Annotated in this window: 46 protein-coding genes, 2 tRNA genes, 1 rRNA gene and 1 riboswitch (1 of these 50 running past the window's edge); of the genes, 47 read left to right on the top strand and 2 right to left on the bottom strand. The window is 46.5% G+C overall.

The window, feature by feature from the left end:
• From G590_RS0115445 to G590_RS0115400, 10 genes are all read left to right on the top strand, one after another.
• Positions 1 to 1174 carry the 3' portion of a hypothetical protein gene (locus G590_RS0115445; protein WP_155828783.1) on the top strand. It extends 293 nt beyond the left edge of the window, so only the last 1174 of its 1467 coding nucleotides appear in the window; its start codon lies beyond the left edge, outside the window; its stop codon occupies positions 1172 to 1174.
• Positions 1175 to 1276: 102 nt separating this feature from the next.
• Complete coding sequence (locus G590_RS0115440; RefSeq protein WP_196802506.1) at positions 1277 to 2647, top strand: MBOAT family O-acyltransferase; 1371 nt, start codon at positions 1277 to 1279, stop codon at positions 2645 to 2647.
• Positions 2648 to 2666: 19 nt separating this feature from the next.
• Positions 2667 to 3800: a hypothetical protein gene (locus tag G590_RS0115435; protein WP_051142170.1), complete on the top strand. Its 1134-nt coding sequence runs from the start codon at positions 2667 to 2669 to the stop codon at positions 3798 to 3800.
• 5 nt (positions 3801 to 3805) lie between these two features.
• Positions 3806 to 5320, top strand: coding sequence for a hypothetical protein (locus G590_RS0115430; protein WP_155828782.1), 1515 nt, complete (start codon positions 3806 to 3808; stop codon positions 5318 to 5320).
• A gap of 77 nt (positions 5321 to 5397) precedes the next feature.
• A complete protein-coding gene (locus G590_RS0115425) occupies positions 5398 to 6366 on the top strand; it encodes an SGNH/GDSL hydrolase family protein (RefSeq protein ID WP_022766557.1) in 969 nt (322 codons plus the stop codon).
• 8 nt (positions 6367 to 6374) lie between these two features.
• The gene (locus G590_RS0115420) at positions 6375 to 6734 is read left to right on the top strand and encodes a transporter (protein WP_022766556.1); all 360 of its coding nucleotides are present in this window, start codon (positions 6375 to 6377) and stop codon (positions 6732 to 6734) included.
• A complete protein-coding gene (locus tag G590_RS0115415; protein WP_022766555.1) occupies positions 6727 to 7071 on the top strand; it encodes a multidrug ABC transporter in 345 nt (114 codons plus the stop codon). Before G590_RS0115420 ends, G590_RS0115415 begins: the two co-directional genes overlap by 8 nt.
• 5 nt (positions 7072 to 7076) lie before the next feature.
• Positions 7077 to 8729: a ribonuclease J gene (locus G590_RS0115410; RefSeq protein WP_022766554.1), complete on the top strand. Its 1653-nt coding sequence runs from the start codon at positions 7077 to 7079 to the stop codon at positions 8727 to 8729.
• A 217-nt stretch (positions 8730 to 8946) separates the two neighbouring features.
• A complete protein-coding gene (locus G590_RS0115405; RefSeq protein WP_022766553.1) occupies positions 8947 to 10377 on the top strand; it encodes an MBOAT family O-acyltransferase in 1431 nt (476 codons plus the stop codon).
• A gap of 35 nt (positions 10378 to 10412) precedes the next feature.
• Complete coding sequence (locus G590_RS0115400; protein WP_022766552.1) at positions 10413 to 11489, top strand: hypothetical protein; 1077 nt, start codon at positions 10413 to 10415, stop codon at positions 11487 to 11489.
• Between the two features lie 89 nt (positions 11490 to 11578).
• On the opposite strand, the gene G590_RS0115395 is transcribed toward G590_RS0115400, so the two are convergent.
• Positions 11579 to 12229, bottom strand: a complete 651-nt coding sequence (locus tag G590_RS0115395; protein ID WP_022766551.1) for a hypothetical protein — start codon at positions 12227 to 12229, stop codon at positions 11579 to 11581.
• 249 nt (positions 12230 to 12478) lie between these two features.
• Here G590_RS0115395 and G590_RS0115390 point away from each other — a divergent pair, with 249 nt between their 5' ends.
• The 25 genes from G590_RS0115390 to G590_RS0115265 all read left to right on the top strand — a co-directional run bounded on the left by G590_RS0115390 (position 12479) and on the right by G590_RS0115265 (position 47517).
• Complete coding sequence (locus G590_RS0115390) at positions 12479 to 14281, top strand: DUF6020 family protein (protein WP_022766550.1); 1803 nt, start codon at positions 12479 to 12481, stop codon at positions 14279 to 14281.
• Positions 14282 to 14456: 175 nt separating this feature from the next.
• Positions 14457 to 18293, top strand: a complete 3837-nt coding sequence (locus G590_RS20865; protein ID WP_051142167.1) for a GH25 family lysozyme — start codon at positions 14457 to 14459, stop codon at positions 18291 to 18293.
• 11 nt (positions 18294 to 18304) lie between these two features.
• Entirely contained in the window at positions 18305 to 19783 is a 1479-nt protein-coding gene (locus G590_RS0115375; RefSeq protein ID WP_022766549.1) for a hypothetical protein, read from the top strand.
• Positions 19784 to 19817: 34 nt separating this feature from the next.
• The gene (gene rfbB / locus G590_RS0115370) at positions 19818 to 20903 is read left to right on the top strand and encodes a dTDP-glucose 4,6-dehydratase (RefSeq protein WP_022766548.1); all 1086 of its coding nucleotides are present in this window, start codon (positions 19818 to 19820) and stop codon (positions 20901 to 20903) included.
• 15 nt (positions 20904 to 20918) lie between these two features.
• Positions 20919 to 21788 carry a glucose-1-phosphate thymidylyltransferase RfbA gene (gene rfbA / locus G590_RS0115365; RefSeq protein WP_022766547.1) on the top strand — a complete coding sequence of 290 codons (870 nt, stop codon included), beginning with the start codon at positions 20919 to 20921 and terminating at the stop codon, positions 21786 to 21788.
• 31 nt (positions 21789 to 21819) lie between these two features.
• Positions 21820 to 22326 (top strand): hypothetical protein, encoded by a 507-nt coding sequence (locus G590_RS0115360; protein WP_022766546.1) that lies wholly within the window; start codon positions 21820 to 21822, stop codon positions 22324 to 22326.
• A 28-nt stretch (positions 22327 to 22354) separates the two neighbouring features.
• The gene (gene rfbC, locus G590_RS0115355) at positions 22355 to 22900 is read left to right on the top strand and encodes a dTDP-4-dehydrorhamnose 3,5-epimerase (RefSeq protein WP_022766545.1); all 546 of its coding nucleotides are present in this window, start codon (positions 22355 to 22357) and stop codon (positions 22898 to 22900) included.
• Positions 22876 to 23904 carry an ABC transporter permease gene (locus tag G590_RS0115350; RefSeq protein WP_022766544.1) on the top strand — a complete coding sequence of 343 codons (1029 nt, stop codon included), beginning with the start codon at positions 22876 to 22878 and terminating at the stop codon, positions 23902 to 23904. The genes rfbC and G590_RS0115350 overlap by 25 nt, the downstream gene beginning before the upstream one ends.
• Before the next feature lie 393 nt (positions 23905 to 24297).
• Positions 24298 to 25668: an ABC transporter ATP-binding protein gene (locus G590_RS0115345; RefSeq protein WP_022766543.1), complete on the top strand. Its 1371-nt coding sequence runs from the start codon at positions 24298 to 24300 to the stop codon at positions 25666 to 25668.
• A 5-nt stretch (positions 25669 to 25673) separates the two neighbouring features.
• Positions 25674 to 27848 (top strand): class I SAM-dependent methyltransferase, encoded by a 2175-nt coding sequence (locus G590_RS21175; protein ID WP_022766542.1) that lies wholly within the window; start codon positions 25674 to 25676, stop codon positions 27846 to 27848.
• 6 nt (positions 27849 to 27854) lie between these two features.
• Positions 27855 to 29978 carry a glycosyltransferase family 2 protein gene (locus G590_RS0115335; protein WP_022766541.1) on the top strand — a complete coding sequence of 708 codons (2124 nt, stop codon included), beginning with the start codon at positions 27855 to 27857 and terminating at the stop codon, positions 29976 to 29978.
• A 3-nt stretch (positions 29979 to 29981) separates the two neighbouring features.
• Positions 29982 to 32042, top strand: a complete 2061-nt coding sequence (locus G590_RS0115330) for a glycosyltransferase family 2 protein (protein ID WP_022766540.1) — start codon at positions 29982 to 29984, stop codon at positions 32040 to 32042.
• 517 nt (positions 32043 to 32559) lie between these two features.
• Positions 32560 to 33339: an EFR1 family ferrodoxin gene (locus G590_RS0115325; RefSeq protein ID WP_022766539.1), complete on the top strand. Its 780-nt coding sequence runs from the start codon at positions 32560 to 32562 to the stop codon at positions 33337 to 33339.
• Between the two features lie 80 nt (positions 33340 to 33419).
• Entirely contained in the window at positions 33420 to 34091 is a 672-nt protein-coding gene (locus G590_RS0115320; RefSeq protein WP_242829789.1) for a DUF3990 domain-containing protein, read from the top strand.
• A complete protein-coding gene (locus G590_RS0115315; protein WP_022766537.1) occupies positions 34069 to 34707 on the top strand; it encodes a helix-turn-helix domain-containing protein in 639 nt (212 codons plus the stop codon). The genes G590_RS0115320 and G590_RS0115315 overlap by 23 nt, the downstream gene beginning before the upstream one ends.
• Positions 34708 to 34751: 44 nt before the next feature.
• Positions 34752 to 36488, top strand: coding sequence for a phospho-sugar mutase (locus tag G590_RS0115310; protein ID WP_022766536.1), 1737 nt, complete (start codon positions 34752 to 34754; stop codon positions 36486 to 36488).
• A gap of 157 nt (positions 36489 to 36645) precedes the next feature.
• Positions 36646 to 38106 carry a glycosyltransferase family 2 protein gene (locus G590_RS20860; protein ID WP_022766535.1) on the top strand — a complete coding sequence of 487 codons (1461 nt, stop codon included), beginning with the start codon at positions 36646 to 36648 and terminating at the stop codon, positions 38104 to 38106.
• A gap of 2 nt (positions 38107 to 38108) precedes the next feature.
• The gene (locus tag G590_RS0115300; protein ID WP_022766534.1) at positions 38109 to 39074 is read left to right on the top strand and encodes a glycosyltransferase family 2 protein; all 966 of its coding nucleotides are present in this window, start codon (positions 38109 to 38111) and stop codon (positions 39072 to 39074) included.
• A gap of 49 nt (positions 39075 to 39123) precedes the next feature.
• Positions 39124 to 40530 carry an undecaprenyl-phosphate glucose phosphotransferase gene (locus G590_RS0115295; RefSeq protein WP_022766533.1) on the top strand — a complete coding sequence of 469 codons (1407 nt, stop codon included), beginning with the start codon at positions 39124 to 39126 and terminating at the stop codon, positions 40528 to 40530.
• 124 nt (positions 40531 to 40654) lie between these two features.
• Positions 40655 to 42025 (top strand): LCP family protein, encoded by a 1371-nt coding sequence (locus tag G590_RS0115290; RefSeq protein ID WP_026494202.1) that lies wholly within the window; start codon positions 40655 to 40657, stop codon positions 42023 to 42025.
• Positions 42026 to 42112: 87 nt separating this feature from the next.
• Positions 42113 to 43045 carry a glycosyltransferase family 2 protein gene (locus tag G590_RS0115285; RefSeq protein ID WP_026494201.1) on the top strand — a complete coding sequence of 311 codons (933 nt, stop codon included), beginning with the start codon at positions 42113 to 42115 and terminating at the stop codon, positions 43043 to 43045.
• Between the two features lie 131 nt (positions 43046 to 43176).
• On the top strand, positions 43177 to 43779 hold the full coding sequence (locus G590_RS0115280) for a GTP pyrophosphokinase (RefSeq protein WP_442852347.1): 603 nt from the start codon (positions 43177 to 43179) through the stop codon (positions 43777 to 43779).
• 291 nt (positions 43780 to 44070) lie between these two features.
• Positions 44071 to 44565: a hypothetical protein gene (locus tag G590_RS0115275; RefSeq protein WP_022766530.1), complete on the top strand. Its 495-nt coding sequence runs from the start codon at positions 44071 to 44073 to the stop codon at positions 44563 to 44565.
• A 90-nt stretch (positions 44566 to 44655) separates the two neighbouring features.
• Entirely contained in the window at positions 44656 to 46155 is a 1500-nt protein-coding gene (locus tag G590_RS0115270; protein ID WP_242829788.1) for a M23 family metallopeptidase, read from the top strand.
• 72 nt (positions 46156 to 46227) lie between these two features.
• Positions 46228 to 47517, top strand: coding sequence for a UDP-N-acetylglucosamine 1-carboxyvinyltransferase (locus tag G590_RS0115265; RefSeq protein WP_022766528.1), 1290 nt, complete (start codon positions 46228 to 46230; stop codon positions 47515 to 47517).
• A gap of 35 nt (positions 47518 to 47552) precedes the next feature.
• Here the strand turns inward: G590_RS0115265 and G590_RS0115260 are convergent, their stop codons facing one another.
• Complete coding sequence (locus tag G590_RS0115260) at positions 47553 to 48638, bottom strand: HD-GYP domain-containing protein (RefSeq protein WP_022766527.1); 1086 nt, start codon at positions 48636 to 48638, stop codon at positions 47553 to 47555.
• Positions 48639 to 48733: 95 nt separating this feature from the next.
• A riboswitch (FMN riboswitch) is annotated at positions 48734 to 48859 on the top strand.
• Positions 48860 to 49021: 162 nt separating this feature from the next.
• On the opposite strand from G590_RS0115260, the gene G590_RS0115255 reads away from it, so the two are divergent.
• From G590_RS0115255 to G590_RS0115200, 12 genes are all read left to right on the top strand, one after another.
• Positions 49022 to 49807, top strand: a complete 786-nt coding sequence (locus tag G590_RS0115255) for an ECF transporter S component (protein WP_022766526.1) — start codon at positions 49022 to 49024, stop codon at positions 49805 to 49807.
• 107 nt (positions 49808 to 49914) lie between these two features.
• On the top strand, positions 49915 to 50352 hold the full coding sequence (tsaE, locus tag G590_RS0115250) for a tRNA (adenosine(37)-N6)-threonylcarbamoyltransferase complex ATPase subunit type 1 TsaE (protein ID WP_022766525.1): 438 nt from the start codon (positions 49915 to 49917) through the stop codon (positions 50350 to 50352).
• Positions 50353 to 50380: 28 nt separating this feature from the next.
• Positions 50381 to 51613 (top strand): tRNA (adenosine(37)-N6)-threonylcarbamoyltransferase complex dimerization subunit type 1 TsaB, encoded by a 1233-nt coding sequence (tsaB, locus tag G590_RS21170; protein ID WP_022766524.1) that lies wholly within the window; start codon positions 50381 to 50383, stop codon positions 51611 to 51613.
• On the top strand, positions 51614 to 52534 hold the full coding sequence (locus tag G590_RS0115240; protein WP_022766523.1) for a ribonuclease Z: 921 nt from the start codon (positions 51614 to 51616) through the stop codon (positions 52532 to 52534). It begins immediately after the preceding gene.
• 41 nt (positions 52535 to 52575) lie between these two features.
• Complete coding sequence (locus G590_RS0115235; protein ID WP_022766522.1) at positions 52576 to 53160, top strand: DUF6715 family protein; 585 nt, start codon at positions 52576 to 52578, stop codon at positions 53158 to 53160.
• Positions 53161 to 53162: 2 nt separating this feature from the next.
• A complete protein-coding gene (locus G590_RS0115230) occupies positions 53163 to 54059 on the top strand; it encodes a ChbG/HpnK family deacetylase (RefSeq protein ID WP_035763504.1) in 897 nt (298 codons plus the stop codon).
• Between the two features lie 45 nt (positions 54060 to 54104).
• Positions 54105 to 55235, top strand: a complete 1131-nt coding sequence (gene tsaD / locus G590_RS19835; RefSeq protein WP_051142169.1) for a tRNA (adenosine(37)-N6)-threonylcarbamoyltransferase complex transferase subunit TsaD — start codon at positions 54105 to 54107, stop codon at positions 55233 to 55235.
• Positions 55232 to 55939 carry a 2-C-methyl-D-erythritol 4-phosphate cytidylyltransferase gene (ispD, locus tag G590_RS0115220; RefSeq protein ID WP_022766519.1) on the top strand — a complete coding sequence of 236 codons (708 nt, stop codon included), beginning with the start codon at positions 55232 to 55234 and terminating at the stop codon, positions 55937 to 55939. Before tsaD ends, ispD begins: the two co-directional genes overlap by 4 nt.
• A 10-nt stretch (positions 55940 to 55949) precedes the next feature.
• Positions 55950 to 57017, top strand: coding sequence for a glycosyltransferase family 4 protein (locus G590_RS0115215; protein ID WP_022766518.1), 1068 nt, complete (start codon positions 55950 to 55952; stop codon positions 57015 to 57017).
• 183 nt (positions 57018 to 57200) lie between these two features.
• A tRNA-Ser gene (locus G590_RS0115210) sits at positions 57201 to 57286 on the top strand.
• Between the two features lie 55 nt (positions 57287 to 57341).
• Positions 57342 to 57430 (top strand) — tRNA-Ser (locus tag G590_RS0115205).
• A 170-nt stretch (positions 57431 to 57600) separates the two neighbouring features.
• Positions 57601 to 57671 (top strand): 16S ribosomal RNA (locus tag G590_RS0115200); the annotation flags it as partial.

Below are 57671 nucleotides of genomic sequence, written 5' to 3'. Positions count from 1 at the left end.
GCCACTTTGGCTTACTCATTATTTTAATGGAAATATGAATGTCGGAACTATAGGCTGTGTATATTGGTACAAAGCTCTTTTGTTCCTGACGATCGTACTGATGGCATACTTCTGCTATCGAATTACAAAGCGTGTCTCGGGAAGTGATTACAATGGTGTGCTGGCAGGCTTTATTGTTCTGGCATCATCTGAAGTGATGCTGAGCGCCGGATATTCCGGGCAGGATGAAGTTATCTATCTGTGTGCAATGGTATTGGCTCTTGATTTCCTGCTCAGGGATAAGATGATGGCTTTTGTTCTTCTGTCGATGTATGCAGTGACTCTTTGCCCGATGATAATCATTGCGATACTGCCAATGCTACTTATTAAGCAGAAGAACGTACTGAGAGTTTTGGCTGATGCTGTAGTCATGTTTATTCCTACGCTTCTCTGGGCGGTGGTTTCTTCGGGATTTGAACAGAAATCGACATCAAGCACTATGAATGATCAGCTTGCAAGGACTTTTGATTATATTCAGATTCCGATCATAAGCGGTAAGGCATCGCTCATGGTTATAGTGTTTGTGGTAGTTTGCTTCCTGTCCTATGTTACTAAGCCGGATATGGATGACAAGAGGATGATCTGGATATCATCACTTATGATGGTTTACATGAGCTTCTTTAATGATAACCTGTTCTACAGATCGCTTTTGTATGTTCCGTTTGTTGCGATTCTGATGTGCTGTAATGCCGGTGGCGCAAAGGCAGGAACTAATGCCGGTAGTGGCGCTGATACAACGCTTGATATGAAGCTGCTGCTGATGACGGTGCTGTCGTACCTCAGGTTCTTTGCACTGGGAATTGATTCTCCAATGCATATGAATACAAGGTATACACAGGATAACAAGGCTATTGTGGCGCTGTGCAAGGCGTTTGGCTCTGACAAGTATCAGCAGTCAGATCCGCTCGTTACCAAGATTATTGAGAAGGCACCATCCCTGCATGACCTTGCGTCTGCTATAAATGGAGTCTGCGTAGCAGCTGTTCTGCTGCTCTTGTGGATCACGTTCTCTGAGGAGAATGAGAAGCGCATTGCAGGGGCTACTAAGATCCTTGACAGAAGAGTTCTTATCGTGCTGTACGGATTGTGCGTTCCGATTTATATTGTGCTGTTTTATGCGGTGATATTGTATTGATTTTGGGTGGAGAGAAAAGGTACGTAGATGCTTTTTAATTCATACATTTTCATTTTAGTTTTTTTGCCGGTTTTCTTGATTGCTTTTTATAAGCTCAGGGAAATGGCTAATAGTGATTCGAAGTACAGGGATGCATGCAAGTGGCTTATTGTCGTTGCATCTCTGGTTTTTTATGCCCCTTTTGGGGTGAGGAATCTGCTGGTGCTAGTTGGAAGTATTGTGGTTAATGCGGTGCTGGCGAAGGTCCGTGTTAGTCAATGGGCTGCAGTGATAATAAACTTAGTGGCGTTGCTGTTTTTTAAATTCAATGGTGTGTTCTTCCCGATAGCAGTTAGTTTCTACACCTTCAATCAGATTTCATATCAGGTTGACTTGAATAGAGGAGAGATTAAAGAGTTTAAGCTTGCAGATTATCTGGCTTATATCCTGTTTTTCCCTAAGCTTCTTCAGGGACCGCTTATGGGATATGGAGAATTTACAAAGTGCATTGAGAATGCAATCGGCATAACCGGTGAGCAGCATGATGGAAATGTAAAAAAGAACTCTTGTAGTGTTGACTGGGAAATGATAATGCGGGCTCTATTCTTATTATCCATGGGACTGTTCAAGAAAGTAATCCTTGCGGATACATTTGGACAGGCAGTGAATTTTGGATATGAGAATGTGGCAGGACTTGGAAGTCTGGAAGCTATACTTGTGGCAGTTTTCTACTCGTTCCAGCTTTACTTTGATTTTAGCGGATACTGCGACATGGCATCTGCAGTATGCATGATGATGGGATTTGAGCTGCCGATGAACTTTAATTCTCCGTACAAGGCAGTGAATATCATTGATTTCTGGAAGAGATGGCACATAACGCTGACTAAGTTTTTTACCAAGTATGTCTATATACCGCTCGGTGGAAATCGCAAGGGCACTGCAAGATTGTATCTTAACCTCATGATCGTATTTCTGCTTAGCGGATTGTGGCATGGTAATGGCCTTAATTTTATAGTCTGGGGTGCGATGCATGGCGTTTTATATGTGATAACAAGAGCTGTAACAGGAGATAAGGCAAAACGACAGAGCAGCATTCTGAAACCTTTTAAAGTTCTTTTCACATTCATTTATGTAACTCTCGCCTGGGTGTTCTTCAGAGCAGCAACTATCTCTGATGCAATAACCCTGATCATGCGTATGTTTATAGGCGGACACAGGAGGATCAATACTCACCTTTCATCCTGCTTCCAGCTTGATGAGATCTGGTACGTGATCAAGGTTACACCGATTATGAAACTGAACTTTGCATGGGATATATGCCTGTGGCTCTTTATAATCGTCTCAGTGGTGATGATATTCTTCATGCAAAATGCGTATACTATCGCAGGTAAAGCCAAGATTGGCGTAAGAACAACTATTGTTACTGCAGTACTTTTGGTATGGTGCATACTGAGCTTTGCAGGAGTAAGTACATTCCTGTATATGAACTTCTGATTTGTATTGGATTATTGATATGGAAACAGATAAGGCAACCGTGATAAAAAGCGATGAACTAAATATGACAAAAGATAAAAGTAATGGGCATTATCGCAAGCTGTTCATTGCTCTTATAGCAATGGTTTTAGCCATGCTCCTATTGGTGTCAGCCCTGGTTATCTATGTGGACCCGTTCTTCCACTACCATACACCACTTGATGGCTTTCCTTACGTTGTAGACAATCAGCTTTCTCAGAATCCCGGAATGGCGCAGAACATGGACTATAACGGATGCATTATCGGATCATCCATGACTGTCAACTTTGACACGGATGATTTTAAGGAGCTTCTTGGTTATGATACTGCCAAGCTAAGCTACAGTGGCGCTTACCCGAGGGATGATTACAATATTCTCTCAATTGTCTTTGATGAGAACAACCACGCGAGGCAGACGCAGCCCATGGGTGCTGTGTTCTTTGCCATGGATATTCCGACAATTACAGCAGATACCATGGAGACTAAGTATCCGCTTCCTGAGTATCTCTACGACAACAATGTCTTCAACGATGTGAACTATGTCCTGAACAAAGACGTGTTGTTCCAGTATATCCTGCGACCGGTGATACAGGGCAAGGGCTCTGACCTGTCAGAGATATATGCAAGCTGGTGGACTCCTGAGTTTTACAACATTGAGTATGTTATGCGAACCTATGAAGAACCTGAGAAGTCGGATCAGGTTATAACTGTGGAGGATGTTATTCCCACAACAAGTGCAAACCTTGAGGAAAATATACTTCCGTTTGTACGTGAGAATCCTGACACTCAGTTCTATTTCTTTTTCCCGCCCTATAGCATTCTGTACTGGCACAATCTGCAGCAGGAGAATTTCTATGAGGCAGCCTTTGCTCAGTATCAGTACGTGGCGGACGAGCTTCTTAAGTATGATAATGTTCATCTGTTTTACTTCCAGAATATTGATGAAGTAACAGACCTGAACAATTACGCTGATTATTCACACTACAAGCCTGAAATCAACAGATACATGGTAGAATGTTTCGCAGACGGTACTCATCAGATTCACAGCTCTGAGCAGATGGCAGAGGAACTGGATAGGATGAGACAGATTGTAGAAAACTTTGATTTTGAAGAGTTGCTTACAAAGGATTGGTGATGAAAATGAAGAACATGAATAAAATCCTTTATAGTGCACTTGTGATAGCGATGCTGGCTGCCATAGTCTGGGTAATATTTGTTTATGCCGATGCCAATATGAAGCATTACAATGCCCATATGGAAGCAGACATTGCATCTGAGACAATACTTGCTGATGAACTGTTCAATAATCATCATGTGCAGCCTGATACCTGGAATATGTCTACTGCCAGGAGGATCATTGCTGCTCCGATGCTGGCATCATTTTTATATCCTGTTACAGGCTACAACATGGTTCCCGCTATGGGACTTGCTTGCACTCTTATGATGCTTATGATGATCGCGTCCATGCTGTTTTTTGGAAGACAGATCGGATTTGGGCTTCTTGAAAATCTTGTTGCAGTTCTTTTGGTGTTGGTGCTTTCATCGCCCGCAGATGAGACTCAGAGAATGCTGTTCTTATATGCGTCATATTATGTAGGTCACTTTATTTCAATGTTCGTGGTGCTGGGCTTATACGCCGGGGCACTTAAGGCAAACAAAGTGACAATACTCACATTCATCATTACGATTCCGCTTGCAATAGTTAATGGAATTCAAGGGACACACGCCAGCATGTTTTTCTATTTGCCGCTCCTTGGAGTTGAGATAATAAGGCGACTTATCAGTGTTATAAAGAAACAGAAGGCTAATAACGTAATCACTGTTTGGGTATTTATTATCGCAGTAATATCCTACGTCTTCAGCAAGATATTTGAATTCGGAGTTACCAGTGGAGTTTCCAGAAACATAAGGCATGCACCCGAGAAGTTTATCGGAGAAGTACTTCCGTCATTTATCAGTGTCCTGGGATATAACAGATGGGAGATTGTGGTTATCCTGTTGGTAATTACAGCTGTGGCCGGATTTGTCATCGCATTTAAAAAGTCTGTTTCCGACAAGGGAATGCTTGCAGTATTTCCTATGATACTCGGCATTGTTGTAGTTCTTTTATCCGGGACCTTTACAACAGTAGAGCTGGCTCCGAGGTATTTTGTTCTGTTGGTGTTTGTAGTGGCATATGGAGTTGCTGCAATGGTGAAATATGCACCAAATCCGGCAATTGCCGTTTCTGTGGTTGTTCTTGCATATGCTGCAAACTCTGCTGTGGCCTTTTATGATGGACTGATCCGAAGCGACAGTTCCGCAGACTCTGAGTATGTGCAGATTACGGATTGGATGAAGGAGTCCGGCTACGAGTATGGATATTCTACCTTTGATCATTCCAATCCCATGACTGTTATGAGTTATGGAGAAGTGAAGGTGCGCCCGGTGGAGTCTTTTAGTACAATGCATGGTCTTAAGTGGCTCTCAGACTCAAGATGGTATCCGCCTTACAAAGACAGCGGCAGTGCTACATGCTATGTGGTTTCCCATGCCCGAACGGAAGAGTTTGGTGAGTTCCTGGCTGCTGAGAAGCCTGTCATTATTGATGAAAAAGAGTTTTCGAATTTTACTGTCTATGTGACAGACCGTGATTATTCTGTTTGGGTCGATTAATGGTGGCCTGAATACAAAATATGATAAAATAGACGATAGCTTTATTTTTTAATATAAAAACAACAAGGAAGACAGTCATGAGTAAAACTAATAAAACCAATGAAAATCAGGGGATTCCCAAGTGGGCATTCGGAGCTGTGTTTGCGGTTATACTGGCAGTTATAGTTTTTTCTGTGGTTAAGCTGTGGATCTGGAATCAGGGAACTGCAGAGACCGAGGGCGTTGTAGAAGGCGACTTCTCCGTAGAGGTTATGGACCAGATATTCCTTCTGCCTGAGGACAAAAAAGCCATGCACGAAGACGATGGCAAGGAGACAATTCTTTTCCTGGGTAACGATATCCTCACATATTACAGCGATGAGAACGGAGTTGTGGAGAAGATTGGAAGTAAGCTCGGTGCAAACTGCATAAACGCCGGTTTTCCGTCATCAACAATTGCACTTAAGAACGCACAGTACAGTGATGACTATCCGCTTGATGCCTTCAGCTTCTATAACGTAGCCAAGTCCATATCTGAGGGGGATTTTTCGCAGATGTGCGATGTTGCCAGAAGCTCTTTTACCGATTCAAATTATTATACGCATGCGGATGCACTGCAGGCTCTTGATATGAATACCATAGATACACTGGTTATCTTCTATGATGCTCAGGACTATATCGGTATGCGTATCGGAATGAATCCGGACAACGACTCTGATCCTATTACCTACAGCGGAGCTCTGAACGCAGGAATTAAGATGATCCAGGAGAAATACCCGTTCATCAGGATTGTCTGCATGTCTTTCCCTATGTGCTATGCCTATGACTCAAACGGATCACTGGTAAATGGCGATATGTACGACTTCGGAAACGGAAGGCTTACAACTTACCTGCAGTTTATGATAGATGTTTCAGGTGCGACCGGAGTGTCTTTTGTTGATAATTATTACGGAACCATTCATGAGGACAACAGTTCTGAGTGGCTTCTTGACAATATTCATGTAAATGCAGCCTGCAATGAACATATGGCTGATCACTTTGTTTCGGCAATCTATGGTGAGGAGTAATCCGGTTTATGGGGAAGAGGGTTAAGCTGATCGATCTGGTCATGCTTGAGGTGTCTGTGGTGGTTTATTCACTGTCCACAGTGGCAGCCAACATGGCATCCAAGCAGGAGTTTTTAAGTCTAAAATACATCATGTTCTTTGGGTTGGATTTCTGTATCCTTGGTGTTTATGCTATTTTGTGGCAGCAGGTTATCAAGAAATTTCAGCTCTCTATTGCCTACGCCAATAAGTCAATAACGCTGCTGTGGTCGATGCTGTGGAACTTTCTTATATTTTCCCAGGGTATTACTCCCGGTAAGGTCGCAGGTGTATTGCTTGTAATGGCAGGCGTTATTGTGATGAATATGGGGGAGGGCCAAAATGTTTAATGTGTTCTTTCTCATTATGATCTTCGGAGAACTTCTGGCTTCTGTATCTCAGGTTCTTCTTAAAAAGAGTTCGCAAAAAGAGTACCCCAGTTTTATCAGGGAATATCTGAATGTCCTGGTAATCGGCGGGTATGGTCTACTTGTGCTGTCTATGATCGTGGGCATCTTCTGCTACAAAGGCCTTGGCTATATGGGCGTCGTGGTAATGGAGCCTATTGCTTATATCATGGTCATGTTTTTCTCAAGGATATTTTTTAAAGAAAAGATCACTGTCAACAAGGTTATCGGAATGTGCCTTATTATCGGCGGTATAGTTGTGTTTAATCTTTTGGGGTAATTGTGATGAGCGCTGGAATCAGGATCATACCCCTTGGTGGGTTTGACAAAATCGGAATGAATATGACGCTCATTGAGAGTGCTGATGGAATAGTTGCCGTGGACTGCGGTATCTCTTTTCCTCCCAATAACATGCCCGGAATTGCCACAGCCGTTCCGGATATGACCTACCTTAGGCAGAACATGGATCGCTTTAAAGGGATCGTTTTAACCCATGGTCATCAGGACCACATAGGTGCTATTCCTTATATGGCAAAAGAGTTTCAGGTTCCGATTTACGGAACGCCGCTTACTGTTGGGCTTGTGGAAGAGAGCCTTAAGGACTTCGGTATAAAAGGAGTGAAAACAAGAGCAATCAAGCCCGGGAATACCATGGTCATCGGTGACTTCAAGGTTGAATTCATTAGGACCAATCACAGTATTCCGGATTCGGTGATGCTGGCTTTTTATACTTCCGAGGGAATAATTGTTCACACCGGAGATTTCAAGTTCGACATGTCGCCCATCATCGGCGAGCCGGCTGATATGGCAAGGCTCTCGGCCCTGGGATCGAAGGGCGTTCTTGCCGTTTTATCCGACAGTACCAATGCGATGATAAAAGATGCTTCCAAGTCCGAGAGGGATGTCTACAGACAGCTTGACTGGTTCTTTAACTACTATGAGAGTAACAGGCTGATAATCTCGACCTTTGCATCCAATATGGAGCGAATACAGCAGATTCTCGACCTTGGCAGGAAACATGGCAGAAAGGTTGCCATGGAAGGTGAAGTAATGCTGAGGGTCTTTTCCATAGCAAGAAAGCTTGGCTATATGGATATTCCGGAGGATACTATCATCGATGCTGTGGATATTAGTAATTACAGGGATGATGAGATTGTGTTCCTGACTACCGGTAATCACGGTGAGGCTGTTAAGAGTATCGCAAGTATAGCTGTCGGTGATAATCCCGAGATAAGCATTAAAAAGAATGACGTTGTGCTCTTTAGTTCCGTTGCCATTCAGGGCGATGAAGTTGAGTTTAACAAGACACTCAACATCCTTGAGGAGCAGGGTGCTGTGGTGGAGTTTCAGGATATTCATGCCACCGGACATGCATGTGAGAAGGAAATAAAACTTCTGTATACGCTGCTGAAGCCCAGGTTCGTTATTCCTGCCCACGGCGAGTACAGACTGAGGCGTGAAGCTAAGAGCATCGCGGCTTCTGTTGGTGTTGATTCTGCCAATATACTTATGGCGAGGAACGGTGACGTTATCGAGCTTACCTCAGGCAGTTGCAGAATTGTGGATAAGATTCCGCTGCGGGAGATCTTGATAGACGGCTATGAAAAAAGCTGTATTGCGGCATCGGTACTGGAAGAGAGAAGGCAGCTTTCACAGTCGGGAGTGGTGATCATTGAGATCTGCGTAAGCAAGGATACGGGAAGATATGCTTCGGGAGTTAAAATAACTTCAAGAGGTTTCATGGATCTGGCTGTCAGACCGGAGATTGAAAGCAGGCTTAATGAGGCGGTTTCTGCCGAGATGTCAAGGCTTATAAGCCAGAACGTCAGGGATAAGAGAGCTGAGAAAAATATTATCAAGGTGGCATCTGACTTCCTGCGCGATGAGACGGGAAAAGACCCAATTGTGGTTGCTATGGTTACTGAAGTGATGATATAATTTTCTTTGTCACATAGAATTTGTTGCAGTTTGCAGCTGTTATAGTCAATGCTTTTATGAAATGTATTACGTCCGCTGAATGCTTCTTTGGAGTGATACGTTTCGTGAAAAGAAATGCAGATATGTAGCAGAACATGAATCAGACATCGGGGGATGTCTTAGTTTCATGTTCTGCTTTTTTATTGCTTTAATTAGGGTTAAAAGGGGAGAACGGGGAGTGCTGCTTCAGTTTACGACAGTCGTTTTTTTGATTGTTCTTTTGTGTATATATCATATCGTTCCCGGGAGATTCAGGGGACTGATTCTTTTACCCGGCAGTGCATTATTCGTCTATTTCAATGGCGGATTATCGGCGCTGTTGGTTCTTTGTGTGATCACAGTTTTTACTTATCTTGCAGGTCTGATGGTTGGAGATGGCAGGCGCGGTGTGATGATTGCTTTCGTTGCTTTGCTTGTGGCAGTCCTTGCGGGATGGAAGTATATTCCATGGTTTATGGGAATTCAGGGAACTGAAAATGCAGTGTCAATGCCAATAGGTTTGTCGTTTTATACATTTCAGGCTATCAGCTATGTTGTGGATGTTTACACCGGAAAACTTGCGGGGCCTGAGAAAAAGCCCATCAGATTTGCTCTTTACATGATGTGGTTTCCGAAATGGATGAGCGGTCCTATCGAGCGATGCGGGGATTTCATGAAGCAGCTGGAAGAATCTGCAAGGGTCAGGCTCTTTTCCATGGAATATGTCTGCAGATTTGAAAAGGCCATGAGCTATCTGGTATGGGGGATGTTCATGAAGCTGGTGATTGCCGACAGGATTGGAATTGTGGTGGACAGCGCATTTGCGGATATTCAGGGATGCGGATTTATCACTCTGATACTGGCATCACTTCTGTACACGGTTCAGATTTACTGCGACTTTGCGGGATATACCAACAGTATGATAGGCATATCGCTCCTGCTTGGAATTAACCTTACTCAGAATTTTCTTACGCCTTATTTTGCTGAAAATACTGTGGAATTCTGGAGAAGATGGCATGTGTCACTTTCAAGCTGGCTGAGAGATTATGTATATATACCACTTGGAGGTAATAGGAAGGGAGCTGTCAGAAAGAGGATAAATACTCTCATAGTGTTCCTGGTATGCGGTATGTGGCACGGCGCGGGACTCAGCTTCATTGTATGGGGACTTTTGCATGGACTCTTTAATGTGCTGACTGATGTTGCAGGGAAGACCAGGGCTGTATTTTTGACAAAGGGCGTTTTCGGAAGAGTTTTGACTTTCTGTCTTGTGTCTTTTGCCTGGATATTCTTCAGAGCTGCGGATTTGGGGCAGGCACTTCAATTTATAGCAGGTATGATACCCGGGGTGAACAGCGCTGCGCCAATAGCAGGTCTTGCAGTTACAGATTCTGTCATGATGGGAATCTCTGTTATGGAGTGGTGGATTGCAGCAATATCTCTGGTAGTTCTGGTTGTTCTTGATGTTTATGCTTATCGCAGACAGGATATTGTTCCGGCACTTGTGGCGGATAAATGGAGGATTTCACACAGAACTGCACTTTTGACTTTCCTGGCATTTGTGATCCTGATATTTGGCAAGTATGGTTCGGGCGAGAATATCAGGAGTTTCATGTATATGCAGTTCTGATGATCTGGGGTTTTGGTTTGGGAAGGTAATGATCTATGAAGAGAGTAATAGCAATAATACTTTCATTTATAACTCTTGCTGTGGCGCTGTATGGTGCTGATTTTGTGCTCAAAGACAGGACTGATCACGGTGTCAAGCAGTGCATTGCAGTGTACAAGCAGCCAAGGGACTCGGTGGATGTTGTGGTACTTGGCTCAAGTCATGTACACTACGGAGTAAACACAGCCAAGTTATGGGAAACCTATGGTATTTCTGCATTTGACTACTCATCAGCTGAGCAGCCTTTGTGGATTTCCTATTATTATCTCAGGGAGATCTGCAAGAAGCAGCATCCGAAGGTTGTGGTCCTGGATATGTTTGCTCCGGCAGCTATTCTGGATGGCTTTAAATACACCTATGCTCATCTGGCAGAGTCTTTTAACGGATATAAGCTTTGCAGAAACAAGATTAACATGGTGGATGTGAGCCTTGATGATAAGTCGGAGCTGTGGAACAAGTACTTCCCCGGGTTTGTGGGCTATCATGACAGGTATGATCAGCTTACTAAGCAGGACTTTAAGGAACTGACTTATGACTACACAAATTTCAAGGGATTTACTCCTAACTTTGGTATGAATTCCGTACCGGCACCATCTGTGTATACTGAAGATGTCCTTCCGCCTTCTGATAAGTCTGTTGAGTATCTGCAGAAGATTGTTGACTTTACGCGGGATAATGGGATTGAGTTATATCTGACGATTGTTCCTTATCAGGTAAACCATGAGCGCGCTATGGGACTGGTGCAGGAAGAGGTTGAGAGATACAACTGGATAGAACAGTATGTGAATAGCCTAAGAGAATCCGGAGATGAGCATGTGTTCTATGACTATACACTTACACATCTTTATGATATAGGAATTGATTTTGAGGGTGGTAGCGATATATATGATGAGTCACATTTGAATTATTACGGTGCTACCAAGTTTTCTCAGTATCTGGGTTTGCATCTTCGGTATATATACGGTGAGGATATGATTCCGGATCATCGCGGTGATCCGTATTATTCTTCCTGGGATGTTCACACAGAGGAAATAAAGGCGATTGTAGAAGAAAACGGATACGAGTGGCGATAGTGCTTATGTAGTGCATGTGACATAAAACGGCCCCGGCTTTGAATTATTGGTTCTAAGCCGGGGCCGATATTATTATGTTTTTGGATAAATCAATACTTTACAAGCGCATACATTACATTTGCTGACTTTGCTTCGCCTACATTAACAGTAACTTTATTGGGATCTGTGCTTGTGTTCTCATAGCAGTCAAATGCTCCGCCGCCGTAAACAGCTACAACTGCATATTTTGCACCCTCTGAACGGAAGCCGGCAGGAACACCGATACTCAGCTCGCCCTTTGATCCGGATGTTGACTCTGTGAATTTTCCGTTTTCCATCTTGCCGTACTCTACGTTGATGCAAGGACCAACTACAGCATTGGGGCTGATAGATGCTGCTACAGTGTTAGCAACAGCTACAGCTGCTGAGCTCTTTTTCTTGTCTGTATCTGTAACCTTAACATAAGAATTCTTGTCTGAACCTGAATCTGTTGAAGGTGCCATTGCAACACCCTGTACACCTTTGGCTGTGTAGAGTCCGTTAACCTGAGACTTTGTTCCTGCAACAGTCTTGTTTGTGTTAGATGTAGCTTCAGCAACAAATGCTTCAAGCTGACGTTCTACGGCTGCCTGTCTTGCCTGCTCGGGTGTGGGATCAGACTCGCCTGAAACTGCTGCGATTGCCTTTGTGGCAGGTGTGAAAAGTAATGCTCCAATGAGACCTGCAACTACGAAATATTTTGCGCTCTTCTTAATATCCATTTTAAATGTCCTCCTTGAATTAAAAAAATGAATGTTCACAAAACGTAAACGTATTATTGCGCTAGCGGAAATGAAAAACAATAAATATAAAGCAGAATTTATACTTTTTATTGTTGTTTTATAATCTATAAATATACACAAAAATGAATAATTGACGCATAATGCGTATGCGTTGCGGGATAGGGGGATAAAATGATATGATGAATTGGCTCGTATACATAATTGTCATGATTTTTCAAAGGGGGAGATATGAAAATTGATAATAGAAAAGTTGTGCAGGGGCTTGTCGCTTTATTTGTTGTTTATGCAATAAACGCAACAGAAGTGCTGGTTATTGGGGCAGAATCTGAAAATACTATCCTGAATTTTGTAAGTAAACTTGCGTACTCTGTATCCACGATCAATATCGTGGATGTTATGACCTGGATTGGGGTGTATGCGCTGATCTCGGTTGTCTTTAAGGAAGGAAAATTTAAACTTGATATTGCAGGACTTGTTGTAGCAATCATCCTGTCCTTCCTATATATGTGGTGTTTTAGCTATAAACTGACACAGGACACATTAGGACTGTTTGCAAATTCTTACCAGATTTTGCTTACTGTTCTCAGGTTTACGGGCTATACAATTCTGTTCTATGTGGGGTATAAGGCTTTCTATGAAGGCTTGAGAAATAAGACCTTGTCTGGTAACTCCGGAAATGTGAAGCTGTTTGTTATTTCATCCCTTTTAGTGTTTGCAGGATGGATGATCTGGATTGTAATGGCTTATCCGGGCACAGTTGCCGGAGATGGAGTAACTCAGCTTGGACAGTATTACTTTAAATCTGTAGGGGCTCATCACCCACCTTTTTCAACTTGGATAATGGGAACGTCTTTTAGAATCGGGCAGGCGATTACCGGGGATGCAAGATTTGGCGTCTTCTTTTACCTGCTGGTACAGGCTGTTTGCGGAGCGCTCATCCTGGGATATTCGATATCCACAATGTATAAACTGGGCGTTAGTAAAGTGATCTGCTACATTACAGCTGTATTCTTTGGATTTACTCCTATATTCGGACTGTTCGCACAGTGGTATGAAAAGGACCTGTTCTACAGTCTGTTTACGCTTTTGTTTTTAACTAAGCTGGTGTGCATCTGCTTTGATGGAGAGGCTGTCACTGTGAGGGATTGCATAGTACTCGCAGTAGAAGGCCTGTTATGTGTATTCCTAAGAAATAACGGAATCTATGCAGTTATCCCGGCAATGATTCTCCTGATATTTGTATTGAAAGAAAAGTTGATTCGCATGGTGCTTGCCGGAAGTACTGCGGCAATAGTGGTGATCTCGCTTATCGTCAACGGGCCTGTGTTCAGAGCCATGGGAATAGAACCGACCCACGTCAAGGAAGCGCTAAGTGTTCCGATGCAGCAATCAGCAAGATATGTGATAGAGTATGGCGGCGAAGTTACAGAAGATGAGAGGGAAGCTTTAGAGCTCTTTTTCGATAACTACGAAGGCCTTCCGGAAATCTATGAGCCGTTCTGCGCAGATGATGTTAAGAATACGGTTTATGTTGAAAAAGAAAATCTTCCGCGCTACTTTGCAACCTGGTTCAAGATGGGACTAAAACACCCCGGTGTTTACTTTGATGCGTTCATGTGCCTCAACTACGGCTACCTTGCACCTACAGAACAAAATGCCGAAGCTAACGGAGATATGCCCAATGAGGACCGCGATGTGGTAATGTCTCAGCTAGGTGATATGGGAATAGACGGAACTCAGGATTTTGAAAATGTACAGATACTCAAGAACCTTATCTTCATCAACATGGTATTCCCTATACTTCGCTATCTGTCAATGCCAGGAATATACACATGGCTGATGATCGCCATAACGGCTATGATCCTGAAACATAAGAATCGCAAGGGATATGTTATCTTGATTCCAAACGTTATCAATCTGCTGGTTTGCCTTGCATCTCCGCTTTGCAACGGCATGAGATACCAGCTTCCGGTTGTGTTATCTGTACCGCTGATACTTGCGGTTACATCACTTATTTTAACTGAAGAATAATTCACGGGAGTCAATGGGGTTCTCATTGACTCCCTTTTTATGAGTCACCGGGGACGTTTCATATTGACTCTTTTTTATGGCATAGTTGCTGATAATGGTGGAAAATGGTAGAATTTTGGTAAGTATTGTGTTTGATTGAAAAATAACACTAGATATTGGTGTTAGGGGAGAACGTATGAAAAGAAGTCTTAAGTTGTTTAATAAGATTGGTAAGAAGCCTCGACGCAGACAGGACATCAAGGATTACGAAGAAGAGTACGAGGACGACTTCTACGAAGAAGACGACTACGACGAGGAATTTGACGAAGAATACGGCGATGAGGACTACGCTGAGGATGAAGACTACGCCGATGATGAAGATTATGGCGAGGATGAGGATTATCCTGAGTACAAGCCTTACAGCAGAGAGAAACACGGCGACTTCGATCATGAACTCAGGGAAGATGATGACTTCGATTTAGAGCCCGGAGATCGAGGATATGAAGAAGATTATCCCGAGGATGAGGAAGACTATCCGGACGAAGATGAAGACTATCCTGAAGAGGATGAAAACGAAGGCGAGAGCAACAACGTAGTGCCTTTCCCTGTAAAAGCTGAATCCGAAGAAGTCGACATTGAAGATGACGACATCGAAGACGACTACCACGACGAAGATGACGTCGATGAAGAGTATACCGATGAGGACTACGCTGATGATGACTACAGCGACGATGCCTATCTGGAAGACGAATCCTACGACGCTGACGAAGAGTATGAAGATACTCACTACGTAGATGATGAAGTAGAACCCGAACCGGTGGAGTCAGACGACTATGAAGACGATGACTACGATCCTGAATTCGATGAAGCCTACGGCAGTCAGATACAAGATGACTCCTACGCGGAAGACGACTATCGTGATGAAGCCGAAGACGACAGATATGAAGAAGCAGACGTAGATGACAGATACGATGATGACTACCGTGACGAAGACGATGATTATTACCGTGGAGCAGCAGTAGCAGGAGTGCGCGGCGGAAGATCATCGCGAGATAGAGCCGAATCGTCACGCAATGCCAGATCTGAAAGATCACCTAAGTCCACCAAGCGAAGCCGTGGCCACAGACACCACAACGAAGACGGCATTGGGGTCAAGATACTTGAATTCATTAAGAAGAGCTCTTTTGCCGAGCGTGCGGCAGCAGTTATAGCAATCCTTCTGGTTGCGGGAGGTATTGTTACCATGTCTTTCTACTCCAAAGCCCTGGACAGAAATGCAGAGATAAGCGCATTTGCAGAGGTCGGAGCAGACATGCAGTTTAATGAAGTTATTGGTTCTTCCGGACTTCTTGCAGTGGCCGATGCCGAGAGAGCAAGAGCCATGACGGCCGAAATCATCCTCGAGGAAGAGGAAGAAGAGGAAGAGGAAGTTCCCGACGATGCACCCGGCGTAACGGTCAAGATGACCCTCACCACCATCAAGAGCGACATGAAGGTCAAGTTCATCAACTCCGAGACCAAGAAGCTGGTGGCTAACGTGCCTTTCACTATAAGCGTCGTAACCCCTGACGGAACCACCGTCACTTATGACGATCACGACAAAGATGGAATCATTTATAAGAATAACTTAACAGCAGGTAAGTACAAGGTTACACCCAACGCCCTTCCTGCTGAGTTCAGCAACTATTCACTGGACCTCGGCGCCCAGGCATTGACCATCAAGGACACCGTTGAGACCAAGGTTGTCGATGTCAGCAACGAGATCAAGAAAGAGTCGCAGGTCAATGCGGCAAAAGAGGATACGGCAGTCCAGACTGTTGTTGAATCCGCCCTCACTGATACGGTTGAGTGGGTCGATTCAAACCAGGGAAGTGCGACCGGCTCAGGAGACGGTAATTATAACTACGAAGAAGTCAGCAAAGAGTCTGTTGCCAACCTTATCAGCGGAGCTGCAGTTCCAAGCGGCAGCGTAAAAAGACTCTCCGCAAGAAGGGGCAGAACAGAGACTCCTTCAGAAGGATCCTCAGATGCTTCTACAGAAGCTTCAACCGAGCAACAGGAAGTTGCAGGAGAAACCAGGACAAGCGAAGAAGGAACATCAACAGATGCCTCCAAAGATAATTCGGGTGAAGCGGCTTCAGACAGCGCTTCCAATGCAGCTTCAGATAACGCTTCAAACACCTCTTCTGAGAATGCCGGAAACGCAGCATCAACCGTAAACACTCCGAAGGATATGTCACTTGGTTCGTCTTCGGTTACAGTAAATGCAGATGCTACCGCCAGCGTTTCGGTTTCAGGTCCTTCGCAGATAAGTGCTGCATCAGCCAATACAGCTGTTGCTGAAGTTTCTGTAAGCGGCACATCAATTACAATAAAGGGAATGTCACCCGGAACGACATTTGTTACTGTTGATGCAACTGATTACAACCAGGCCAAGATAAGCGTCACAGTTAACCCGGCACCTCTTAAGACCATAAGCCTCTCAACCACAAGCCTTACTCTTAAGAGCGGTGACGAGGGCAGGATAGAAGTTTCAGGCGTATCAGGTATAACAGTTTCTCCTACAGACAGCCCTATTGCTTCTGTATCAGTGAGCGGAACAACCATAACAGTTAAGGGCAATGCTGTCGGCGAGGCGAGATTCAGCGTTTCTACAACCGGCTATGAGCCGGCAAGCTTTACCGTCGTTGTCGCAGCACCTGACAAAAAAGACATGACTGTAAATCCTGCAGATAAGACAGTAAGCATGAGGATCGGTGAAGAGAAATCCTTTACGGTATCAGGACCGAGCTCAATTTCAGCATCTTCTGATAAAGCAGCAGTTGCAGCGGTAGAGGCGTCAGGCACTACATTCAAGATAAAAGCGGTTGCAGCAGGTACTGCCAACATCAAGATTGAGGCAGATGGCTACAATCCTTACACCATATCGGTAACTGTCAGTGACGGAAGCGAGCTTAAGCTCAATTCCAACAAGATCACCCTTGTGCCCGGCAAGACCTTTAAGCTTACAGCCGAGGTTTCAGGGGCAACTCCTACCTTCACATCGGCAGATACTAACATTGCCAAGGTAGAAGCTGACGGAACCATCACCGGCGTGGGTGCCGGCGAGACCACTATCAAGGTAACCTGCCCGGGCTACAAGGAAGCCACAGCAACAGTTAAGGTTATAGCAGCCGATACGATCCTTAAGGATAAAGACGGCAACACCCTCTGGGTCAAGGAAGGCGATGGCTACAGAGAAGCCAAGTACAGCGATTACTTCAATCCGGACATCAAAGTCTTTTATATCAGAAAAGAAGGTGACGGCGTACGCCACGGCTGGTGGACAATCGACGGCAAGACCTACTATTATGACAAAGACGGCAATCCTGTTACCGGTGAGCAGGTCATCAAGGGAGCCAAGTACTCTTTTGGCAGCGACGGAGTCCTCTCTTCATCATCGGGAACGATGGGAATCGACGTCAGCAAGTGGAACGGAAACATCGACTGGAACAAGGTTAAGAAATCGGGTGTTAACTTTGTTATCATCCGTTGCGGATACAGAGGCTCTTCCGCCGGTGCCCTTATCGAGGATCCCAAGTTCAGGTCCTACATGAAAGGCGCACAGGCAGCAGGCCTCAAGGTCGGAGTTTACTTCTTCTCCCAGGCGGTCAACGAAGTTGAAGCCGTAGAGGAAGCCTCCATGTGCATCAACCTCTGCCAGGGTTACAACCTCAGCTTCCCTATCTACCTCGACGTTGAGGGCAGTAACGGACGTGGAGACACCATCAGCGCAAGCCAGCGCACGGCCAATATCAAGGCTTTCTGCGGAACTATCCAGAGCGCAGGCTACAGAGCAGGTGTATACTCCAACAAGACCTGGTTTACCAAGAACATTAACGTTTCGGCGCTGACCAACTACAAGATCTGGCTGGCTCAGTACGCTGCAAGCGTGTCCTACTCCGCATCTCGCTATGATATGTGGCAGTACACATCCAAAGGATCTGTTTCCGGAATTTCAGGAAACGTTGACATGAATATTCTTTACAACTGATCGGAGGATCAATGGCAAGTTTTAAAGCTGGCAAGGGAACAGAAGCATTCAAGCTTCTGTCCTTTGCGTTATTGACAATTTACTTCGTTGGGATAGCGCTCTTTGACGGACCCGTCTGGTGCGTCGACACCAACAGTTACATGGACATGGATTTTTCCAGAGAGCCTCTATACCCGCTGTTCCTTCTGGGCTGCAGGAAGCTCTTTGAAACCCTGAACATAACCGGAATGGTCCATGACTATCCGGCCTATCTCACTCTGGTGGTAGTTCTTCAGAGCCTTTTGTGGGTTTACGCTGCATTTCATCTTGGAATCTTTATTCTCGATGCCACGAGCAGTCTTGGGGAAAAGAAATCCAGGCTCTTGTCAGCTATCGCAATGCTCTCACAGGTTGGCGTGGCAGGGCTTAACCGCTTTGTCGCAAACCGCGGCTCGATGTACTCCGAGAGTCTCATGACCGAGTCTCTTGCGATGCCGCTTTACGTCATCTTCACCGTTGAGCTGGTAAAGAGCTTTGACAGGTATGACACTAAATCCATCCTGAAGCTCTTTTTCCTGGGAGTCATCATCGGCAGCGTTAGAAAGCAGATGCTCGTGTGCCTGGTAATGTGGGGCTTTGCGTCATTTATAATACATCTCTTTGTCAAAAGACATCGCTCCCTCAAAAACTTCAGTCTCACATTTATAGCTGTTGTGCTGGCTCTTTTGAGCATCAACCTTATCGACTGCAGCTACAATCTGGCTGTCCGCGGCGTCTTCACGATGCACACCGGCAACAGCAAAGGCGGTCTCGATACACTGCTCTATACGGCGACAGCTGAGGATGCAGAGATTTTTGCAGACGCCGATCCCGAGAAATATCCGGATGCACAGGCTCTTTACACTCGGATTTATGATGAGTGCAAGAGCAGACAGCTTACCATAGATTATTCTCAGGCGTATCAGCTGGAGGAAATCTCGAATGTGTTTAATTCAGACTGGGTTACTATGGCGTCTCACTATGCGGATTGCTATGATGTCATTGGCTTTGACGTGGTGCTGCCCATCAAGGAACAGTATGTGGCAGAGCACTGGCCGGAGCTGGATGAAGTTCATGCGCGTATCAAACAGAACGAGGTGGAAGGATTTCTTTTCAAGAAGCTCTTAAGTAATGCTGTATCCAAGATTGTTAAGGGTAAGGACCGGGGAGTTATGTATGTTCTTACTGCCAATGTCCTGAAGGCCTTTGTTATTTCCAACGCCAACATCAGCCCGAGATTCCTTATATGGGTATCCGGCGCGATTTATGTTATTTACCTGGCGGTATTCATAGCTCTTTTGCTGAAAAAGTCATTTGCAAAGCCGGTAATTTTAAGGCTCATGTTCATAGTGCTTGCCGGAATCGCAATAAACTGCGTGGTTACGGGCTCTATGATATTCCCGCAGCCCAGATATATGTGCTATGGAATGGGACTCTTCTACTTAGCATTACTATGTGGTATACTTATTTAGTTAAAATCTGCTTTTTTATAAGAAAGGGAAAGACATGAGAACTTATTTAGTTACAGGTGGTGCCGGATTCATCGGTTCCAACTACATCAACTACATGTTCAAGAAATATGATAACGAGATTCGCATCATCAACGTGGATGTTCTGACCTATGCAGGAAACCTTGAGAATCTGCGTGACGTTGAAGATCGTGATAACTATACATTTATAAGGGCTGACATCTGCGACCGCGATGCCATCAACAAGATCTTCGAGGAGAACGACATCGACAGAGTTGTTCATTTCGCAGCTGAGAGCCATGTTGACAGATCAATCGTCAACCCTGAGGTTTTCGTTCAGACCAACGTTCTCGGCACAGCAACCATGCTCAACGCAGCCAAGAAGGCATGGGAGCTTCCTGACGGTTCGTTTAAGGAGGGCAAGAAGTTCCTCCACGTTTCAACTGATGAGGTTTACGGCTCACTGGATGACGACCCTAATGCGTACTTCTATGAGACAACTCCGTATGCGCCTCACAGCCCATATTCAGCTAGTAAGGCCAGCTCAGACATGCTGGTTAAGGCATACATGGACACTTACAAGTTCCCTGCCAACATAACAAACTGCTCCAACAACTACGGACCTTACCAGTTCCCTGAGAAGCTTATTCCGCTTCATATCCACAACGCACTTGCGGGAAAAGAGCTTCCGGTTTACGGCGACGGTAAGAACGTCCGCGACTGGTTATATGTAGAAGACCACGCCAAGGCCATCGACATGGTTCAGGAAAAGGGCAGACTTTTCGAGACCTATAACGTAGGCGGTCACAATGAGAAGCAGAATATCGAGATCGTTAAGATCATCATCGACACACTCAAGGAAGAGCTTGATGATTCAGATCCACGCAAGGCTAATCTTTCCTATGATCTGATCAAGTATATTTCAGACAGAAAGGGCCACGACAGAAGATATGCCATCGCGCCTGACAAGATCAAGGCTGAGATCGGCTGGGAGCCTGAGACTATGTTCGCAGAGGGCATCAAGAAGACCATCAAGTGGTACCTCAATAACACAGAGTGGATGGAGCATGTGACATCCGGTGACTATGAGAAGTACTACGAGAAGATGTATTCAAACAGATAAATTGGAGGTAAGTCCATGAAGGGAATTATTTTAGCCGGTGGATCCGGAACACGCCTTTATCCGCTCACAAGGGCTATGAGCAAGCAGATGATGCCTGTTTATGACAAGCCCATGATTTACTATCCGCTTTCAACTCTGATGCTTGCAGGTATCAGAGAGGTACTTATAATATCAACCCCCAGAGATCTCCCCGCATTTGAGGAGCTCTTTGGCGACGGAAGTCAGCTCGGCATGAAGTTTTCTTATGCGGTTCAGGACAAGCCCAGGGGACTGGCTGATGCTTTCATCATCGGCGCTGAATTTATCGGTAAGGATTCTGTTGCCCTGGTACTTGGCGACAATATCTTTTACGGCCAGAGCTTTAGTAAGCTCCTGAGGGAAGTTGCATCAAGAGAGAAGGGTGCGACAATCTTTGGCTACTACGTAAGGGATCCCAGAGCTTACGGCGTTGTTGAGTTCGACGAGAACGGCAAAGCCATCAGCATCGAGGAGAAGCCCGAGCATCCAAAGAGCAATTACGCAGTTCCGGGACTCTACTTCTATGACAACAACGTTGTAGAGATCGCCGAGAACGTTAAGCCTTCACCCAGAGGCGAGATAGAAATCACAAGCATTAACAACGAGTACCTCCGCAGAGGAGAACTCCGCGTTGAGACCATGGGAAGAGGATTTGCGTGGCTCGATACCGGCAATCACGATTCACTGCTTGATGCATCCGATTTCGTATGCGCATTCCAGAAGAGACAGGGACTTTACATTTCCTGCATCGAGGAGATTGCATACAAGCGCGGCTTCATTGACAAGAATCAGCTGCTGGCACTTGCCGAGCCTCTTATGAAGACAGATTACGGAAAATACTTAGTCGAGGTAGCTAATGGTCTTTGACCGCCTGAAAGTATTGGAAGAGGGGTAGTGTATGGACTCAAGAGTTTTCAGAATGGCGATACTTACCATCATAAGCGCCTTCATTCTGGTGCTGGTGATCGTATACGCCACCAATACAGACAAGATAAACAGCCTCTTTGGTGTAAAAGAGAAGCCTCAGCCTGTAGCTTCTGAAGCTGCAACTGAAGAGGTTTCGGAGGAGCCTGTCATCTACGGTGACCAGATAGGTGACAGCTTAAGCGGCTTTCTGCTTGACGATGATTTCTTTGACGAGACCGAGAAGATCCCGTCAGTAGTGGTGATCAAGAAATCAGAGGCGAGCACAGATGAGAGCAGCGCCGATAGCTCTTTTGCCGAAGAAGAGGACAGACCCGGCACGGGAATGGCTGTGGTGGGTGAGCTGACAAACCCCAATCTGGAGGCAGGCACGGATTCATCAGGGCTTTTGACAAGTCTTCCGGATGCGCCTGATGGCGGGTATGGCCAGTACATCCCTTCAGATCAGACAATTTCCGGGACACCGGTAGGACAACCATAATATATTTTTTAGGAGAATTTTTAAGACGATGAGCAAGATTACAGTTGAAACATGTGAAATAGAGGGACTTAAGGTCATCACTCCCAAGGTTTTTGGTGATGCCAGAGGATACTTCATGGAGACCTACAACAAGAATGATTTCTATGAGGCGGGCATAGACGTTGAGTTCGTGCAGGACAACCAGTCAGCCAGCACCAAGGGCGTATTGAGAGGCCTTCACTTCCAGACCAAGCACCCTCAGGACAAGCTGGTTCGCTGCATAAACGGTGAGGTTTTTGACGTTGCGGTAGACCTTCGCAAGGATTCCAAGACCTTCGGAAAGTGGTTCGGCGTTAAGCTCACAGCTGAGAACAAGAAGCAGTTCTTTATCCCTAAGGGATTTGCTCACGGATTTTTAGTACTCTCGGATTACGCAGAGTTTGCTTATAAGTGCACGGATTTCTATGATCCCACAGGTGAGGGAGGAATCAAATGGGATGATCCCGATGTCGGCGTAGAATGGCCTATCACAGATGATATGAAGCTTAACCTTTCCGAGAGAGATACTAAGTGGGGAGGATTAAAGGAACTTTGATTTCTGCTGCTAAGAAACCGGTCAGGGCCAAGACCATAGCCCTGGCGGTTTTCTACACATTGGCGCTGGCTTTGGCGCTGATTCTCATCTTTCATAACAACCCACTTGAGGATCCGCACACCGCAATGCTCAAGAAGGTCTGCGGATGTATTCTGATCGTAGTAGGCGGGATTCTTTTTTATGCATGGTATGACAAGCTCACGGTACTTCCCGTGGAGCTCTGGAATTCCAGAAAGCTCATAAAGCGCCTTGCGGTCAATGATTTCAAAAAGAGATATGCGGGATCCTACATGGGTATTGTGTGGGCACTGGCTCAGCCGGTGGTCACTGTTTGTATGTATTATATTGTCTTTGACGTTGTCTTTACCGCAAAAGCTCAGGCAGTCTCCGGGGGCGTGGAAGTTCCCTATGTTCTGTTCCTGACAGCAGGCCTCGTGCCCTGGTTCTATTTCTCCGAGGCGCTCACCAACGGTACAACGTCTCTTTTAGAGTACAATTATCTTGTTAAAAAGGTGCTCTTCAAGATCAGTATTCTGCCCATTATCAAGATCATCGCAGCAATGTTCATCCATATCTTTTTCATTGGAGTTATGATGGTCATCGCTTGCATATACGGCTATTATCCGAATGTTTACTGGCTTCAGCTGATCTACTACATCGGCTGTGAGTTTATCCTTGTGCTCTCCATCAGTTATGCGACCAGCGCAATAGTGGTGTTCTTCAGAGACCTACTGCAGATCATCTCCATCTTCCTGCAGCTCTTCCAGTGGGCTACGCCCATCCTCTGGAACATCCAGATCGTGCCCGACAAGTACAGATGGATTGTCAAGCTCAACCCCATGACATATATTGTGGATGGCTTCAGGAATTCTATTTATGGCGATACGTGGTTCTTTGAGCACTTCTATTCATCGACTTACTTCTGGCTGTTCGTGGTGGCAAGCTTCTGTTTAGGAGCTTTGATTTTCAAGAGAAGCAAGACGCATTTTGCAGATGTATTGTGATACTGAGTAGCGCCGATAACAAATATACGCTATTACGTGCATTGGAGTCATGTTTTTAGAGTTTTTTCAAATTCGCATGACTTCGCGTTTTGATAAAGTCATGTGAAATAAGATTTTTGTTAAAAACATGAATAAAACTTGTAAAAAAGTCATGTTTTAAGCAGTTTTTCTCTACAGCATGAATGTAAAGTCATGCTAAAACAGTTTTTTCAAATAAACATGACTTTAAGAGGGCTCAAAAGTCATGTTTTTTACAAATTTTCTCTGTAGCATGACTTTGAACAGAGAATAACATGCCATGGACATAGAAAGACTGCTCTAAACATAAGAACATGCAGTGAATGAAATATACAAGCAGAAAAGTTTTTCCAAACTAGTTAACAGGAATTATATATGGATAAAGACACAGCGATTGAGGTCAGGAACCTCACGAAAATTTATAAACTGTATGACAAGCCGATTGACCGCCTCAAGGACTCTCTTGGCCTGGTCCGTAAGGACAGGTACAAGGAACATCTGGCTCTCAATAACGTGAACCTCACAGTTAAAAAGGGAGAGACAGTGGGCATCATCGGAACCAACGGTTCGGGAAAGAGTACAATCCTCAAGATCATTACAGGCGTTCTCTCCCCGTCATCCGGTGAAGTCAACGTAGACGGCCATATCTCAGCACTTCTTGAGCTGGGTGCAGGCTTTAACATGGAATATAACGGAATCGATAACATATATTTGAATGGTATGATGATCGGCTTCTCTGAGGAAGAGATCACAAAGCGACTGGATTCAATCCTTGAGTTTGCGGACATCGGTGACTACGTTTATCAGCCGGTCAAGACTTACTCCAGTGGTATGTTTGTCCGCTTGGCGTTTGCGGTAGCGATCAACATCGACCCTGAGATCCTCATCGTCGATGAGGCCCTTTCGGTCGGAGACGTATTCTTCCAGGCCAAGTGCTATCACAAGTTTGAGGAATTCAAGAAGCAGGGCAAGACCATCCTCTTCGTATCCCACGACCTCTCCAGTATCAGCAAGTACTGCGACAGGGCTGTGCTACTCAATCAGGGCGTGCTCCTGGGCGAGGGAACACCCAAGAAGATGATCGACATTTACAAACAGGTCCTTGTTGGACAGTATCCGCTGCCTAGCGCAGGAGATACGGAGAACCTTCTTGATGATGAGCAGATCCGCGAGGCTGCAGCTAAGGCATCTGACAAGTCAGACAGCAAGACAAAGTCAGACACAAAGTCCAAATCAGACAAATCTGACAAGACAGACACAGCAACCGGCAAGCCCGATACCGCAACCAATCCCGACACTCTCGAGTACGGCGACGGAGCAGCATCCATCGAGGAATACTACGTAACAGACGACCGCGGAACCCGCACCAACTCTATCATCAAGGGCAGCGAGTTCACAGTCCACATGAAGGTCCGCTTCAGGCAGGCAGTGGCAGCGCCCATTTTTGCCTTCACCTTCAAGAACATCATGGGTATCGAGATCACAGGTACCAACTCCATGGTGGAGAAGGCATTCCTTGACCCGGTCGATGCAGGAGATGTAAAAGAAATCTCTTTTACCCAGAAAATGACACTTCAGGGCGGCGAATACTTGATAAGCTTCGGAGTTACAGGCTTTGAGCAGAATGACTTCACAGTCTACCACAGGCTCTACGATGCCCTGAACATAACCGTTGTCTCCGACAAGAACACGGTTGGTTACTACGATATGGAATCAAAATGCGTTGTACAGGACGCTAAGGAATAAGGAACATGCAGGAAGTTATAAAAATCGGCGGCGTAAGCCTCAATTTCAAACATTACTCAGGGGTTGATCTCTACAGCGACGGATCTATAGAGAACGACCTTCTTGAGATTGTCAAAAAATACAAAAAAGAAGAGTACCAGCAGGTCATCGAGGAGCGCAACAACTGGCCCATCATGTACCACCTTTCTGACCAGCGCGCCAACATCGTTGAGTGGATCCCCATGGACAAGCACGCCAAGGTCCTTGAAGTCGGCTCAGGCTGTGGTGCCATCACAGGTATGCTCGCATCCAAGGCAAAAGAGGTTGTGGCCTGCGATCTCTCCAGGAGAAGGTCCGAGATCAACGCAACCCGCAATGCTGACTGCGACAACGTCACAATTCACGTGGGCAATTTCAGGGATATCGAGCCCGACCTTCCCAAGGATTTTGACTACATCTTCCTCATCGGCGTCTTCGAGTACGGCCAGGGCTACATCGGCACTGACAGCCCCTACGAGAAGTTCCTTCGCATGCTCAAAAGACATCTCAAAAAGGGCGGAAGGATCGTCATCGCCATTGAGAACAGGCTTGGACTCAAGTACTTTGCCGGCTGCAAGGAAGACCATCTGGGAAGCTACTTTACAGGAATTGAGGGCTACTCCCCCGACTCCGTTGCGAGGACGTTTTCAAGGAACGGCCTCATTAACATCTTCAAGAAATGCGGCATAAATGAGTACCATTTCTATTATCCGTATCCTGACTATAAGTTCATGACTCTTTTGCACTCGGATTCCTACACCCCCAAGTTCGGGGATCTGCAGGACAATGTCCGCAACTTCGACCAGGACAGGCTTGTGCTCTTTAATGAGAAAAGAGCTTATGAAGATCTTGTACGTGAGGATATGTATCAGGAGTTCGCGAACTCTTTTGAAGTAATACTCGGACCCGGCTTTGATACAATTTACAGCAAGTATTCAAATGACCGCGTAGACGAGTTCAAGATAAGAACTGACATCGCCATTGACAGGGCAGGACGCCGTGTCATCAGGAAGTTCCCGCTGACTGAGGCAGCCAAAGAGCATGTCTTCGGCATCAGGGATGCTTACCTTGGCCTTAAGCAGAAGTTCCAGGGCGGCGATTTTGAGATCAACGACTGCCAGATCGACGAAAAGATGGGCTGCGCCATTTTCTCTTTTGTCAACGGAGTGCCACTGGCATCTCTTCTTGATGAGTGCGTTGACAGGGACGATCCCGACGGCTTCTATGCACTGGTCAATGAGTACATCAAGAGGATCAGGTACAAAGAGGATTATCCCGTTTCGGACTACGACCTTATCTTTTCCAATGTTATGGTCAACGGTCCTATTTGGACTATAATAGATTATGAGTGGACTTACGGTAAGTGCATTCCGGCCAAAGAACAGGTTTGGAGAGCGCTCTACTGCTACAGGTTAGAGGATCGCAAGCGCGAGAAGTTTGACTTAAAGCCACTTTACAAGGAAATCGGCATCACCGAGGATGAGATAAAAGATCTTTTGGAAGAGGAGTATCAGTTCCAGAAGTACGTCACAGGCAACAGAAAGTCCATGGTTGAGCTTTGGAAGGCCCTTGGCAGGAAGACTATCGTGCCAAAAGAGCTGCAGGGCGGAGCCGAGGCAGCAAGACCCGATGACTGTGTTCAGATTTATCTCGACGAGGGAAACGGCTACTCTGAGGATGATTCTTTCTTCCCGGAGGAGACTTACGACGACAACAATACAATCACGCTGGACCTGAGAGTTTCCGATGATTGCAGGATTGTCCGTGTGGACCCGGCATTTGCGCCGTGTATCGTTACTATCAAGGACGCGAAGTGGAACGGCAAGCCGATTTCGGACACCGGCTGTGATATTGACATCCACCCTGTAAACGGTCAGTGGATTTCAGATGATACATTTGTCTTTAACTCAGACGACCCTAATATTGAGTTCGGCTTATCCAGCCAGAAGCTCAACATGCAGTCCAGGAATCACCTGGAGCTTTCGCTTCTTACAACGCTGATTCCGAGGAATGCGGCTGACGCACTTGCAAACTCTCTTCACGAGGAGGAACCCGCAGCGCCTCAGCAGCCTAAGAAGGGCAAGAATCTGATCAAAAAGATCGGCAAGAAGATTATCGAAAAGCGCGAAGAACGTATGTACAAAGACGAGGAGTGGGATTAAGGGGATATGCTAAAAGGACTGGTCAAGTCAGGGCTTGTGAAGAAGAGCACAACTAAATACAACAAGGTATTAGCCGCCAAGTCTTCAGCTTACGACAAGTGGCAGCACGCTCGTGAAAAAGAGCCTGTTGTTATGGCCACAGCACCGGTCATTTATGACGAGGATGAGAATGGGGAAAAGATTCCCCATAAACTCCCGGACCCGACTGTCAAAGTGATCCCCTACGGCAAAGTATGGGAAGTTCAGGACAACAAGGCAGATGACAACACAGTCTATCTCTTTGTAAGTCCCAAGGGCAAGCTCATCAAAAAGGCTGCGGAGGTAGTAAGACAGTACTTTATCGCGCATCCGGAACACAACGTGGTTTACGGAGATGAGGACGAAGCCGGAGCTAACGGCAAATACATTCATCCGTATTTTAAGCCCGACTGGTCTCCCGATTCATATCTGAACGCCTTCTATATAGGCAGTTATTTCGCATGCAGAGCAAAGACTTTGCATGAATCATCCAAGGAATATGACAATGCGGTCAAAATGCTTGGCGGGACTTCACATAAGCGCGGAAGTGTCGAGCAGACCGGGCTGGAAGCATCTCTTTTGTCTGCAGACGTGCTGTTCTGCATGCTGGCAATACATGAGCATGCTTTCGCAAAAAGAACCGGCCTCGAGTTCCCAATCGGCCACATCAAGCAGGTTCTGTTCCACAGAAGCCCTGAGCAGGATGTGTTCTACGGAAGGAATTTCCATACTTCCAGGCACATGCTCCTGGCACCTGCCACCGTCAGCATCATCATTCCGTCCAAGGATCACCCTGAGATTTTGCAGCAGTGCCTTAATTCAATAATTGAGACCACCGGCGATGACAATATCAAGTACGATATTGTCATTATCGACAACGGGTCAAATGCCGCAAACAGGGTTAAATATGGAGTTTATGCTTCCAGGGCACCTCGCAAGAACGGCCTTGTGAAGATCAACTATATCTACAAGCTTCAGGATTTCAATTTCTCAGCCATGTGCAATCAGGGGGTAAAAAACTCTTCGGGAGAATACCTTCTTTTCATGAATGATGACATTGAATGTGCCAAGGAAGGATGGCTTCGCGAGATGCTCTCTCAGGCGCAGCTTCGCCATGTCGGCGTAGTCGGTGCCAAGCTCATCTATCCCGACACTGATCTCATCCAGCACGCCGGAATCGCCAATGTAAGGCGCGGCCCTGTGCACAAGCTGCAGAAGATGCATGACAACAAGAGTCACTATTTCGGATATAACAGGGGAATCCATAATACTATAGGCTCGACAGCCGCATGTCTGCTGGTCAGCCGCAAGAAGTTCATTGAGGCGGGAGGCTTCCCTGAAGACCTTGCGGTAGCTTTCAACGACGTGGATCTGTGCTACACCATCCATGAGAGGGGCTACTACAACGTCTGCTGCAATCACATTTATCTTTACCACCACGAGTCTCTGACCAGGGGGCTTGATAACCTTGACCCCAAGAAGATGGAGAGACTGGCCGTTGAGGGCGACACCCTCATGAGAAAGCATGCCCATCTGTACAACTGGGATCCTTTCTACAGTCCGCATCTGACTGAGGACGAGACAATTTCGGCGATCATTCCACGCGAGGATTACACGCCTGTCGAGAATCTGCCATATGCTACTGCGAGCATCCATGAGAAGGGAATCCGCGGAGCAAGAGAGGACCAGTGCCTTCGCGTTGGCTGCGAGTACAACGGAAGGATGGACAACTGGCTCTACGGCGTTACAGCATCCGGGTGCGATGAGGGCTATTATCTCAAGGGCTACAGCTTCGTCATCGGCTCCGACAACGCATGCTTTGACAAAAAGCTTGTGCTGAGGCAGATCGAGAAGAGTCCTGACGGTTCAGTGGGCCCTGTAAACACCAAGGTCTACAGCTTTACACCTTACGTCTGGTACCGCCCTGACATCCGCGTGCGCCTGAGCGATCAGGTAAATGTGGACCTCACAGGCTACAAGCTCAGAATTGACAAGAACACGCTCCCTCCGGGATATTACCAGATCGGCATGCTTGCAATCGACAAGACAAGCCGCTTGAAACTCATCAACTGGGTTCCGAACGTGCTGAAAATAAAGGATTCAAGGAAGTAAGTAATGACAGACAACAATTTTGATTATAAAGCTGCATATGAGAAGGAGAAGCTGAAGACCGCAGACCTGGCGGGCCGTATAGCGGAGCTTGAAGATAAGAACCAGGAGCTGGAGTTTAAGCTGAACAGGATCAAGAACAACCCTATCTGGAAGGCCTCTACACCGGCGCGAAATGCAATGCACTGGGTTATCAGGCAGAGGGACCGCGTGAGGAACCAGGGATCTCTGCGAGGAGTCATTGCCAAGATCAAGTACAAGCAGATCGAAAAGAAGGCGATGACCCATTACGGTACAGAGAGCTTCCCATCTGAGGAGACGAGAAAAGAGCAGGAGAGCGCTGTATTTGAAAAAATGCCGCTCATATCGATCCTTGTTCCGCTTTATAACACTCCTGAGAAGTTTTTGCGCGACATGATAGAGTCTGTGCTGGCACAGACCTACGGCAACTGGCAGCTGTGCCTTGCTGACGGGTCCGACGCTGAGCACATCGGGACTGTCGAAGCAATTGTAAAAGAGTATCAGGCCGGTCCTAAAGCTCTTTTACCGGGCGGCGGCAGCCGGATCAAATATCAGAAGCTTGAGAAAAATGAAGGTATCTCCGGCAACACAAACCATTGTCTGGAGCTGGCTGAGGGTGAGTACATAGGTCTTTTCGACCATGATGATATTCTTCATCCCGAGGTTCTGTACTGGTATGTGAAGGCTATCAACGAGGAGAATGCGGACTACATCTACTGTGATGAGACCACCTTCAAGGGTGATGACATCAACAAGATGATCACCATGCACTTCAAGCCGGATTATGCGATCGATAACTTAAGAGCTAATAATTATATATGCCATTTCAGTGTGTTCAAGAGAACGCTTCTTGATGGCACGGAGCTTTTCAGACCTAAGTTTGACGGAAGCCAGGACCACGACATGATCCTGAGACTGACTGACAGGGCGGAGCATATCGTGCATGTGCCCAAGCTCCTCTACTACTGGAGAAGCCATGCGGGATCTGTTGCTTCTGATATCAATGCCAAGCCTTATGCTATCGATGCAGCCAAGGGCGCTGTGGCTGACCACCTGCGCAGACATGGTTATGATCACTTCAAGATCACCAGCACAAGAGCGTTTGAGACTATCTTCAAGATCACCTATGAGGTTCAGGGAACACCCAAGATTTCAATCGTGATCCCGAACTGCGAGCACAAGGAAGACCTTAAGAGGTGCATTGATTCAATATACGAGAAGTCGGTTTACGACAACTACGAGATCATCGTTGTGGAGAATAACTCCAAGGGCAGCGAGATCCGCGGATATTATGAGGAACTGAAAAACGGTGGACTTAAGGACATCGTCAAGGTCGTTGACTACACAGCCTACAAGGCGATGGCAGGCGGCGACAACAAGGACAGCGGATTTAACTATTCAGCGGTTGTAAACTACGGTGTCAAGAATTCTACCGGTGATTACATAGTTCTTTTAAACAATGATACACAGGTTATTACTGTCAACTGGATGGAGGAGCTTCTGATGTACGCCCAGCGCGCAGACGTCGGTGCTGTCGGAGCCAAGCTCTACTTCCCGGATCGCAAGATACAGCACGCCGGCGTTGTCCTTAAACTCGGAGCGCACAGGACTGCCGGACATTCGCACTACGGACAGGCCGGAATGAACCTCGGTTACATGGGACGCCTTTGCTACGCTCAGGATGTCAGCGCCGTAACCGGAGCATGTCTCATGGTCAGCCGCAAGAAGTACGACGAGGTCGGAGGCTTTGACGAAGGCTTTGCAGTCAGCCTCAACGACGTGGACTTTTGCTTAAAGCTCCGCCAGGCCGGATACCTCAACGTGTTCACACCATTCGCAGAGCTCTACCACTATGAGTCTCTCTCCCGCGGCCTTGACCTTGAAGGCAAGAATGCGGCCCGCTACGAAGGCGAATCCGAGCACTTCCGCACCAAGTGGAAAGAGGTTCTCGACAAGGGCGATCCATACTACAATCCTAACTTCTCACTCGATCGCAGCGACTTCTCGCTGAATGTGGAAGGGTATTCAAGTCTTAGAACACAATAAAATGGTCCCTGGGGACGGAGTCAAGGGGTCAAAGAGGAAAACAAAATCCTCTTTGACTCCTTTTGTATTCTATTTATAAAATCCTTCTTATGTATTTACTTGGACCTACATAATAGTCGTAATCAGATTTGCCGTGCGGACAGTAAATTACACGTTGAGTTACGGGACCTCCTACTGTCCTAAGTAGATTTTTGCAAACAGACAGTAGTGAAATGGAAAGTGTTAGGAAGAATGCTACTGTCTGCAAGCAAAAGTCGTCTGTGGACAGTATAAATTACGAGATAATTAAAGCGATAGCAATAACTAACAATGGAAGGTCGCCGAAATCTTACTGTCTGAAAAGCAAAATGAATCACAGACAGTAGCCTTGCGCGAATATGGCACAAAAGCCATACTGTCCGTAAACAAAAAGTTACAAAGGACAGTAAATCTACAGAAAACAAACGACATTAGGATATACTTCCTGCACTCGAACTCGTAGTATAATAAGATAAAGTAATCTATTGGAGGGTTTCTTATGGCAGAGAATGTAATCTTTTATTTTTCAGGCACCGGCAACTGCCTGGATATCGCAAGGAATATAGCAAAGGGGATCGGCGGTGCTGACCTTGTCAGGATCAAGAAGGGCATGGCAGTCACTGATGTTTCGGACGCCAGGAAGGTGGGATTTGTGTTTCCGTGCTACGGTGGCGGAGCGCCGGCGGATGTACTTAAATATGCAAAAGAGATCAAGGTAAGCCCGAGTGCATATACATTTGGTGTGACTTCATGCGCGGCCTACAAGGGCACAGGACTTGCAAGACTTAACAAGATTATTCCGCTCAGTTACTGGGGCGTGATCACACACCATTGCAGCTGCATCTGGCTTTTCCCTCATTACCTGATGATGCCGCGCCTTTCGGTCGGAGAGGCCGAAGCCAGAAGTAAGAAGCTCGCTGCCGCCATGGCAAAAGACATTATGGCAGGCAAGGTACGCAAAAAGCCGGGCCTTAATATCCTGAACGCCATTGAGAATGCCGGCTTCTCAGGAATGCTCAAAAAGAAGGCAAGTCAGTTTGAAGTTAACGATAACTGCATCGCCTGCGGACAGTGCGCTAGCATCTGCCCGAGAGAAAACATCAGGATCGTCAACAACAAAGCCAGCATCGGCACAGACTGTGCACAGTGCCTCGGCTGCCTTCAGTTCTGCCCGAGAAACGCCATCTCCATCGGCGATGTTTCCAAAAAGCGTGAGCACTACCACAATCCGCATGTAAAAGCAGCAGAGCTTTCAAAGGATGAGGAGCATATAGGATAAGTATTATTGAAAAAGTATCGCTACAGAGATATAATAAAAGTATCTCTACAGCGATACTTTTTGTTTTGGAGGCTATACAATTGTTGATTTATCACGGCTCAGAGAACATTATATATACTCCGATTTATGGTCATGGAACATCTGCCAATGATTACGGTAAGGGCTTTTATTGTACCGAAGATTCGGAATTGTCCAAGGAATGGGCATGCAAGAGAAACAAGAATGGCTTCTCTAATTGCTATGAGCTTGATACCAAAGGGCTTAAGATATGTGATCTTTGTAGCGGGGATTACAACATACTCAACTGGATGGCATTACTTACCAAGTACAGAGGCTACTGGCAGAGAAAGAGTATAGCTGAGGATGCCAAGGATTTTTTGCAGGACAGGTATCTTATTGATGTTTCAGAATTTGACATTATAAAGGGGTACAGAGCAGATGATTCCTATTTTTCTTTTGCCCAGGACTTCATAACGGGAACTATATCAGTACAGAAATTGTCGGAAGCAATGAGGCTTGGAGGACTCAGTGAGCAGATTGTATTAAAGAGTAAAAGAGCGTTTGATCAACTGACATTCAGGTCATATGAAGAGGCAGAAGCCGCTTTGTACTTCAATAAAAAAGAGGCAAGAGACATAAAAGCCAGAAGGGAGTATCAGGAACTTCGGCCTTCTGTGAACCGGCTTGATGAGATTTACATTTTGGATATCATGAGAGGAAATGTAAGTGATGAGGAATTACGCGTATTCTGAACTGTATCTGCCACTGGCGCAGAGAGTAATGGGCGATATGTATGACTACGCTGTTAATACGCTTGGAATGAAGCTTCAGGAATTTCACAGGCTGTTCATGATCAGCGGAATGGCCGGTCAGTTTGAAATTGGTAATTCTACTTATGTTGCAGGCAAGAACGGCTGTGAGGTTGCCAGGGAAGTTATTGAGACCTGCACGGATCTGCACATAGATAAGCCCGATGAGATGCATGTGGACAAATCTCCGGAATACTGGACAGGCTGGTCACTGGCATATTATCAGTGGATATCGAATGTCAGATATGAAGAGATAAACAGGTGCGTTCCAATTGATACGATACGTGGAATGTATCCCACTCTCCATGAGGCTGATATTACAGTATTTGTGGACATGATGGACGATAGTCTCAGGGAGCACAGAGAGATGTCGAGATTAAAAAGACTTCGTGCTTATGCCGGATTGTCGCAACGGGCTCTTTCTGAAGAATCGGGGGTTCCGCTCAGGCAGATTCAGTTATTTGAGCAGGGACAAAGAGATATCAACAAAACACAGGGGCAGACTCTGCTTCAACTGTCAAGAACATTAGGGTGCAGCATGGAAGATTTGATGGTATAATTATTTAGTGCAATTACAGCATGTTTATTTAAGGAGGAAGGGTAATGAGTGAAGCTACAAAGCAGCTTGAATATTGGCTGAATGATGAGTATTTTGATCAGGCAACAAAAGACGAACTTCTTGCTATCCGCAACGATGAGGCAGAAGTTGAAGACAGGTTCTACAGAGAGCTTGAGTTTGGTACCGGCGGACTCCGCGGGGTAATCGGAGCAGGCACCAACAGAATGAACAAGTACACAGTTAGAAAGGCTACTCAGGGTCTTGCTAATTATATTAAAAAGAATGGCGGACCGGACGCTGCGAAAAAGGGCGTTGCGATCTCCTATGACTGCAGAAGATTTTCACCTGAATTTGCTGATGAGACAGCTCTTTGTCTTGCTGCAAACGGCATCAAGGCTTATGTCAGTGATATCTTAAGACCTACACCTGAGCTTTCATTTGCGCTCAGAGAGTTTGGATGCATCGCAGGCGTAATGGTAACTGCATCTCACAATCCGCCTGAATATAACGGCTACAAGGTATACTGGGAGGACGGCGCACAGGTTACACCGCCTCACGATACTGGAATCATCGATGAAGTTGTAGCAATTACCGATTATCATGATGTTAAGACAATGTCCAAGGAGGATGCGATCGCTCAGGGACTCTATGTTTCTTTTGGCGAAGAGCTTGATGACAAGTACATGGTTGAGCTCAAGAAGCAGATCATCCACCAGGACGTTATTGACGAGATGGCTGACAAGTTCACCATCGTATACACACCTTTCCACGGCACAGGTAATCTCCCTGTAAGACGTGTTCTTAAGGAGCTTGGATTCAAGAACGTATTCGTTGTTCCGGAGCAGGAGCTTCCTGATCCCGACTTCACAACTCTTGACTATCCTAACCCTGAGGATCCCAAGGCTTTCGAGCTTGCACTTAAGCTTGCCAAGGAGAAGGATGCCGACATCGTTCTTGCAACAGATCCCGATGCCGACAGACTTGGAATCTATGCCAAAGACCTTAAGACCGGCGAGTACGTTGCTTTCACAGGTAACATGTCAGGAATGCTCATCGGTGACTATATCTTGAGAGAGCGTCAGGCTACAGGTACAATGCCTGCTAACCCTGCTTTCGTAACAACTATCGTAACAACCAACATGGCCAAGGCAGTTGCAGAAGCTTATGGACTTAAGTACATCGAGGTTCTCACAGGCTTTAAGTACATCGGCGAGCAGATCAAGCTCTTCGAGGAGAATGGCCAGAGCAACAATTATGTATTCGGACTTGAGGAATCCTACGGATGTCTTGCAGGAACACACGCAAGAGACAAGGATGCTGTTGTAGCTGTTATGATGCTTTGCGAGCTTGCTGCTTTCTACAAAAAACAGGGCAAGAGCGTTTGGGATGCAATGATCGACATGTATGATAAGTACGGCTATTACAAGGAAGGCCAGTACGCAATCACCATGAAGGGCAAGGAAGGCGCTGAGCAGATTGCTGCTCTTATGGACAAGCTCCGTAACGATCCTCCCAAGAAGTTCGGCCAGTGGACAGTTGAAGAGTTCCGTGATTACAAGACTCACAAGACCATCGACATGGCAACAGGCAAAGAGGGTGACACAGGACTTCCTACATCCAACGTTCTCTATTTTGCGCTGGACAACGATGCATGGTGCTGCGCAAGACCTTCAGGAACAGAGCCCAAGATCAAGTTCTACATGGGCGTTAAGGGCAAGAACCTTGAGGATGCTGCCAAGCTCCAGGACGAACTTACAGAAGCAGTTAAGAGCTTCATCTAACTACTGAGTGGAAAGCAAAATGGTCCCTGGGGACGGAGTCAAGGGGTCATTTTCAGACAAATTATCATAAAGCCGGAATGTTTACAGAAAATGACCCCTTGACTCCGTCCCCAGGGACCATTTCGCTATACAAAAAATACAAGGAAGTAATAACTACATGTCAATTAAAAATGCGGTCTCCAAGACAATTGCATACGCTAAGCGCAATGGTGTCAGGGCCGCATTTTTTGCTGCCATGGAAAGAGTGGGCGACAACCGCCGGGACAATTATAAATTTGTTCCCTTATCGGACGCAGTCATCGCTGAGCAAAAGAAGGAGTACAAGCTCCTGGCAGAGGCCGGAAACCTCGTGCAGTTCAGCATTGTGGTGCCTCTCTACAACACGCCTGAGAAGTACCTTCGCGAGATGATAGAGTCCGTTGTTGCCCAGACCTACGGCAACTGGGAGCTGATACTTGCTGATGCCTCGGGGACACCTCTTGACGTGGCAAAAGAGTTCGCGGCAGAGGATCCGCGTATCCGCTATTATCACCTTGATTCCAACGATGGAATTTCAGAGAACACCAACCGCGGCCTTGAGAAGGCCAAGGGGGATTATGTAGGTCTTTTGGATCATGACGATCTGCTGACTCCGGATGCACTCTACGAGATGGACAGAGTCATCAGAAAGAGCATGAAGACCAACAAGCTTGCCAGATATTCCGCGTGTCCGCTTCGCCTTATCTATTCCGATGAGGACAAGTTCGATGATGCATCGGGCAGGTACTACGAACACCATGAGAAGCCCTCTTTTAACATGGACTATCTCATGTCCAACAATTACATCTGCCACTTCACGGTCATGAGGGCGGATGTCATAAAGAGACTCAAACTCAGAAAAGAGTACGACGGAGCCCAGGACTATGACCTGTTCCTGAGAGCCTGTGCGGAAGCTGCACTCAATATGCCGCAGGCTTCAAGTCAGATTGCGCATATCAGCAAGGTGCTGTATCACTGGAGATGCCACGACGCATCGACGGCTGCCAATCCTGCCAGCAAGAACTATGCGTATGATGCAGGAAGACGCGCTCTGCAGGACCTCGCGGATTCCTACGATATAAAGGCCACAGCGGTCCAGCTTAAGCACGTTGGCTTTTACAGACTGGACTACGACCGGGATTTCTTTTACGAGAGAGAGGACGTGGGCTGCGTTGGCGGCAAGATACTAAATAAAAGAGACAGAATATGCGGCGGTATGTATCGCAAGGACGGAACTCTTGCCTATGCAGGACTTCCGGAAGGGTATTCCGGCGGACTTCAGCACAGAGCGGTGCTTCAGCAGGATGCTTACGCCGTGGACATCAGATGCATTGCGGTTCGGGATGAGCTTGTTCCCATCTATGAAGAGATTACGGGAACCAAGTATTACAACAGCTTTGACGGCTCGAGGAAGTACGTGGTGACCACCTTTGAAGAGACTGAGCAGGCCATCATAGATGCGCTGGAAGGCGGTCTTACAGATAACTTTGCAGGACGCTCCGTGGAAGAGATAGCGTCTTTGAGCATCCGTTTTGCGGAGGAAGTCAGAAAGCGCGGCTACCGTATTATGTGGGATCCGCAGGTAACTAAGAGGATATGAGTATGGGCTTATTGACAGTTATCATACCCAATTACAATGGGAAAAAATATCTCGGCGACTGCCTTAGAAGTCTGGAGAAGCAGACGTTTATAGCCTTTGACACGATCATTGTGGACAACGGCTCCACCGACGGCAGTCAGGATTACATAAAGACAAAGTGGCCAAGTGTAGAGCTCATCGAGCTTGATGAGAACACCGGCTTTGCAAACGCTGTAAACGTGGGCATCAAGGCAGCGGATTCTGAGTATGTCTTTTTGCTCAACAATGACACAATGTGCGACGAGTATGCACTGGAGCGGCTTATCAAAGTCATGGACGGCAAGAAAAAGCTCTTTTCCGCCCAGGCCAAGATGCTCCAAATGAAGGAACCCCACAATATCGACGACTGTGGCGATCTGTACTGCGCCCTTGGATGGGCCTTCACTCCCGGCAAAGATGCGGACAACAAGCACTTCAGCCGCAGGGAATCCATAACCAGCGCCTGTGCTGGAGCTGCTATTTACAGAAAAGAGTATTTTGACAAGGTTGGATACTTTGATGAGGAGCATTTCTGCTACCTCGAGGACGTGGACATCGGCTATAGGGCGCGTCTTAAGGGCTTCGCCAACGTTATGGAACCGACGGCCATCGTTTATCACGTGGGCAGCGCATCCAGCGGCTCAAGGTACAACGCCTTCAAGGTTGAGCTGACAGCAGCCAACAATCTGTTCCTTATTTATAAGAACATGCCTGCTTTTCAGATATTCATCAATTTCCTGCCGATATGTATTGGAATTGCCATCAAGCACGCTTTTTATGTGAGACAAGGTCTGGGGAAAGCTCATATCAAGGGGCTCTTTGGGGGCTTCAAGAAGATTGCGAAATTTGCAAATCACCGTGTGATCTTCGGGAGAAAAGAGCTTGTGAATGCATTCAGGCTTCAGATCGAGCTATGGGTAAATATAGGTCGCAGAATTATGAATGTGTGATATAATATCCTAAAATATCCCTTACTGTGGGAAGGTATGGAAAAGTATTGTGATCAAGGACAATCAGGCACATTTAAATAGGGCGCATGTGATTGTGGACGGGCTTTTGGTGGCCGGTTCATACATGCTTTCCTACTATATAAAATTTGAATCAGTATTCGCAGATAAAAGGCCCGGTGGAAGACTTTCCATGGAGACCTATTTTTCTGCGCTTTATTTTTTGGTTCCCGCGTATATTTTCTTATATTATATGGTCCAGCTCTACACCTCCAGAAGGGCGCTTCGCCTGTGGGAGGAATTTGTAGACATTGTCCAGGCCAACATCATGGGTATCATCGGCTTTACAGTAGTACTGTATTTGCTCAAGCAAGGTGATTTCTCGCGTTGGATGATGGCAATATTCTTTGGACTCAATATTACTCTGACGACAATAGCCCACTGGATAGTGCGCAAGTTTTTGGAGTATATCCGCAAAAAGGGATACAACATCAAGCATATTCTGCTGGTGGGATATTCCAGGGCTGCGGAGGCTTACATCAGCAGAATACTGGAGAATCCTCAATGGGGATATGATGTTGTCGGCGTTCTGGATGATTTTGTTCCGATTGATACCAATTACCACGGTGTAAGAGTTGTTGGCAAGATCGATCAGCTGGGTGAGCTTCTTGAGAAAAACAGTTTCGATGAGATCACAATTACGCTTCCGCTGGATGACTACGATCGTCTTGAGGTGCTGGTAGCTGATTGTGAGAAATCCGGCGTCCATACCAAGTTTATTCCGGATTACACATCTCTTTTCCCGAGCAATCCGTATACTGAGGAAGTTCAGGGACTTCCGGTCATCAATATCAGATATGTTCCTCTCAGCGATACCTTCAACAGGTTTGCCAAGAGAGTTGTGGACATCGTGGGATCTCTTTTCGCGATCATCATCTTCTCACCTATTATGCTGGTTGCGGCTATTGCGGTTAAGGTAACGAGCCCCGGACCTGTCATTTACAAGCAGGAGAGGATAGGCAGAAACGGTGTTCCTTTCATGATGTACAAGTTCAGGACCATGAAGGTTCAGACAGAAGCTGAGGAAAAGAAAGGCTGGACCACCAAGGGTGATCCCAGGATCACCAGAGTCGGCGGTTTCCTCCGCAAGACGAGTATCGATGAGATGCCTCAGTTCTTCAACATCTTCATCGGCCAGATGAGTCTTGTTGGCCCCAGGCCCGAGAGACCTCAGTTCGTCGAGAAGTTCAAGGAGCAGATTCCGCGCTACATGGTCAAGCATCAGGTTCGTCCCGGTCTTACCGGCTGGGCCCAGATCAACGGCTACCGCGGAGACACTTCTATCCGTAAGAGGATCGACTACGATATCTACTATATTGAAAACTGGAGCATGGCCTTCGACTTCAAGATCATGCTCGGCACCATAAGACATGGCTTTATCAACAAAAATGCGTACTGAGGTACGCATTTTTTATTGGGGTTGTAAAAGGGGCTCATTTGTGGCAGAATATATTGGTGCTAATCTACCGTATTGGCATTATCAAGAAATTTTGAATTATTTTGTTGGGACGAGGAGACGTGTTATGTCAAACAGAGACGACGAATATTACGAGAGAGACGGCCACAGGTCATCTCGCAGAAGCGATGACAGATATGACGATCGCTACGATGACAGATATGATGACCGTTACGACGATTACGATGATTATGACGATTACGATGACAGAGCTCCCAGGAAGGGTTCATCATCAAGATCATCCGCAGGATCTTCAAGAGATCCACGCAGAACTTCAGGATCAAGGAAATCTTCCGGAAGTTCATCAAGACCTTCATCATCAAGGAGAGCATCTTCCGGAAACGGCAGCTCCAGGAAAGGCGGCAGCGGAAAGGGCGGAAACGGTAAAAAGAAAGACAACAAGAAGGCAATAATCCTTCTGGTAGCAGAAATGCTTCTTGCTTGCGTTCTTGTATATGTTGCCTACACTCTTTTCTTCAAGGTGGACGTAACCAAGGTTGGTAAGGTTAACCTCAATGAGGAAGCAATCACACAGAGTATCAGTGAGACCGTTGTTAACGATGAGAATATGAAGGGCTACACCAATATCGCACTGTTCGGTGTTGATGCCCGTGACGAGCAGCTCACCAAGAATACAAGATCAGACTCCATCATCATTGCATCAATCAACAATGATACAGGAGAGGTTAAGCTCTGCTCAGTTTACCGTGATACTTACCTTAACCTGAGTAACGATACTTACACCAAGTGTAACGCTGCTTATGCTCAGGGTGGTCCGGAGCAGGCTATCTCAATGCTTAACATGAACCTGGATATGGATATTTCCGATTTCATCACTATCGGATTCAGAGGACTTACAGACGTTGTAGATGCTCTTGGCGGTGTAGAGATTGAAGTTACAGATGCTGAGATTTCTCACCTTAACAACTACCAGGCTACAATGGCTACTGAGTTGAAGCTCCAGTATACACCTGTAACAAGCGCAGGACGCCAGACTCTTAACGGACTTCAGGCAACTGCTTACTGCCGTATCAGATACACAGCCGGCGACGACTTCAAGCGTGCCGAGAGACAGAGAACAGTTCTTATGGCTTGTCTTGAGAAGGCTCAGGGAATGAGCTACTCACAGCTTGAGACAGTTGCTAACAACGCATTCAAAGAGACTTATACATCTCTTGATATTTCAGAGATCCTGGATATGCTCAAGGGCATTACCAAGTACAAGGTTGTTGATAACAACGGATTCCCATACGAGGAGATGCGTACAACCGGAACTATGGGTAAGGCCGGAAGCTGCGTACTTCCTGTAGACCTTCAGAGCAACGTTAAGTGGCTCCACAAGTTCCTGTTCGACGATGAGGCATATGAGCCATCATCAGATGTTCAGAAGTACAGTGAGAAGATCAAGGGCGATGTAAGCAAATACATCGGCGGCTGATCATAAGCTTTACAGAAAGATTAAAGGGGCTGGGTTCTGATGGAGCCCGGCCCTTAATTGTTCTATACATATCTTAAGGGGAAAAGAATGAGTACCGTAGATGTAATTATTCCCACCTACAAACCGGATATAGCTCTTTTACGGCTGATCGATGATCTGGAGAGGCAGTCTGTTCGCCCATCCAAGGTCATTATCATGAATACCGAAGAGAAATACTGGGATGATCTCCTTTCAAAATCAAAGGAAAATCCACAGGAAAAATATGATAACATAGTAGTGGAACATGTGACTAAGGCAGAGTTTGATCACGGCGAGACCAGAAATCGGGGCGTTTCTCATTCCGATGCGGATTTCTTCCTGATGATGACTCAGGATGCATTTCCAAGGGACAAGGTTCTGATATCAAGCCTGTTAAAGGTCTTTGATGACAGCGATGTGGCAGCGGCTTACGCAAGACAGTATCCGAAGAGTGATTGTAACCTTGCAGAGCGCTACTCCCGCAAGTTCAACTATCCTACAGAACCGATGAAGAAGACACAGGCGGATATCCCGCGCCTTGGCATTAAGACCTACTTTTGCTCCAATGTCTGCGCTATGTACAGACGCAGCATGTTTGATGAACTTGGCGGTTTTATCCACAAGGCAATCTTCAACGAGGATATGGTATATGCAGGAACCGCATGTAAGAAGGGCTATGCCATCTGCTATGTTCCCGAGGCGGGAGTTATCCACTCCCACAACTACACCTGCGCTCAGCAGTTCCACAGGAACTTTGACATCGGGGTTTCGCAGACGGAGCACCCTGAGATCTTCGCAGCAGTGAGCTCTGAAACTGAGGGCAAAAAGATGGTTTCGCAGACCATAGGGCATTTCAAACAGATGGGTAAGGCATATCTTATCCCGCACTATATCGTAATGTGCGGATGCAGATGGCTAGGTTACAAGCTTGGCAGAAATTACAGGAAGCTGCCAAAAGCTCTTTTGCCGAAGCTGTCCCTTAATAAGGAATACTGGCTGTGAGGACTTAATGAGGTCCTTCCGAATTTAGTCCGAACGTGTTACACGTAGTGTAACTTCCTTGTGATCAGATTTAAAGAGGTATCTAAATGGAATTAGATCTATCAGGATATGACATCAAAATATCAGATGACATGAATACATGGGAGGAAGTCAACCTCCTCTACAACGCTGCACTCAAGCAGATACAGACCAAGATTGAGATCCTCAACGATGAGTTTCAGGAGGTCCACAGATACAACCCCATCGAGCATGTCAAATACAGAGTAAAAGGGCCTGAGAGCATTGTCAAAAAGCTCAAGAGAAACGGCTATGAGTCCACTATCGAGAACATGGTGCGCTACGTCAATGATATAGCCGGAATCCGTATCATATGCTCTTTTACATCAGATATATACAGAATCGCCGAGATGATCAGCGGACAGAAGGATATTCAGGTCCTGACCATCAAGGATTACATTATGAATCCCAAGCCGAGCGGATACAGGAGCTATCATATGATAGTTTCTCTTCCTGTGTATCTCTCCGACAAGATCGTCAATGTTAAGGTGGAGATTCAGATCAGGACTGTTGCCATGGATTTCTGGGCATCGCTTGAGCACAAGATTCAGTACAAATTCGAGGGAAAAGCGCCGGCTCATATCAATTCCGAGCTTCACGAGTGCGCCACCATGGTGGCTAACCTTGACGCAAGAATGCTCTCTCTGAATGAGGAGATCCTTGCAATAGAGAAGTAATGCACATTTTGGGGCGTAAAAACCCCCATTAATGAGGAGTGGGTAGACACATCGCTGCGCCTACCCTATTATGAAAAAATCTATCTTTCGTTTTTACAAGATGTCTTGCTCTTGACTGTAGTATAAATATACAAGACAATTATGAACAAATTATGAACTAGCCATGAACAAATGGTAAAAGTAGCTAATAAAATTCAGTCAATCATTATTTTCTTGTATATATTGCATAATAAATGTTAAGCTTATGTGGATAAAACATCAGTGGATCTAACATCAAAGGAGTAAGCGGAAATGTTGGGAGGAAAAATCGTGGATAACTTTATGGACAAGCTTGCAGAGAAGATCGGTGCACAGGAGATCATAAAAGCCAATGCACAGGCTGAGGCTATGGAAGCCGAGCGCACCAAGCAGGAGGCAGAGCAGTTCAAACTCCAGCTCGAAGAACTCCGTCAGAATGAGAAGGAGCACAGAGCAGCCATAGAGGATGCAAGAGCTTCTATTCAGGAAACCGGCAAAACAGTAGCTGCTCTTACAGACAGACTCGAGCAGAGTGAGACCCAGGTGCACGATGTAGGTGTACAGGTATATAGAAACGTCCAGGCCGTAGTTGAAAAGAGCCAGGACAAGAACTTAGAGGAGTTCAAGGATGTTAAGCACAAGGTAGAGGCTGTTCAGGTTGCCGTGGAAGGCAAGAACAACGCAGTCCTTCCTCTTGTGATAATCACACTTTTAGTGGCAGGCACAGACCTGGTTATCAATATTCTTAGAATTTTAGGTGTTTTATAAATGAGTTTCAGCAATACAGTTTTTCGCCGAAAGATCAAGGTATGGTTCTTACAATCAGCTCTTGTGATAATCATATGTTGGATTCTGTTTATGCCCAGCTTTGTAGGGTTCGAAAAGGGCGGCGATAACATTTTTACCGTAAAACTAAATGATGTAGTGGTAGGAATAGCAGGCTCTGAGGAGGATGCGTACGAGGCATACAGAGACGCCAGGAGAAGCGTTTCCGCAACCGATGACGAGCTGATTCTTGCCAAAGCCGACCTGTCCATAGAAGGCAGCAACGTTCTCTTTGGAACCGTGGATAATGTATCTTCCATGTCAAAAGAGATGGAGGCTGTACTTAAGGCTAATATCAGAAGCACACTCAACAGATCTTATTCCATCAAGATCAACGAGTTCGCAGTAAACCTCGCAAGCATAGATGACGTAATGAAGCTGCTTTCTACAGCTCTTTCAAACTATGACACCGAGGGCCTTTATGATGTGAACCTCGTGCTTGATACAGACCGTGAGGTTAATGTCCTTACACCTCAGGTTTTAAGCAAGGAAGAGGTTAAAAAGGAAGAAGAGATCGCAGAGAACAGTATGCCCCAGGCGGGATTTCAGGCGTGGCTGACACAGGTTGTCAATGAAGCCAAGCCCCTTGCCTACGACAAGGACTTCTCGGACTATGACCTTGGCCTTATGAGCATGGACTTTGCTGATAAGGTTGAGATCGTGGAGAGTTACCTTCCCGACAGCGAGATAACCGACCTGGCAACAGCCATCGACGATGTGACCAAGGACAAGGAAACAAACCAGATCTACGAGGTTCAGTCCGGAGATACTCTCGGATCCATCGCCATGAAGTTCGGCCTTACTGTTGATGATCTTGTTAATATGAATGAACAGCTGGAGAGCGAGCGTACCATGATAAGGGTACAGGATAACCTGATCGTTACTGTTCCCGAGCCTGAGCTCTCGGTTAACTATACATTACAGGAATACTATGAGGAGGATTACGAGGCGGAGATCCAGTACGTTGACAACGACAGCTGGTACACAACTCAGACCAAGGTCCTTCAGGAGCCGTCGGCCGGTCACAGAAAGGTTGTCGCTCTGGTTTCATATATGGATAACAGCGAAGTGGGACGTGAGATCGAGAAGGAAGAGATCACCTACAAGGCTGTTCCCAAGATTGTCGAGAGAGGAACCATTGTTCCACCTACATATATCAAGCCTATTTCCGGCGGAAGACTTACATCCGGATTTGGCAAAAGAAATCGTCCCACCAAGGGAGCCAGCTCCTACCACAAGGGTGTTGACTGGGCTACTCCTGTCGGTACTTCTGTTGTTGCTTCATCTTCCGGTGTTGTTACGAGAGCCGGTTGGGGAAGCGGATACGGATACTGCGTATATATCAGGCATCCGGACGGCAGGGAGACCAGGTACGGACATCTGTCCAAGGTACTGGTTTCAGTCGGACAGTCGGTTTCTCAGGGACAGAGAATTGCTCTCTCAGGAAATACGGGTGTATCTACGGGACCTCACCTTCATTTCGAGATTTTGGTTGGCGGAAGTCAGGTGAACCCGCTGAATTACTTGAACTAAACTATCGGTTTTACAAATACACATTATTGTGGTATAACTAATATTTGTTCAAGAAGAAAAAGAGAGATACCTATGGAAAAATACGTGATAAAGGGCGGAAATCCCCTGGTTGGCGAGGTCGAGATCGGCGGTGCCAAAAACGCTGCGCTGGCAATCCTGGCTGCTGCAACCATGACGGATGAGACTGTCTATATAGATAATATGCCGGATGCTTCCGATACCAATGCAATGCTGCAGGCTATCGAGAGCATAGGTGCTTTTGTTGAGCGTACCGGCAGACATTCGGTCAAGATCAATGCTTCACAGATCAAGGGCCACACAGTTGAAAATGATTATATCAAGAAGATCAGAGCAGGTTATTATCTGCTTGGTGCTCTTCTTGGCAAATACAAGGATGCCGGAGTTGCACTTCCCGGTGGCTGTCATATCGGACTTCGTCCTATTGACCAGCATATCAAGGGATTTAAGGCTCTTGGCGCCCAGGTAGACATTCAGGGTATTATTTATGCCAAGGCTGATAAGCTTGTCGGAAGCCACATCTACCTTGATGTTGTCAGTGTAGGTGCTACCATCAATATCATGATGGCTGCAGTTATGGCTGAGGGCAAGACCATCATTGAGAATGCTGCCAAGGAGCCTCATGTCGTAGATATTGCCAACTTCCTCAACAGTATGGGAGCCAATATCAAGGGTGCAGGTACAGATGTCATCCGTATCAGAGGAGTTGAGAAGCTCCACGGAACAGAATACACCATTATTCCCGATCAGATAGAAGCCGGAACATTCATGGTGGCTGCAGCAGCAACCAAGGGTGATGTGACCATCAAGAATGTAATTCCCAAGCACCTTGAGTCCATCACTGCCAAGCTTGTAGAGATGGGATGCCAGATCCACGAGTCTGACGATGAGATCAGAGTTGTGGCTACAAGAAGACTTAAGAACACACACGTCAAGACACTGCCATATCCGGGATATCCCACAGATATGCAGCCACAGATTACAGTGGCTCTGGGCCTTGCAAGTGGTATCAGTATAGTTACAGAGAGTATTTTTGAGAGCCGTTTCAAGTACGTTGATGAGCTCACCAGAATGGGAGCCAGCATCAAGGTTGAAGGCAGCACAGCTATTATCGAGGGTGTTGAGAGATACACCGGAGCGACAGTTTCAGCTCCTGACCTTCGTGCAGGTGCAGCACTTGTAATCGCAGCCCTTACTGCTGAAGGCTACTCAACAATTGAGGATATCAAGTATATCGAGAGAGGATATGAGGACTTTGAGATCAAGCTCCGCGGACTCGGCGCTCAGATCGAGAAGGTTGAAGAGGACAAGGATATCCAGAAATTTAAACTTAAGAACGCATAATAATAGCCTGACATGCTTAGCATGCCAGGCATTTTTTATATGATCTCCTGAATATAGACGCCGGGGCATTTCGACAGATCAATGTAATCGTTGCCCACCTTGATTGTCGGCCTGGAGAGATTTGCACTGTTAACAAATATGATCTCGCCGACTTCACCTGTATTAAGGCGCACGGTGTTGAGAAGATATGTGTTGACGATGTTGTGAAGGAAGGAAAGGATCATCTCAGGATCATATTTCTGGAAGCCTTCATCTTCAAACATTGAAATTGCAATGAACGGACAGATCGGACCGCGGTAGTATCTGGCACTGGTCATGGCATCGTAGACATCTGCGATGGCTACAGCCTTGGCAAATTTATCGATCTGCGGACCGCGAAGTCTGAGCGGATATCCTGTTCCGTCGCATCTTTCGTGGTGCATCAGCGCAGCGTTCTTGACATGGGCACTGATGCTCAGGTTCTTCATGGCTTCATACCCCTTCTGTGGGTGAGTCTTGACCAGTGAGAATTCGTCATCTGTCAGCGCTCCGGGCTTGGTGATGATGGAATCCGGAATAAGGAGTTTGCCGATATCATGGAAAAGACCTGCCTGAGTAGCAATCTCTACTTCTGATTCATCCCACTTGAGCCACTGGGCGATAATATTCGTAATGAGTGCCACGTTGATACAGTGTGTATATGTAGCATCGTCGTATAACCTTAAGTTGTGGAGCATATCAAAGATGTTGGAGGTGGTCCTGCCCTGACTGATGAGAGAATAGATCGGAGTCATCATCTCATCCAGATCAAGGTCTTCGTTGCCTTTCAGGATATCACCGATGGTGTGCTCAAACTTGGAGGCGCACTCCTCGAAATCGTGTTTGAATTCCTTGAAGGCTTCGGACTGCCTTAAACGCTCAGAATAAGTAAGCCCTGTCTCAGAAGCTCTTGGTGGAACTGTCTCTTCTGCAGGGGCATCCTCAATAAGTACGTCGATTATAGAATAGAATGCAAGTCTGGCAATGTCTTTTTCGTTGAGAACGGTTCCCTTATCCATGAGCTTGGTGTGGGAATCGTATGTAAACACATCATTGGCCAGAATCATTCCGGGTAAGAGTTTTTTAGTAAGTACTCTCTTCATGGTCCCTCATAAATTTACGTCAAATCGTACATGTATGTTATAATTATAAATCCTTGACAGTACCATGTGCAAGTTATACTATTAGCTGGTAAATAATAATTCTTCGGGGCAGGGTGAAATTCCCAACCGGCGGTATAGTCCGCGAACTGCTTGAGTAATCATGCAGCCGATTTGGTTAGATTCCAAAACCGACAGTAAAGTCTGGATGAGAGAAGAAGTGCAGAACATGAGCCGAGGTTCTTTCGAGGCCATGTGAGCCTGTCATTTTCACTTAACGATGCTTTCACGAGTTTAGTGTAGAATGATGGCAGTCCAACAATTTTCCCACTTTATCTCTCCTTCAAATCAAATAATTCAAAACCCGATGAGAAAGAAGGAGAAAAATGAACAACTTAAAGGAAACAATCACAAACATTGCAGGAGCACCCGGGCGTTTTGCCGCACTTTTGCTGCTTATCGTGGTAGCATTTGTCATCGCATATTTCGCCGAGAGGCTCGCACGTAAGCAGGAGCTTCAGTCAAACGGAACAGTAGAGGCTATGTTCAGCACCAGAAAGATCGCCATCATCGGTGTCTTTTCCGCTATCTCTTTTGTCCTCATGCTGCTTGAGTTCCCGCTTCCAATCGCACCATCATTCTACAAATTCGATTTCAGCGATATTCCCGCTCTGATCGGTGGATTCGCTGCAGGCCCTATGGTTGCGGTTATGATCGAGTTCATCAAGGTCACACTTAATGTTCTCATCCAGGGACCTACACCGGGATTTGTAGGCGAGATCGCAAACTTCTGCGTTGGAGCAGCTTTTGTTATCCCTGCAACAGTAATCTACAGATTCAAGAAGACCAGAAAGGTAGCTCTTATCAGCTGCATCACAGGTACTCTTTGCATCGCACTTGTAGGATCCACACTCAATGCTTTCTTCCTGCTTCCTGCATATGCCATCGCATACGGCGTTGATGTCAGCTACTTCGTTCAGGCCGGAACAGTTATCAATTCAGCAGTAACAGACGTATTCACATTCTGTGCAATCTGTGTTGCACCGTTCAACCTCTTAAAGGGAACAGTTGACAGCGTGCTTACATTCCTTGTTTACAAGCAGCTCAGCCCTATCCTTAAGACAACTCCTATGGCTGTTCGCAAGAGAATAGCCAAGGCAGAAGAGGCATAATACATTACAACTACATAACGCATACCACCAGGCGTGGCGGAATCTACCCGCGGCGCCCTTTTTGTGGTATCATAAAGTTGGTTTAGTTTGTGCATACGGGGGTAATTATGGAAATCGTAACCAGACATGAAACAAATAGCCCGGAAGAGACTTTTGAGATTGGCAGGAGGATCGGAGAGAGCGCAACGCCCGGAATGGTCTACACATTGATCGGAGACCTCGGCGTTGGCAAGACCGTGCTGACACAAGGCGTGGCTGCGGGACTCGGGATCATGGGACCTGTAAGTTCTCCCACTTTTACGATCCTTCAGGTCTATGACGAGGGCAGGATCCCGTTCTATCACTTCGATGTGTACAGGATCGGCGATGTCAGCGAGATGGACGAGATCGGCTATGAGGACTACTTCTACGGCGATGGAGTCTGCTTTATTGAGTGGGCTAACCTCATTGAGGAGCTGCTTCCCGAGCATTACACAGAGATTGTGATTGAAAAGAACCTTGAAAAGGGCTTTGATTACAGGCTCATCACCATGACCAGGCACTAAACCATAATAATTACAGGAATGCGTAAATATGAAGATATTAGCAATAGACACATCGGGACTGGTTGCTACCGTTGCCATCTCTGACGGCGACATTTTAAAAGCACAGTTTTCGATCCAACACAAAACAACACATTCAGAGATTCTGATGCCCATGTTGGACGACATGGCGAGGAAGATAGGACTTGATCTTTCCACCATCGATGCCATCGCAGTGGCCAAAGGACCCGGCTCTTTTACCGGACTCAGGATAGGCTCTGCAACGGCCAAGGGACTTGCACTGGCACTTGATAAGCCCATCATCCCGGTTCCCACTGTGGATGCATTGGCTTACAATCTCTACGGCAATGAGAAGATAATCTGCCCGATGATGGACGCCAGAAGGAATCAGGTCTACACCGGTATCTATACCTTCGTGCCCAGTCCTACCGAGGAAAAGAGCTTTGAGCAGGGCTTCGACATGCGCGTGATCAGAAAACAGTACGCTGCTTCCATTGACGATATCATCACTGAGCTCAACAGCATCGGCAAGAGCGTGGTGCTCCTTGGTGACGGAATCCCTGTCTACCATGACAAGCTCGAGCAGGGCCTTAAAGTGCCTTTCACAGTTGCGCCGCTCCACATGAACAGACAGAGCGCAGCTTCACTTGCTGCCCTTGCTGTTAAATATGCTGCAGATGGTATTACGGTTTCCGCTGATGAATTTGCTCCGGATTACCTTCGCCTCTCCCAGGCAGAGCGTGAATCTCTGGAAAAAGACAAATCGGATTCCGGAAATCTTTCTGAGAAAAAAGCAGCACTTCGCAACACTCCCGGCAAAGTCCGCATAAGGCAGATGACAGCCGAGGATGTTGAGGATGCCTGGAAGCTTGAACAGATAAATCTTGGCAAGGAGGCCTGGACACAGAAACAGCTCCTTGACGCCATGACTAGAGATGATACAGTTTACCTGGTGGCTGAGATGGCCGGCAGGATTGTTGGACTGTGCGGCGTTCGGAATATCTCCGGCGAGGGCGAAGTCACCAACGTCTCCGTATCGGGCGATGTCCGCAGGGAAGGCTGCGGCTACAAGATGGTCAAGCAGCTCCTTGAGAGAGGCCGCGGCATCGGCATCAAGGACTACACTCTGGAAGTAAGGGCCCAGAACGCCCCTGCCATAAGGCTTTATGAGAAGCTTGGATTTAAGAGCGAAGGCGTGCGCCCGGGATTCTATGACGAGCCCAAGGACGACGCAGTGATTTATTGGAAGAGAGAAGAGAATTAAATGATAGATGTTTGCTTACTTGGAACCGGCGGAATGATGCCGCTTCCAAACAGACTTCTCACAGCACTTCTTGTGAGATATAACGGCAAGTGCATCCTCATCGACTGTGGTGAGGGAACACAGATTGCCATGAAGAAAAAGGGCCTCAGCGCCAAACCCATCGATGTTATGTGCTTTACGCACTACCATGCGGACCACATCTCGGGACTTCCCGGAATGCTGCTGACCATGGGCAATGCGGAGCGCACAGAGCCTCTTTTGATGGTTGGGCCCAAGGGCCTTGAGAAGGTGGTAAACAGCCTCCGCGTCATAGCACCGGAGCTGCCTTTTGAGATCAGGTTCAAAGAGATTACCGGAGACGAGATGTCTTTTGACCTGGAAGGAATGCCTGAATTTACGATTACAGCCTTCAAGGTTAATCATAATATTACATGCTACGGATACACCATGAACCTGCGACGCCAGGGCAAGTTCAATGTTGAGGCAGCTCAGGAGAAGGGAATTCCCAGAGATTTCTGGAACAGCCTCCAAAAGGGTGAGACCATTGTGACAGATGACGGTATCACCTACACGCCCGACATGGTTCTGGGGGAGGAACGCAAGGGCATTAAACTCACCTACAGCACGGATTCAAGGCCGACGGACAGCATCGTCAGAAATGCAGCGGATTCAGATCTATTCATCTGCGAGGGCATGTACGGCGAGGCAGACAAACTCCAAAAGGCCAAGGAATACAAGCACATGACCTTCTACGAGGCAGCCAGAATGGCAAGTGACGCCAAGGTAAAGGAGATGTGGCTTACCCACTACAGCCCGTCACTGGTAAACCCCATGGAGTTCATGCAGGATACCAAGAAGATTTTTCCAAACACTATTGCAGCCAAGGACGGCCGAAGCTGCACCCTTAGATTCACTGAATAAACTTAAAGGCCGGCAGACCTGTGCCGGCGGAAAGAGGAAACATGGAAAAAGGCAGTGTTGGATCAGCGATAATTAAATCGGTTGTACTTATTGTTCTCGGAGCGATGGTGATTCTGGGAGTTTATCTTATGCTCACAAGAACCAAGAGACAGCCGGCCAAGGATGAGGACTATACGATCACAGTCGTTGATGAGATCACGACCACCAATCTTGAGAAAACCTATCCCGCCAGCGCCAGAAAAGTCGTTGAGCTCTACGCCAAGATCATGCAGACTCTGTACAGGGAAACCTACGACGAGGATCAGAGAGACGCAATGATAGCGGTTCTTCAGGGTCTTATGGACGAGGAACTTTTGGCCAACAACGTGAATTTCGCGGGGGCCATACAGGTAGAGGTCAACAGCAGAAAGGCCCAGCAGTACTCAATTCCGGCCTATGTTGTTCAGGCAAAAGAGCCTGAGGAGGTCTCTGTGGACGGCCGCAAGATGTGCAGTGTTGACTGCCTCTTTAACGTCAGGAACGCAACAAACCCGACGGTTACACATTATTATACGTTTATCCTGAGGAGGGACCAGGAGACTGGCAACTGGAAGATCCTGGGATGGACGCCCAAGGAAGAAGAATAGAAATGATAGAATACCACGCAGATGACTATGGGATGTTCAGAACCCAGAGTCAGCATATAATTGACTGTTACCACAACGGAGCGCTGAATGGCATCAGCATCATGCCAAACAGCCCGTATCTTGCTGAGTGCATGGATGCGATAAAAGACATCAGGAAGAAGCTCTTTGTGACAGTACATATAAATTTCGTGGAGGGACAGCCTCTTACCGGGGTCAAAGCCTCCAGACTTACCGACAGCGACGGCAATTTCAATGTCGGATTTGCAAAGCTTTTGTTAATAGGCTGGGTGCCGGTACTTCGCAGAATTTATTATCGCCAGATAAGGCGCGAAGTGGAAGCTCAGATCCTGGCCTGCAGACAGTACATGAATGATGATAAGTTCAGACTGGACGGCCATGTACATTATCACATGCTTCCGCTGATCTTTGACGCGATGATGGATGTAGTCAGGGAGAATAACCTGGAGGTTTCATATATCAGATTCCCCAGAGAGGACCTTAACGTTTATCGCAAGGTTTCAGGCAAGATCAAGGGAATAAAGCCTATCAACGTTGTGAAGGTTCTGGTTCTGAATACCCTTGCCGCTCGCAACGAGCGTAAGTATAACGAGACATTAAGACGCCTTGGCGTTGAGAAGAAGTTTTTCATGGGTGTCATGCTCTCGGGTCACATGTTTTATGACAATGTAAAAGAGTGCATCCCTGCGGCAGCAGATGTTCTGGCAGACAAGGGACTTTCAAACATGGAGATTTTATTCCATCCGGGAGATGTTACTGACATCACAGAAGTTTCTCAGATCACCAGCAAGGACGATCTTGATTTTCTAAACGTAAACAGCGCCAACAGACAAAAAGAGGCTGAAGCCCTCGTTAAATTAGGCGGCGGATTAAAGAGATAAATTATGAAGATAGACAAGAATGTAGAAAACGACGGCGTGATCTTCATGTCGATAAAAGAGAATGATGAAAAGGCAGCAGAGACCGGACGTGACGGGGATGTGACAATCCTAGCCATTGAGAGCTCCTGCGACGAGACGGCTGCGGCGGTAGTGAGAAACGGCAGGGAGGTTCTCTCCAACATCATTTCATCCCAGATCGCGCTCCATACTGTTTATGGCGGAGTTGTTCCCGAGATCGCTTCCAGGAAGCATGTTGAGAAGATCAACGGATGCATCAGAGCTGCACTTGATGAGGCGGGTCTTACTCTGGACGACATGGATGCCATTGCTGTAACCTACGGGCCCGGACTTGTAGGTGCACTTTTGGTGGGAGTTTCTGCGGCCAAAGCAATCTCTTTTGCCAAAAACAAGCCACTTATCGGCGTCCATCACATAGAGGGCCACATAAGTGCCAATTTCATTGAGAATAAAGAGCTTGAGCCTCCGTTTGTGTGCCTCGTGGTATCAGGGGGACACTCTCACCTTGTGGTAGTCAAGGATTACGGCGAGTACGATATCATAGGCCAGACCAGAGATGATGCGGCAGGAGAAGCCTTTGACAAGGTTGCCAGAGCCATTGGGCTTGGTTATCCGGGAGGCCCCAAGATCGACAAAGCAGCCAGAGAGGGCAATCCCGATGCATTCACATTCCCTCAGGCCAAGATAGAAGGCGCGGAGTACGATTTCTCTTTTTCCGGACTCAAGTCTGCAGTTCTCAATCTCATCAATCAGGCCAAAATGCAGGGGCAGGAGCTCAGTCAGGCGGACGTTGCAGCATCCTTCCAGAAGGCTGTTGTAGAGGTTCTTGCGGGACATGCAATCCGTGCCTGCAAGGAGTACGGCATGAACAAGCTCGCCATCGCCGGAGGAGTTGCATCCAACACCGCACTTCGTGAGCTTTTGGAAAAAGAGTGCGCGGCTAATAATATCGAATTTTACAGGCCAAGTCCTGTTTTATGTACCGACAATGCAGCAATGATAGGCGCTGCGGCTTATTTTGAATACAGAAAAGGTGTCAGGTTCGGACTGGACATGAACGCAGTTCCCAACCTGCCGCTTGGCGACCGTGAGAGACGCTTCCACGGCAGAGCCTCTCGCCTTGATAAGCTGGAGCAAGACTTTGGAGGACGAAGATGAAAACAGTTGCGATAGTTCTGGCAGCAGGCTCCGGCAGCAGGATGCAGTCGGATGTTAAGAAGCAGTACATGGAGATCGGTGGCAAGCCTCTTATTTACTACTCTCTTAAAGCTTTTGAGGAGAGCATCATCGACGACATCGTACTGGTTGTTTCAAGGGGCGATGTTCCATATGTGACAAAAGAGATTGTTGAGAAATATAAGTTTGACAAGGTTACGGCGGTTGTTGAGGGCGGACTTGCCAGATATCACAGCGTAAGGCTCGGACTTCAGGCAGCAGCTGCAGATTGTGATTATGCGTTCATTCACGACGGCGCGAGACCCTTCATAAACAGGGACATTATTTTGAGAGCACTTCAGGCAGTCAAGGAATATAAAGCCTGTGTGGTAGGTATGCCCGCCAAGGATACCATCAAGATTGCAGATGAAAAGGGCTTTGCAGCATCGACGCCTGACAGGAATCTGATGTGGACTGTGCAGACTCCGCAGTGTTTTGCATACAAGATGATACTGGAACTCTATCAGAGACTTGACCGTGAAGAGGGTGACCTTATGGCCAAGGGTATCAATATTACTGACGATGCCATGGTTGTAGAGTATTATACCGACACGAAGGTTAAGCTCGTAGAGGGCTCCTACGACAATATTAAGATAACGACTCCTGAGGATATCGCTGTTGCAGAGGCAATCCTGGGAAGGAAATAAGGAATTATCAATGTCAGATAGTAAGATAAAGGTTCTGATGGTGGGCCCCGACAGAGGCGTTCACGGCGGAATCTCAGCTATTGTCAACAACTACTATGAGGCCGGCCTGGATAAAAGGGTCGACCTCAAATATATAGGAACCATGAAAGAGGGAAGCAGGGGCAAAAAGCTTTTGGTGGCTGCCACTGCTTACTTTAAGTTTTTATGCTCTCTCGGATGGTGTGACGTTGTGCATGTCAATGCATCTTCCGACAGCAGTATTATGAGGAAGTCTTTTTTTATAAGAGCAGCTTATCGTCATAACAAGAAGATCGTGCTTCATCAGCACGGCGGAGATTTTGTCAATTACTTTGAGAATCAGATAAGTGAAAAGAGAAGACAGTACCTGCGCAGAATACTTGATATGCCTGATGCTATGCTGGTGCTGACGCCGTTCTGGAAGGAGTTCTTCTCCGGGCTTACAGATGAAGGTAAGATCCGTGTTTTCCCTAACTGTGTTGCTGTTAATAGTGAAGACGGCTTTGCGGATACACTCGTTGATGGCAGAGATATGAACAAACTGCTTTTTCTGGGACGTATCTGTAAGGATAAGGGTATGGACGAGCTTTTGAACGCAGTTGAAGAGGTCGGCAGACTCAACAGGAATGTAAGGCTTTGTATAGGTGGAATTTACGAGGACGAGAGTTACAGAAAGAAGATAGAAGGTAACGAGTTCGTTGAGTTTTTAGGATGGATATCGGGAAAAGACAAGGCGAAATACCTCAGCGAATGTGGTATCTTCGTACTTCCGTCATATTATGAAGGCTTTCCTGTTTCAGTTCTGGAGGCCATGGCGGGCGGTTGTGTTGTTGTTGCAAGTCGTGTCGGCGGTATTCCTGATGTAGTGACTGACGGAGAAAACGGTGTACTTATTGAGCCAAAAAGCTCTGAAATGCTGAAAAATGCTATTCTGAGGGTTATGGAAGACAATGATTTTGCCGATAAACTCAGAGTGAATGCTTATAAAAAAGTAAAAGAAAATTACTCAAGCAGTGCCAGCGTGGAAAGACTAGTAAATATCTACAATTCTCTTGTTTGATATTTGTTATTTTGTTACAAAGCATGTTTTTTATTTGATAAATTATAAAATAAAAGAAAAAATTTGAAAAATGTTGTTGACATCTACCCCCTGCTTTGTTAATATAAATCTTGCGCTGCGCGAGATGCCACAGCAACTCAAACAGAGCGTTATCTTATCTGAGACATAGTGGTAAGTTAACTCGGAGCGATATCGAAGCGGTCATAACGAGGCGGTCTTGAAAACCGTTTGGCGGCAACGCCACAAGGGTTCGAATCCCTTTCGCTCCGCTTAATTATGAACACGCTGCTACAACAATATAAGTTATTGTGTATCAACTATTTTGCAGAAGTACTCAAGTGGTTGAAGAGACACCCCTGGAAAGGGTGCAGGTCGTTAATAGCGGCGCGAGGGTTCAAATCCCTCCTTCTGCGTTGCCTTACGCAATCAGTAAGGGTCATAATTATAGCACCTTGACAAATAAACAGTAATGCAACCCTGAAAAATTCTAAGAGAATTATTCAGAAGAAACAAACCAAAAGTAATAACGGACAGAACGAAAAGCTAACGTTTTAGTTCTGGCTGGAATTGAACTAACTTATTTAAACGTGAGAGTTCGATCCTGGCTCAGGATGAACGCTGGCGGCGTGCCTAACACATGCAAGTCGAACGGAG

The organism is Butyrivibrio sp. XPD2006 (assembly GCF_000420865.1).
Classification (GTDB): Bacteria; Bacillota; Clostridia; order Lachnospirales; family Lachnospiraceae; genus Butyrivibrio.
Note: the sequence above shows the minus strand (reverse complement) of the source record. Positions and strands in the feature narration are given on the sequence as shown.

Excerpts from the sequence above, each read along its gene's own strand:
- G590_RS0115440 (WP_196802506.1), top strand. The coding sequence starts at position 1,277 with ATGGCTAATAGTGATTCGAAGTACAGGGATGCATGCAAGTGGCTTATT.
- G590_RS0115435 (WP_051142170.1), top strand. The coding sequence starts at position 2,667 with ATGGAAACAGATAAGGCAACCGTGATAAAAAGCGATGAACTAAATATG.
- G590_RS0115430 (WP_155828782.1), top strand. The coding sequence starts at position 3,806 with ATGAAGAACATGAATAAAATCCTTTATAGTGCACTTGTGATAGCGATG.
- G590_RS0115425 (WP_022766557.1), top strand. The coding sequence starts at position 5,398 with ATGAGTAAAACTAATAAAACCAATGAAAATCAGGGGATTCCCAAGTGG.
- G590_RS0115420 (WP_022766556.1), top strand. The coding sequence starts at position 6,375 with ATGGGGAAGAGGGTTAAGCTGATCGATCTGGTCATGCTTGAGGTGTCT.
- G590_RS0115415 (WP_022766555.1), top strand. The coding sequence starts at position 6,727 with ATGTTTAATGTGTTCTTTCTCATTATGATCTTCGGAGAACTTCTGGCT.
- G590_RS0115410 (WP_022766554.1), top strand. The coding sequence starts at position 7,077 with ATGAGCGCTGGAATCAGGATCATACCCCTTGGTGGGTTTGACAAAATC.
- G590_RS0115400 (WP_022766552.1), top strand. The coding sequence starts at position 10,413 with ATGAAGAGAGTAATAGCAATAATACTTTCATTTATAACTCTTGCTGTG.
- G590_RS0115395 (WP_022766551.1), bottom strand. The coding sequence starts at position 12,229 with ATGGATATTAAGAAGAGCGCAAAATATTTCGTAGTTGCAGGTCTCATT.
- G590_RS0115390 (WP_022766550.1), top strand. The coding sequence starts at position 12,479 with ATGAAAATTGATAATAGAAAAGTTGTGCAGGGGCTTGTCGCTTTATTT.
- G590_RS20865 (WP_051142167.1), top strand. The coding sequence starts at position 14,457 with ATGAAAAGAAGTCTTAAGTTGTTTAATAAGATTGGTAAGAAGCCTCGA.
- G590_RS0115375 (WP_022766549.1), top strand. The coding sequence starts at position 18,305 with ATGGCAAGTTTTAAAGCTGGCAAGGGAACAGAAGCATTCAAGCTTCTG.
- rfbB (WP_022766548.1), top strand. The coding sequence starts at position 19,818 with ATGAGAACTTATTTAGTTACAGGTGGTGCCGGATTCATCGGTTCCAAC.
- rfbA (WP_022766547.1), top strand. The coding sequence starts at position 20,919 with ATGAAGGGAATTATTTTAGCCGGTGGATCCGGAACACGCCTTTATCCG.
- G590_RS0115360 (WP_022766546.1), top strand. The coding sequence starts at position 21,820 with ATGGACTCAAGAGTTTTCAGAATGGCGATACTTACCATCATAAGCGCC.
- rfbC (WP_022766545.1), top strand. The coding sequence starts at position 22,355 with ATGAGCAAGATTACAGTTGAAACATGTGAAATAGAGGGACTTAAGGTC.
- G590_RS0115345 (WP_022766543.1), top strand. The coding sequence starts at position 24,298 with ATGGATAAAGACACAGCGATTGAGGTCAGGAACCTCACGAAAATTTAT.
- G590_RS21175 (WP_022766542.1), top strand. The coding sequence starts at position 25,674 with ATGCAGGAAGTTATAAAAATCGGCGGCGTAAGCCTCAATTTCAAACAT.
- G590_RS0115335 (WP_022766541.1), top strand. The coding sequence starts at position 27,855 with ATGCTAAAAGGACTGGTCAAGTCAGGGCTTGTGAAGAAGAGCACAACT.
- G590_RS0115330 (WP_022766540.1), top strand. The coding sequence starts at position 29,982 with ATGACAGACAACAATTTTGATTATAAAGCTGCATATGAGAAGGAGAAG.
- G590_RS0115325 (WP_022766539.1), top strand. The coding sequence starts at position 32,560 with ATGGCAGAGAATGTAATCTTTTATTTTTCAGGCACCGGCAACTGCCTG.
- G590_RS0115315 (WP_022766537.1), top strand. The coding sequence starts at position 34,069 with ATGAGGAATTACGCGTATTCTGAACTGTATCTGCCACTGGCGCAGAGA.
- G590_RS0115310 (WP_022766536.1), top strand. The coding sequence starts at position 34,752 with ATGAGTGAAGCTACAAAGCAGCTTGAATATTGGCTGAATGATGAGTAT.
- G590_RS20860 (WP_022766535.1), top strand. The coding sequence starts at position 36,646 with ATGTCAATTAAAAATGCGGTCTCCAAGACAATTGCATACGCTAAGCGC.
- G590_RS0115300 (WP_022766534.1), top strand. The coding sequence starts at position 38,109 with ATGGGCTTATTGACAGTTATCATACCCAATTACAATGGGAAAAAATAT.
- G590_RS0115290 (WP_026494202.1), top strand. The coding sequence starts at position 40,655 with ATGTCAAACAGAGACGACGAATATTACGAGAGAGACGGCCACAGGTCA.
- G590_RS0115285 (WP_026494201.1), top strand. The coding sequence starts at position 42,113 with ATGAGTACCGTAGATGTAATTATTCCCACCTACAAACCGGATATAGCT.
- G590_RS0115280 (WP_442852347.1), top strand. The coding sequence starts at position 43,177 with ATGAATACATGGGAGGAAGTCAACCTCCTCTACAACGCTGCACTCAAG.
- G590_RS0115275 (WP_022766530.1), top strand. The coding sequence starts at position 44,071 with ATGTTGGGAGGAAAAATCGTGGATAACTTTATGGACAAGCTTGCAGAG.
- G590_RS0115270 (WP_242829788.1), top strand. The coding sequence starts at position 44,656 with ATGCCCAGCTTTGTAGGGTTCGAAAAGGGCGGCGATAACATTTTTACC.
- G590_RS0115265 (WP_022766528.1), top strand. The coding sequence starts at position 46,228 with ATGGAAAAATACGTGATAAAGGGCGGAAATCCCCTGGTTGGCGAGGTC.
- G590_RS0115260 (WP_022766527.1), bottom strand. The coding sequence starts at position 48,638 with ATGAAGAGAGTACTTACTAAAAAACTCTTACCCGGAATGATTCTGGCC.
- G590_RS0115255 (WP_022766526.1), top strand. The coding sequence starts at position 49,022 with ATGAACAACTTAAAGGAAACAATCACAAACATTGCAGGAGCACCCGGG.
- tsaE (WP_022766525.1), top strand. The coding sequence starts at position 49,915 with ATGGAAATCGTAACCAGACATGAAACAAATAGCCCGGAAGAGACTTTT.
- tsaB (WP_022766524.1), top strand. The coding sequence starts at position 50,381 with ATGAAGATATTAGCAATAGACACATCGGGACTGGTTGCTACCGTTGCC.
- G590_RS0115240 (WP_022766523.1), top strand. The coding sequence starts at position 51,614 with ATGATAGATGTTTGCTTACTTGGAACCGGCGGAATGATGCCGCTTCCA.
- G590_RS0115235 (WP_022766522.1), top strand. The coding sequence starts at position 52,576 with ATGGAAAAAGGCAGTGTTGGATCAGCGATAATTAAATCGGTTGTACTT.
- G590_RS0115230 (WP_035763504.1), top strand. The coding sequence starts at position 53,163 with ATGATAGAATACCACGCAGATGACTATGGGATGTTCAGAACCCAGAGT.
- tsaD (WP_051142169.1), top strand. The coding sequence starts at position 54,105 with ATGTCGATAAAAGAGAATGATGAAAAGGCAGCAGAGACCGGACGTGAC.
- ispD (WP_022766519.1), top strand. The coding sequence starts at position 55,232 with ATGAAAACAGTTGCGATAGTTCTGGCAGCAGGCTCCGGCAGCAGGATG.
- G590_RS0115215 (WP_022766518.1), top strand. The coding sequence starts at position 55,950 with ATGTCAGATAGTAAGATAAAGGTTCTGATGGTGGGCCCCGACAGAGGC.